This window comes from Streptomyces sp. bgisy130, from assembly GCF_057708345.1.
On record NZ_JBYISA010000044.1, the window covers coordinates 1 to 52213 of the forward strand.

The 52213-nt window shown below is 71.0% G+C and carries 57 protein-coding genes; 19 read left to right on the forward strand and 38 right to left on the reverse strand.

Features of this window, described 5'->3' with window-relative positions; translation table 11 throughout:
• On the forward strand, positions 1 to 578 hold a 578-nt coding region (locus tag AC3EUV_RS33560), incomplete at its 5' end, for a GNAT family N-acetyltransferase (protein WP_432146360.1).
• Positions 579 to 611: 33 nt separating this feature from the next.
• Here the strand turns inward: AC3EUV_RS33560 and AC3EUV_RS33565 are convergent.
• The 6 genes from AC3EUV_RS33565 to AC3EUV_RS33590 form a co-directional block, all read right to left on the reverse strand.
• Positions 612 to 2222, reverse strand: coding sequence for a type IV secretory system conjugative DNA transfer family protein (locus tag AC3EUV_RS33565; RefSeq protein ID WP_435604558.1), 1611 nt, complete (start codon positions 2220 to 2222; stop codon positions 612 to 614).
• Positions 2189 to 3613: an ATP-binding protein gene (locus AC3EUV_RS33570; RefSeq protein WP_432146366.1), complete on the reverse strand. Its 1425-nt coding sequence runs from the start codon at positions 3611 to 3613 to the stop codon at positions 2189 to 2191. The genes AC3EUV_RS33565 and AC3EUV_RS33570 overlap by 34 nt, the downstream gene beginning before the upstream one ends.
• 29 nt (positions 3614 to 3642) lie before the next feature.
• Positions 3643 to 5205: an SCO6880 family protein gene (locus AC3EUV_RS33575; protein ID WP_432146359.1), complete on the reverse strand. Its 1563-nt coding sequence runs from the start codon at positions 5203 to 5205 to the stop codon at positions 3643 to 3645.
• Positions 5202 to 6512: a hypothetical protein gene (locus AC3EUV_RS33580; RefSeq protein WP_435604559.1), complete on the reverse strand. Its 1311-nt coding sequence runs from the start codon at positions 6510 to 6512 to the stop codon at positions 5202 to 5204. The genes AC3EUV_RS33575 and AC3EUV_RS33580 overlap by 4 nt, the downstream gene beginning before the upstream one ends.
• Positions 6502 to 7353, reverse strand: a complete 852-nt coding sequence (locus AC3EUV_RS33585) for a DUF8175 domain-containg protein (RefSeq protein WP_432146357.1) — start codon at positions 7351 to 7353, stop codon at positions 6502 to 6504. The genes AC3EUV_RS33580 and AC3EUV_RS33585 overlap by 11 nt, the downstream gene beginning before the upstream one ends.
• Before the next feature lie 470 nt (positions 7354 to 7823).
• Positions 7824 to 8132 carry a hypothetical protein gene (locus tag AC3EUV_RS33590; protein ID WP_006603970.1) on the reverse strand — a complete coding sequence of 103 codons (309 nt, stop codon included), beginning with the start codon at positions 8130 to 8132 and terminating at the stop codon, positions 7824 to 7826.
• Between the two features lie 477 nt (positions 8133 to 8609).
• On the opposite strand from AC3EUV_RS33590, the gene AC3EUV_RS33595 reads away from it, so the two are divergent.
• Both AC3EUV_RS33595 and AC3EUV_RS33600 read left to right on the forward strand, forming a co-directional pair.
• Positions 8610 to 9614, forward strand: a complete 1005-nt coding sequence (locus tag AC3EUV_RS33595; protein WP_432146356.1) for a C40 family peptidase — start codon at positions 8610 to 8612, stop codon at positions 9612 to 9614.
• A 205-nt stretch (positions 9615 to 9819) separates the two neighbouring features.
• Positions 9820 to 10539 carry a phosphatase PAP2 family protein gene (locus AC3EUV_RS33600; RefSeq protein ID WP_432146365.1) on the forward strand — a complete coding sequence of 240 codons (720 nt, stop codon included), beginning with the start codon at positions 9820 to 9822 and terminating at the stop codon, positions 10537 to 10539.
• Between the two features lie 118 nt (positions 10540 to 10657).
• Here AC3EUV_RS33600 and AC3EUV_RS33605 read toward each other — a convergent pair whose 3' ends face one another.
• A complete protein-coding gene (locus tag AC3EUV_RS33605; RefSeq protein ID WP_435604560.1) occupies positions 10658 to 12271 on the reverse strand; it encodes an FAD-binding oxidoreductase in 1614 nt (537 codons plus the stop codon).
• A gap of 247 nt (positions 12272 to 12518) precedes the next feature.
• Positions 12519 to 12713, reverse strand: coding sequence for a hypothetical protein (locus AC3EUV_RS33610; RefSeq protein WP_432146354.1), 195 nt, complete (start codon positions 12711 to 12713; stop codon positions 12519 to 12521).
• Positions 12714 to 12883: 170 nt separating this feature from the next.
• Here AC3EUV_RS33610 and AC3EUV_RS33615 point away from each other — a divergent pair, with 170 nt between their 5' ends.
• Both AC3EUV_RS33615 and AC3EUV_RS33620 read left to right on the forward strand, forming a co-directional pair.
• The gene (locus tag AC3EUV_RS33615; RefSeq protein ID WP_432146353.1) at positions 12884 to 13747 is read left to right on the forward strand and encodes an SCO4651 family lipoprotein; all 864 of its coding nucleotides are present in this window, start codon (positions 12884 to 12886) and stop codon (positions 13745 to 13747) included.
• Positions 13748 to 13892: 145 nt separating this feature from the next.
• Positions 13893 to 14111, forward strand: coding sequence for a hypothetical protein (locus tag AC3EUV_RS33620; protein ID WP_387248247.1), 219 nt, complete (start codon positions 13893 to 13895; stop codon positions 14109 to 14111).
• A gap of 9 nt (positions 14112 to 14120) precedes the next feature.
• Here AC3EUV_RS33620 and AC3EUV_RS33625 read toward each other — a convergent pair whose 3' ends face one another.
• Positions 14121 to 14537, reverse strand: coding sequence for a metal-sensitive transcriptional regulator (locus AC3EUV_RS33625; RefSeq protein ID WP_423671509.1), 417 nt, complete (start codon positions 14535 to 14537; stop codon positions 14121 to 14123).
• A 194-nt stretch (positions 14538 to 14731) separates the two neighbouring features.
• On the opposite strand from AC3EUV_RS33625, the gene AC3EUV_RS33630 reads away from it, so the two are divergent.
• Positions 14732 to 15352: a DUF47 domain-containing protein gene (locus AC3EUV_RS33630; RefSeq protein ID WP_042162406.1), complete on the forward strand. Its 621-nt coding sequence runs from the start codon at positions 14732 to 14734 to the stop codon at positions 15350 to 15352.
• Between the two features lie 9 nt (positions 15353 to 15361).
• Entirely contained in the window at positions 15362 to 16360 is a 999-nt protein-coding gene (locus AC3EUV_RS33635) for an inorganic phosphate transporter (RefSeq protein ID WP_432146352.1), read from the forward strand.
• Between the two features lie 162 nt (positions 16361 to 16522).
• Here the strand turns inward: AC3EUV_RS33635 and pstB are convergent, their stop codons facing one another.
• The 4 genes from pstB to pstS all read right to left on the reverse strand — a co-directional run bounded on the left by pstB (position 16523) and on the right by pstS (position 20683).
• Positions 16523 to 17299, reverse strand: a complete 777-nt coding sequence (pstB, locus tag AC3EUV_RS33640) for a phosphate ABC transporter ATP-binding protein PstB (protein WP_432146351.1) — start codon at positions 17297 to 17299, stop codon at positions 16523 to 16525.
• Between the two features lie 58 nt (positions 17300 to 17357).
• Positions 17358 to 18437 carry a phosphate ABC transporter permease PstA gene (pstA, locus tag AC3EUV_RS33645; protein WP_435604561.1) on the reverse strand — a complete coding sequence of 360 codons (1080 nt, stop codon included), beginning with the start codon at positions 18435 to 18437 and terminating at the stop codon, positions 17358 to 17360.
• Positions 18434 to 19429, reverse strand: a complete 996-nt coding sequence (gene pstC, locus AC3EUV_RS33650) for a phosphate ABC transporter permease subunit PstC (RefSeq protein WP_432146349.1) — start codon at positions 19427 to 19429, stop codon at positions 18434 to 18436. The genes pstA and pstC overlap by 4 nt, the downstream gene beginning before the upstream one ends.
• A 138-nt stretch (positions 19430 to 19567) precedes the next feature.
• The gene (gene pstS, locus AC3EUV_RS33655; protein ID WP_432146348.1) at positions 19568 to 20683 is read right to left on the reverse strand and encodes a phosphate ABC transporter substrate-binding protein PstS; all 1116 of its coding nucleotides are present in this window, start codon (positions 20681 to 20683) and stop codon (positions 19568 to 19570) included.
• Positions 20684 to 21132: 449 nt separating this feature from the next.
• Between pstS and AC3EUV_RS33660 the strand changes: the two genes are divergently transcribed.
• Positions 21133 to 22212 carry a C40 family peptidase gene (locus AC3EUV_RS33660; protein ID WP_432146364.1) on the forward strand — a complete coding sequence of 360 codons (1080 nt, stop codon included), beginning with the start codon at positions 21133 to 21135 and terminating at the stop codon, positions 22210 to 22212.
• A 297-nt stretch (positions 22213 to 22509) separates the two neighbouring features.
• Positions 22510 to 23937 carry a PP2C family protein-serine/threonine phosphatase gene (locus AC3EUV_RS33665; RefSeq protein ID WP_435604562.1) on the forward strand — a complete coding sequence of 476 codons (1428 nt, stop codon included), beginning with the start codon at positions 22510 to 22512 and terminating at the stop codon, positions 23935 to 23937.
• Between the two features lie 40 nt (positions 23938 to 23977).
• Here the strand turns inward: AC3EUV_RS33665 and AC3EUV_RS33670 are convergent, their stop codons facing one another.
• From AC3EUV_RS33670 to AC3EUV_RS33690, 5 genes are all read right to left on the reverse strand, one after another.
• The gene (locus tag AC3EUV_RS33670) at positions 23978 to 24322 is read right to left on the reverse strand and encodes a DUF2516 family protein (RefSeq protein ID WP_018093407.1); all 345 of its coding nucleotides are present in this window, start codon (positions 24320 to 24322) and stop codon (positions 23978 to 23980) included.
• 186 nt (positions 24323 to 24508) lie between these two features.
• Positions 24509 to 25126 carry a hypothetical protein gene (locus AC3EUV_RS33675; RefSeq protein ID WP_432146346.1) on the reverse strand — a complete coding sequence of 206 codons (618 nt, stop codon included), beginning with the start codon at positions 25124 to 25126 and terminating at the stop codon, positions 24509 to 24511.
• A gap of 33 nt (positions 25127 to 25159) precedes the next feature.
• Complete coding sequence (locus AC3EUV_RS33680; RefSeq protein ID WP_432146345.1) at positions 25160 to 25606, reverse strand: helix-turn-helix domain-containing protein; 447 nt, start codon at positions 25604 to 25606, stop codon at positions 25160 to 25162.
• A gap of 106 nt (positions 25607 to 25712) precedes the next feature.
• Positions 25713 to 26030: a GNAT family N-acetyltransferase gene (locus tag AC3EUV_RS33685; protein WP_435604563.1), complete on the reverse strand. Its 318-nt coding sequence runs from the start codon at positions 26028 to 26030 to the stop codon at positions 25713 to 25715.
• 142 nt (positions 26031 to 26172) lie between these two features.
• A complete protein-coding gene (locus AC3EUV_RS33690; protein ID WP_432146343.1) occupies positions 26173 to 27048 on the reverse strand; it encodes a putative protein N(5)-glutamine methyltransferase in 876 nt (291 codons plus the stop codon).
• Positions 27049 to 27421: 373 nt separating this feature from the next.
• Here AC3EUV_RS33690 and AC3EUV_RS33695 point away from each other — a divergent pair, with 373 nt between their 5' ends.
• From AC3EUV_RS33695 to AC3EUV_RS33705, 3 genes are all read left to right on the forward strand, one after another.
• Positions 27422 to 27841, forward strand: a complete 420-nt coding sequence (locus tag AC3EUV_RS33695; protein WP_432146342.1) for a hypothetical protein — start codon at positions 27422 to 27424, stop codon at positions 27839 to 27841.
• Positions 27838 to 28164, forward strand: coding sequence for a winged helix-turn-helix domain-containing protein (locus AC3EUV_RS33700; protein WP_432146341.1), 327 nt, complete (start codon positions 27838 to 27840; stop codon positions 28162 to 28164). Before AC3EUV_RS33695 ends, AC3EUV_RS33700 begins: the two co-directional genes overlap by 4 nt.
• Before the next feature lie 335 nt (positions 28165 to 28499).
• Positions 28500 to 29492 (forward strand): aldo/keto reductase, encoded by a 993-nt coding sequence (locus AC3EUV_RS33705; protein ID WP_432146340.1) that lies wholly within the window; start codon positions 28500 to 28502, stop codon positions 29490 to 29492.
• A 211-nt stretch (positions 29493 to 29703) separates the two neighbouring features.
• Here AC3EUV_RS33705 and AC3EUV_RS33710 read toward each other — a convergent pair whose 3' ends face one another.
• Positions 29704 to 30078: a VOC family protein gene (locus tag AC3EUV_RS33710; RefSeq protein ID WP_432146363.1), complete on the reverse strand. Its 375-nt coding sequence runs from the start codon at positions 30076 to 30078 to the stop codon at positions 29704 to 29706.
• A complete protein-coding gene (locus AC3EUV_RS33715) occupies positions 30075 to 30725 on the reverse strand; it encodes a helix-turn-helix domain-containing protein (protein WP_435604570.1) in 651 nt (216 codons plus the stop codon). Before AC3EUV_RS33715 ends, AC3EUV_RS33710 begins: the two co-directional genes overlap by 4 nt.
• Before the next feature lie 204 nt (positions 30726 to 30929).
• Here AC3EUV_RS33715 and AC3EUV_RS33720 point away from each other — a divergent pair, with 204 nt between their 5' ends.
• The 3 genes from AC3EUV_RS33720 to AC3EUV_RS33730 all read left to right on the forward strand — a co-directional run bounded on the left by AC3EUV_RS33720 (position 30930) and on the right by AC3EUV_RS33730 (position 32687).
• On the forward strand, positions 30930 to 31337 hold the full coding sequence (locus AC3EUV_RS33720; RefSeq protein WP_387248229.1) for a VOC family protein: 408 nt from the start codon (positions 30930 to 30932) through the stop codon (positions 31335 to 31337).
• 60 nt (positions 31338 to 31397) lie between these two features.
• Positions 31398 to 32231, forward strand: a complete 834-nt coding sequence (locus tag AC3EUV_RS33725; RefSeq protein ID WP_435604564.1) for a class I SAM-dependent methyltransferase — start codon at positions 31398 to 31400, stop codon at positions 32229 to 32231.
• Positions 32232 to 32423: 192 nt separating this feature from the next.
• The gene (locus tag AC3EUV_RS33730) at positions 32424 to 32687 is read left to right on the forward strand and encodes a hypothetical protein (protein ID WP_435604565.1); all 264 of its coding nucleotides are present in this window, start codon (positions 32424 to 32426) and stop codon (positions 32685 to 32687) included.
• A gap of 42 nt (positions 32688 to 32729) precedes the next feature.
• Here AC3EUV_RS33730 and AC3EUV_RS33735 read toward each other — a convergent pair whose 3' ends face one another.
• From AC3EUV_RS33735 to AC3EUV_RS33755, 5 genes are all read right to left on the reverse strand, one after another.
• A complete protein-coding gene (locus AC3EUV_RS33735; protein ID WP_432146337.1) occupies positions 32730 to 33089 on the reverse strand; it encodes a winged helix-turn-helix transcriptional regulator in 360 nt (119 codons plus the stop codon).
• A gap of 71 nt (positions 33090 to 33160) precedes the next feature.
• Positions 33161 to 33727, reverse strand: coding sequence for an NADPH-dependent FMN reductase (locus tag AC3EUV_RS33740; protein ID WP_432146336.1), 567 nt, complete (start codon positions 33725 to 33727; stop codon positions 33161 to 33163).
• 175 nt (positions 33728 to 33902) lie between these two features.
• Positions 33903 to 34334, reverse strand: a complete 432-nt coding sequence (locus tag AC3EUV_RS33745) for an ankyrin repeat domain-containing protein (RefSeq protein WP_387248239.1) — start codon at positions 34332 to 34334, stop codon at positions 33903 to 33905.
• Between the two features lie 676 nt (positions 34335 to 35010).
• Positions 35011 to 36078 carry an asparaginase gene (locus AC3EUV_RS33750; RefSeq protein WP_435604566.1) on the reverse strand — a complete coding sequence of 356 codons (1068 nt, stop codon included), beginning with the start codon at positions 36076 to 36078 and terminating at the stop codon, positions 35011 to 35013.
• Between the two features lie 48 nt (positions 36079 to 36126).
• A complete protein-coding gene (locus tag AC3EUV_RS33755; RefSeq protein WP_398835809.1) occupies positions 36127 to 36672 on the reverse strand; it encodes an RsiG family protein in 546 nt (181 codons plus the stop codon).
• Positions 36673 to 37042: 370 nt separating this feature from the next.
• On the opposite strand from AC3EUV_RS33755, the gene dtd reads away from it, so the two are divergent.
• On the forward strand, positions 37043 to 37468 hold the full coding sequence (gene dtd / locus AC3EUV_RS33760; protein WP_327225217.1) for a D-aminoacyl-tRNA deacylase: 426 nt from the start codon (positions 37043 to 37045) through the stop codon (positions 37466 to 37468).
• A 74-nt stretch (positions 37469 to 37542) separates the two neighbouring features.
• Here dtd and ygfZ read toward each other — a convergent pair whose 3' ends face one another.
• From ygfZ to AC3EUV_RS33790, 6 genes are all read right to left on the reverse strand, one after another.
• Positions 37543 to 38523 carry a CAF17-like 4Fe-4S cluster assembly/insertion protein YgfZ gene (ygfZ, locus tag AC3EUV_RS33765; RefSeq protein ID WP_432146334.1) on the reverse strand — a complete coding sequence of 327 codons (981 nt, stop codon included), beginning with the start codon at positions 38521 to 38523 and terminating at the stop codon, positions 37543 to 37545.
• Between the two features lie 31 nt (positions 38524 to 38554).
• Positions 38555 to 38992 (reverse strand): Fur family transcriptional regulator, encoded by a 438-nt coding sequence (locus AC3EUV_RS33770; RefSeq protein ID WP_018089712.1) that lies wholly within the window; start codon positions 38990 to 38992, stop codon positions 38555 to 38557.
• 47 nt (positions 38993 to 39039) lie between these two features.
• Positions 39040 to 40056, reverse strand: a complete 1017-nt coding sequence (locus tag AC3EUV_RS33775) for an ABC transporter substrate-binding protein (RefSeq protein ID WP_435604567.1) — start codon at positions 40054 to 40056, stop codon at positions 39040 to 39042.
• A gap of 8 nt (positions 40057 to 40064) precedes the next feature.
• Positions 40065 to 40850 (reverse strand): ABC transporter ATP-binding protein, encoded by a 786-nt coding sequence (locus AC3EUV_RS33780; protein WP_432146332.1) that lies wholly within the window; start codon positions 40848 to 40850, stop codon positions 40065 to 40067.
• Positions 40850 to 41944 carry a FecCD family ABC transporter permease gene (locus AC3EUV_RS33785; RefSeq protein WP_432146331.1) on the reverse strand — a complete coding sequence of 365 codons (1095 nt, stop codon included), beginning with the start codon at positions 41942 to 41944 and terminating at the stop codon, positions 40850 to 40852. Before AC3EUV_RS33785 ends, AC3EUV_RS33780 begins: the two co-directional genes overlap by 1 nt.
• Before the next feature lie 237 nt (positions 41945 to 42181).
• Positions 42182 to 42769, reverse strand: coding sequence for a heme-binding beta-barrel domain-containing protein (locus AC3EUV_RS33790; protein ID WP_432146330.1), 588 nt, complete (start codon positions 42767 to 42769; stop codon positions 42182 to 42184).
• A gap of 286 nt (positions 42770 to 43055) precedes the next feature.
• Here AC3EUV_RS33790 and AC3EUV_RS33795 point away from each other — a divergent pair, with 286 nt between their 5' ends.
• A complete protein-coding gene (locus tag AC3EUV_RS33795) occupies positions 43056 to 43421 on the forward strand; it encodes a DsrE family protein (protein ID WP_190146464.1) in 366 nt (121 codons plus the stop codon).
• Positions 43422 to 43448: 27 nt separating this feature from the next.
• Here the strand turns inward: AC3EUV_RS33795 and AC3EUV_RS33800 are convergent, their stop codons facing one another.
• From AC3EUV_RS33800 to AC3EUV_RS33830, 7 genes are all read right to left on the reverse strand, one after another.
• On the reverse strand, positions 43449 to 43679 hold the full coding sequence (locus tag AC3EUV_RS33800; RefSeq protein ID WP_432146361.1) for a hypothetical protein: 231 nt from the start codon (positions 43677 to 43679) through the stop codon (positions 43449 to 43451).
• A 240-nt stretch (positions 43680 to 43919) separates the two neighbouring features.
• A complete protein-coding gene (locus tag AC3EUV_RS33805; RefSeq protein ID WP_432146329.1) occupies positions 43920 to 44207 on the reverse strand; it encodes a DUF1416 domain-containing protein in 288 nt (95 codons plus the stop codon).
• A gap of 49 nt (positions 44208 to 44256) precedes the next feature.
• Positions 44257 to 45102: a sulfurtransferase gene (locus AC3EUV_RS33810; protein WP_432146328.1), complete on the reverse strand. Its 846-nt coding sequence runs from the start codon at positions 45100 to 45102 to the stop codon at positions 44257 to 44259.
• A 211-nt stretch (positions 45103 to 45313) separates the two neighbouring features.
• Positions 45314 to 45421 (reverse strand): putative leader peptide, encoded by a 108-nt coding sequence (locus AC3EUV_RS33815; protein WP_360054210.1) that lies wholly within the window; start codon positions 45419 to 45421, stop codon positions 45314 to 45316.
• A gap of 226 nt (positions 45422 to 45647) precedes the next feature.
• Entirely contained in the window at positions 45648 to 46349 is a 702-nt protein-coding gene (locus AC3EUV_RS33820; RefSeq protein ID WP_432146327.1) for an LmeA family phospholipid-binding protein, read from the reverse strand.
• A gap of 185 nt (positions 46350 to 46534) precedes the next feature.
• Positions 46535 to 47923: a hypothetical protein gene (locus AC3EUV_RS33825; protein WP_435604568.1), complete on the reverse strand. Its 1389-nt coding sequence runs from the start codon at positions 47921 to 47923 to the stop codon at positions 46535 to 46537.
• A 10-nt stretch (positions 47924 to 47933) separates the two neighbouring features.
• The gene (locus tag AC3EUV_RS33830) at positions 47934 to 48179 is read right to left on the reverse strand and encodes a MoaD/ThiS family protein (RefSeq protein ID WP_042146978.1); all 246 of its coding nucleotides are present in this window, start codon (positions 48177 to 48179) and stop codon (positions 47934 to 47936) included.
• Positions 48180 to 48386: 207 nt separating this feature from the next.
• On the opposite strand from AC3EUV_RS33830, the gene AC3EUV_RS33835 reads away from it, so the two are divergent.
• Both AC3EUV_RS33835 and AC3EUV_RS33840 read left to right on the forward strand, forming a co-directional pair.
• On the forward strand, positions 48387 to 50120 hold the full coding sequence (locus tag AC3EUV_RS33835) for an ABC transporter ATP-binding protein (protein WP_432146325.1): 1734 nt from the start codon (positions 48387 to 48389) through the stop codon (positions 50118 to 50120).
• The gene (locus AC3EUV_RS33840) at positions 50117 to 52135 is read left to right on the forward strand and encodes an ABC transporter ATP-binding protein (RefSeq protein ID WP_435604569.1); all 2019 of its coding nucleotides are present in this window, start codon (positions 50117 to 50119) and stop codon (positions 52133 to 52135) included. Before AC3EUV_RS33835 ends, AC3EUV_RS33840 begins: the two co-directional genes overlap by 4 nt.
• Positions 52136 to 52213 lie beyond the last annotated feature (78 nt).

Below are 52213 nucleotides of genomic sequence, written 5' to 3' on the forward strand. Positions count from 1 at the left end.
TCCGGGCGGGAAAGGGCCTGCTGTTCGGCAGGGGCGCTGGGATGCTGGGCGGTATGGGATATGTGATCAGGCCGGTGGAGGCCGGCGAGTGGGAACGGCTGAAGGAGCTGCGGCTGGCGGCTCTGGCCGATCCGGTGGCCCGGGTGGCGTTCAACGAGACCCTTGAGGAGGCCGTGGGCCGGCCGGAGGAGCTCTGGCGGGAGCGGGCGGCGCGGAGTGCTGAGGGGCACTCGGTGGTGACGTTCATCGGGGAGGCCGCGGACGGGGGTTGGGGCGGCATGGTGGTGGCTCTCGTCGAGACGGACGAGGAGGCGCCGCAGACGCATGTGGTCGGGGTGTATGTGCGGCCCGAGCACCGGGGGACGGGGCTGGCGGGGGAGTTGCTGCGGGCGGCGATCGCGTGGTCGTGGAGCCGTGCCGAGCCCGTGGTCGAGCGCGTACGGCTGTGGGTGCACGAGGAGAACGGGCGGGCCGAGGCGTTTTACCGCGGGCTGGGGTTCGCGGCGACGGGGCGGACCATGGCCGATCCGAAGGATCCCGCGGCGAGCGAGCGGGAGATGGCGCTGCGGCGGGGGTAGTACGTGAGGCCGGGCGCGGAGCTCTCGGGCGGGTCAGGTCCGTAGGGAGTGGTGGGGCCAGCGGGCGCGGGCCTGTTCCTGGGAGCGCATGGTGGCCAGGGTCAGCAGGCCGCGCGCACGGCCGGTGTCGAGGAGGCCGGGGAGGGCGGGCAGCGGGGCGAGGGCCGCGATGTCGTCCAGGACGAGGGTGAGTGGTGGGTCGAGCCGACCGTCAGATGACCGTTCGGCCATGCGGCGGCCGTGCTCGACCACGCTCGAGAGGAGTGCGGTGAGCAGTGGCATCGCACCCGGGTCGGTACGCGGATCCTCGATGGGTTCGCCTACCACGTAGAGCGTTCCCCCTTCATCGAGAAATGATTCGAGGAGAACCGAATCTGCTCGAAGCGGGGTGCAGGCGTCCCGGATGTGGATCGAGGAGAGGGCGGTCAGCGACCGGCCGATCAACGCCTGGGCGGCTTCCCGGCGTTCGGGGTGTGCGGTGAGCACCGATTCCAGCTCGCCGGCCTGGCCGGCCGAGGCCTTGGGGCTGGTGCGCAGGATGCGGACGGGTTCCTGGGCGGCGCCGGTGGCGTGTGCCCAGCGGTGCAGCTGGCGGAACGGGCGGCCGTCCACCGCGGCGGCGTGCAGCCAGCAGCGCAGCAGGGTCTGGGCGGCGTCCGCGACCGCCGAGTCCAGGGCGGCGGCCGGGCGTACGGGGGCCAGCAGGGCGGTGGCGCGGGCGGTGGCGGTGGCGAGGTCCGTACAGCCGGAGGTGGGGGACCAGCGCAGCCGGGCCGGGGTGTCGAGGTGGTGCGTCGGGTCGTAGGTCAGCAGCGGGCCGAGCTTGGCGCGGGCGTCCTTGGTCTCGGCCCAGACCGTGGGGTCCGTCGTGGCGACGATCAGCGGGCCCGGGGCGGCGGCCGCGGCGGTGACGGCGGCTGCGCGGGCGGCGGCCCGGTCGGTGGTGAACTGGACGCGGGGGAGGGTGGGTTCGGTGGGGGCGCCGACGGCGGGGGTGAGCGGGGGTGCGGTGCGCTGTTCCGGGACCGGGCCGGCGGCGACGGGGTCGAGAGGCGGTGGGGCGGGGACGGCCGGTGTGGCCGGGGCGTCCTCGCCGGTGGCCGTGGGCTCCTGGGCGGCGGGGACGGTCTCCCGTACGGCTTCCCGGGCCGCTCGGGCCTCCCGCGCGGCCCGTTCCGCCTCCCGTGCCTCCTGGTCCGTCGGACGGGCTTCCCGTGCCTCCTGGGCCTTCGTCCGGCGGGCCTTCCGTACGGCGCGGTAGCGGGCGACCGTTCCCAGCGTGAAGATCACCAGGACCAGCAGCACCATCAGCTCGCCGATGAGGATGCCCCAGAAGAGGCCGTAGCCGGAGAGCTGGCTCTTGGGGGCGTCGGGCCAGGCGGCGGCCATGTCGTGCGGTGCGGAGACCAGATGACGCAGCGCCATCGGCGTACCGGAGTAGGTGACGCCGGCGGGCCAGGCGCCGTGTGCGAACAGGGCGGCCAGTCCGGTCGCCGTCCACACCAGGACCGTCAGGCCCAGCAGGAAGGCGAGCAGCCCGATGAGCAGGGAGTCGGGGACGCCGCGCCCCCGGGGCCGGGCGGCGCCTCGTTCGTCGTCGTATCCGCGGGTCACGCCACCGTCTCGCTCGACTCGTCTCTCCACTGCCGCTCCATCGCCATGGCCTCGGCGCGCGCCTCGGCCTCGGCGTCCGCCGCCTCCTGGATGGCGCGTGCCTCGTCCGTCGGCATCGCGGATGCCTCGGTCATCGCCCGGTCGGTGAAGACCAGCGGGCGTTCGGCCTCGGTGATGAGGTGTTTGACGACCTGGACATTGCCGTTGACGTCCCAGACCGCGATGCCGGGGGTGAGGGTCGGGATGATCTCGACGGCCCACCGTGGCAGGCCGAGTACCCGGCCGGTGGCGCGTGCCTCGTCGGCCTTCTGGGCGTAGATGGTGCGGGTCGAGGCCATTTTGAGGATCGCCGCGGCCTCCCGGGCGGCGGCGCCGTCGACCACGTCGCTGAGGTGGTGGACGACGGCCACGAACGACAAACCGAGCCGGCGGCCGAACTTCAGCAGCCGCTGGAAGAGCTGGGCGACGAAGGGCGAGTTGATGATGTGCCAGGCCTCTTCCACCAGGAAGATGCGCTTCTTGCGGTCGGGGCGGATCCAGGTGTGCTCCAGCCAGACGCCGACGATCGCCATCAGGATCGGCATCGCGATGGAGTTGCGGTCGATGTGCGAGAGGTCGAAGACGATCAGCGGGGCGTCGAGGTCGATGCCCGCCGTGGTCGGGCCGTCGAACATGCCGCGCAGGTCACCGTCTACGAGCCGGTCGAGCACCAGCGCCACGTCCAGACCCCAGGCCCGGACGTCGTCTATGTCGACATTCATCGCCTCGGCCGACTCCGCCTCCGGGTGCCGCAGCTGCTCGACGATGTCGGTCAGGACGGGCTGCCGGTGGGTGATGGTGTCGGTCACGTAGGCGTGCGCGACCTTGAGGGCGAAGCCGGAGCGTTCGTCCAGGCCGTGGCCCATCGCGACCTCGATGATGGTGCGCAGCAGGGCCAGCTGGCCGGTGGCGGTGATCGACGGGTCGAGGGGGTTGAGGCGGATGCCGCCGTTGAGGGCGGCGGTCGGGTCCAGGCGGATGGGGGTTATCCCCAGCTCCTGGGCGATGAGGTTCCACTCGCCGACGCCGTCCTCGCCCTGCGCGTCCAGCACCACGACCTGCCGGTCCCGGAACCTCAACTGCCGCAGGACGTAGGTCTTCTCCAGCGCGGACTTGCCGTTGCCGGATTCGCCGAGGACCAGCCAGTGCGGGGCGGGCAGCTGCTGACCGTAGAGCTGGAAGGGGTCGTAGATGTAGCCCTTGCCGCTGTAGACCTCACGGCCGATGATCACGCCGGAGTCGCCGAGACCGGGGGCCGCGGTGGGCAGATAGACCGCCTGGGCCTGGCCGGTGGAGGTGCGTACGGGCAGCCGGGTGGTCTCCACCTTCCCGAACAGGAAGCTGGTGAACGCCTCGCTGAGCGCTCCGATCGGATCGAGCATGGCCATGACGTACGCGCCTCCCAGCGGCTTTAGCGGCGGATCCCGGTCGCGAACGGCAGGGTGTTGACGAACGCCCGGTGGTGCTCGCGATCGCACCACTCCAGCTTCAGGTAGGACTTTCCGGCCGAGGCACGGATGGTGCGCTTGTCGCGGGCGAGGGCCTCGGGCGAGCGGGAGGAGACCGTGAGGTAGCCGACGAGGTTGACGCCGGCGGCACCGGAGGCCAGGTCCTCGCCGCGCTGGTCGACGCGGCCGTGGTGGGCGACGTCCCGCGGGTCGACGACCCGGTTCATCTTCGCCGCGCGGCTGGCCTCGGCATCGTCGTTCGTCTTCTCCGTCAGCATCCGCTCGATGGCGATCTCGGTGGGTTCGAGGTCCATGCAGACCGCGACCGTACGGATCACATCCGGGGTGTGCACCAGGAGGGGCGCGAGGAAGTTGACGCCCACCGGGGTCAGCGGCCACTCCTTGACCCAGGCGGTGGCATGGCACCACGGCGCGCGGGTCGTCGACTCCCGCGTCTTGGCCTGGAGGTACGTCGGCTCCATGGCGTCCAGCTCGGCCGGCCAGGCGTTGCGCTTGCTCATCGCCTGGATGTGGTCGATGGGGTGGTCCGGGTCGTACATGGAGTGCACGAGGGAGGCGAGGCGGGCCTGGCCGAGCGGCTGGCGGACGCGGATGTCGGCCTCGGCGAGCCGGGCGCAGATATCGGTGAGCTCACGGGCCATGACGACGGCGAGACCGGCGTCGCGGTCCAGCTTCTTGCGCAGCAGCCCGCCCTGGTGCATCCGCGCGGCGCGGGCCATGGTCTGTGCTTCGGCGGCCAGCTCGCGGGTGTAGTGCATACAGGCGACGAGGTAGGCGCGGTGCTGCTCCGAGGAGGTGGAGACCATCGACTGGAGCTGGTCGTAGGACTCCTGGAGCCAGTCGGGGGAGCTCTTGTCGCCGCGCTGGGCGACGTCCTTGGCGTGCGCGTCCGGGTCGGCGGGCAGCGTACGGGCCAGCATCTGGAGCCGGGTCACAAAGCCGTCCCCGTTGGCCACATGCTTGAGCAGCGTCCCGAATCGGTCGACCAGCGCCTCCTGGTCCTCGCTGTCCCGCAGGCCGACGCCCGGTCCCTCGATCTCGATGGCCGCCGTCACCGTCTTGCGGTCGGCGTGCAGCAGCACCGCGATCTCGTCCGGGCCGAACGGGGCGGACAGCCAGTTGATCCGGCCGATGCCGGGCGGCGGGCCGATCTCGATCTCCCGGCCGTCCAGCCGGACGCCCGCCTCGGCGGCGCCGGAGCGGTAGGTGGCGCCGCGGCGGACCGTCCGGCGGAAGCTGCGCCGGATCTCGAACCACTTGTAGAACGTGCGGCCCTTGTACGGGACGTAGACGGCGGCGAGGCCCAGCATCGGGAAGCCGGTGAGGGTCGCGATCCGCAGCGGGAGCGAGCCCAGCGCCAGCCCGCACACCATGCCGAGGAACGCGCCGGCGATGATCAGCGCGATCTCACCGGTCTCGCGGTTCTTGCCGACGATCGCGTTGGGCCGGGCACGGCCGATCAGATACGTGCGGCGCGGGGCGATCGGGTGGGACTGCGTGCTCAACGCCCCTCACCTCCTGCGGTCTTGCCGGAGCGGGAACTGCTGCCCGGGCCGGGATTCGGGTTCGTACGGGGAGCGGGGGTGGCGGGGGCCGGGGCGCGGCCGCCGCGGGAGCTGTGCGCGGCGACGCCGCCGGCCACCGCGTCGGCCGGCCGGGACTGGCCGCCCTGCGCCTGCCCGCCGTCTCCGCCGGAGCTGCGGGAGCTGTGGGTCTTGATGCCCTGGGAGACCAGTGCGGCGGGGGAGGAGATCATCGCGGCGGCCTGGCTGCCGTCGGTGGCCCGGCCCTTGTTCGTACGGGCCGAGACCATCTCGTCGCCGAAGCCGGGGACGAAGCGGTAGATCACCGCGCTGGCGAAGATGGCGAGGACGATGATCGAGAGGCCGGAGACGACCGCGGAGAAGGCGTTCGGGCCCTTGTCGTGCGAGAGCGCACCGGCGACGCCGAGGACGATCACGATGACCGGCTTCACCAGGATCACCGCGATCATGATGCCCGCCCAGCGCCGCACATGCCCCCACATGTTCTTGTCGACCAGCCCGGCGTAGACGACCGTGCCGAGCAGCGCCCCGACGTACAGCAGCGCGGCCCGGATCACCAGCTCCAGCCACAGCACACCGGCGGCGAGCACCGAGACCAGGGACACCACGATCAGCATGATCGGGCCGCCGCCGATGTCCGTGCCCTTGGTGAGCGCCTGGGAGAAGGCCCCGAAGAAGGTGTCGGTCTGCGCCCCCGTCCCCTTCGCGATGATCTCGGTGACGCCGTCGGTCGCCGAGACGATGGTGTAGAGGATCAGCGGGGTGAAGGCGGAGGCCAGCACGGTCAGCCAGAGGAACCCGACCGCTTCACTGATCGCCTCCGTCAGCCGCACCCCGCGCACCGCGCGCTTGGCGACGGCCAGCAGCCACAGGACGAGGGTGAGCACGGTGGAGGCGGCGAAGACGACGGCGTACTGACGCAGGAACGCGGCGTTGGTGAAGTCCACCTGCGACGTGGCCTTCACCGCCTCCGACAGCTTGGTGACGATCCAGGCGGCGGCTTTGGCACAGCCTTTGGCCAGGGATTCGAGGGGGTCCAGGGGGTTGTTGTCGAGGGGGTTGGTGGGGGGTGAGTCGCTGCCGGATTCATTGCGCTTCTGGCAGAGCTGGAGGGCCGGGCCGCTGAGGAGTTTGCAGCGCTCCGAGGCCGGGCCCGGGTCGGGTGGCGCGGCCATGACGCGTGTCGCCAGCAGGATCATGCAGGTCTGTACGCCTGCCAGCACGCTGAGAACCGAGGCCGCGCGGCGGTGCTTGGGCCTACCGGGCATATGTGAAACCTCCGTACCCTTGGACCGCGCCCGCGATGTCCTTCGCTCCGGAGGCGGGGACGTCCCCGCTGACCGGTGCGGGGCCGTCCGCCTGAGAGCGAGTCAGCGTCTTCCAATCGTTGCCGGTCCAGGCGAGCTTCATCGTGAGGGTGAACCAGCTCGTGGTGACGGGTTTGACGGAACCCTGGCCGGCCAGTCCGAGCAGGCCGGTGCACCAGACCTCGACGGTCGCCTGGTCCTTGGTGAAGTCCTTGATCTTGGTGCCGACGGGGATGGTGCGCGAGACGAAGGTCATCCCTGTCGGCGTGCTTCCGTCGGCCTTCAGTCCGACGGTCTTGAAGAAGTCCGGCGAGTAGGCGTCATCGAGCTTGTTCTGGAACGCGGCGGCGGCCGACGGCGCCATGACGGTGTTGACGATCTTGTGCCGCTGGTCCTTGTTGAACATGTCCGAGGACCCCAGCGCCACGGCGAAATTCGCCGCCGCCGACTGCGCCCCCTGCTCCGTCTTGGCGAACCCCGACGCGATGCCGCCGGTCTTGCCGTCGACGGCTTTGGTGCCGGTGGGGGCGGTGGGCTGGGTGCGGCCGGGGTCCTTGGGGGAGTCGCCGGCGGGGGTTTCGCTGTTGCCGCTGCCGCCGCGGTTGGCGAAGGCGATGGCCGCGAGCAGCAGGACGATCACGCCGACGATCGTGACGAGGTTGCGGCTGGACAGGCCGGTCCGGGAGCGCCGTCCCGGGCCGTAGATGTCGCCGCCGTTGTCGGGAAGTCTGGTCCGGGTCTGGCCCGTCTCCGGACCGCGGTGGCCGTCGCCGCCGTAGCCGCCGTCGTCACTGAGACTCATCGCGCCTGTGCCCCCTCTGCCGCCGTCGCCGTGCGTGCTGTGTTGTGCCGCCCTCATATGACCGTAGCCGCGCGGGCGGCGACTCGGGTGCGGCGGTACGAGTACATCTCACCGTGACGGGTCCTCAGATGTGGTACGGCAGAGGCGAATGGGGGACTCTGGGTTATTTGTGCGCATCGTCTGCTCCGCGGTCGCCGGTCGCCTTCTTGCCCCCGGATCCACCTGTCCCCGCGCAGCGCTCGGCCCAATCGGTCCGCTGGTGGCGGGGGTGATGGGGGCGTGCTGCGGTGCCGTCGGGCCGGCGTGAGCAGGCGTCAGCATGGGGCCTCGGCAGGAGAGGTGGGGCCGGTGGGAGCGAGTGGGGGCACGGGGCGGCGGAGAGAGGGTGGGCGGGGGCGCACGGGGGCGATGCGGGGACGGACGGGTGCCGGGGGCGCGCCATACGGGCGACGGTGGGGCCGGGGTGTGGCCTAGACCGCCATGCCGTAGACGATGGTGAAGAGCGTCCCGAGGGAGCCGATGATGAAGACTCCGGTCAGGCCGGCCACGATCAGGCCCTTGCCCTGTTCGGCGCTGAAGGTGTCGCGCAGCGCGGTGGCGCCGATGCGCTGTTTGGCGGCGCCCCAGATCGCGATGCCGAGGCACAGCAGGATCGCCACCGCCATGACCACTTCGATCATCACGCGGGCCTCGTTGCCCAGGCTCCCGAACGGCCCCCAGTCCGGGGCGATTCCGCCGATGATGGTGGTGATGTCGCCTTTTTCGGCCGCAATGAACATGTGTGAACTCACCGCCCCTTGATGGGTAGTTGTCTCGCCGTGCCGGCGCGGCACAGGTCAGTCTCTATCTTCGCTGACAAATGGGCCGTCAGCTGTCGACTTGGCGGCTTTCTTTGAAGGATCCCGTGCGGGTGGCGTGTCTTTGTGGGCGCACGCCCTCCATTGAACCGACTGGTCTCACCGTGTGTATCACGGGGGATAACCCTGGGCAATGATCATCGGGAGCGCCGGTGGCCGGTCCGGCGCGCCGGGCCGTTTGTAGCCCGTTCGGGTCCATGGATACGGTCCTGCCGGGGTTCTGACGCGCCGTCGCCCGTCCGGCGGCGTACGGGGCGTCGCCGTACGTGCGGCCGTACCCCGGCCGGAGCGCCCCGTGCGCCGCGTCATGCGCCGCCGCGCGGCATCCAGGGCGGCGGCGCGCGCGGGAGCGGCCGGAAAGAGGCAGTGAACCGGGGCTGAATGGGGGAGGGTTGGGGGGTGCGGAAATTCTGGGTGGCCGGAGGGCTCGGGGCGGGGCTGGTGCTCTGCCTGCTCGGGCTGCTTGTGATCGGTACGTACATGGCGGCGGCCGGCCTGGCCGGGGCCGGCGGGCGGGCGCTCGGGCTGGCGAAGGGGTCGGTGCCCGCCGAGTATCAGCAGCTGGTGCAGAAGTGGGGGACGCTCTGCCCGGCGATAAGTCCCGCGCTGCTGGCGGCGCAGCTCTACCAGGAGAGCGGGTGGAACCCCCGGGCGCAGAGCCCGGCGGCCGCCCAGGGCATGGCGCAGTTCATCCCGGGGACCTGGCAGACCCATGGCGTCGACGGGAACGGCGACGGCAAGAAGGACGTATGGGATCCGGAGGACGCGATTCCGTCGGCGGCCTCGTACGACTGCGAGCTGGCGAGCTATGTGAAGCGCGCGCCGGGCAATGCCACGCACAACATGCTCGCCGCGTACAACGCCGGGGCCTATCGCGTCATCCAGTACAACGGGGTGCCGCCGTACAGCGAGACTCGCAACTATGTGAAGACGATCACGACGCTGGCGAAGAGCTTCGAGGCGCCGGCGGGGCGGGTGGAACCGTCGCGCCAGGCGGCCGGGGCCATCTACTTCGCCCAGCAGAGGCTCGGTACGCCCTACCTGTGGGGCGGCACGGGAACCGCGGCGCAGGGCGGCCGGTTCGACTGTTCCGGGCTGTCCCAGGCCGCGTACCACTCCGTGGGCATCGAGCTGCCCCGGGTGGCGAACGACCAGTGGAACGCCGGGTCGCACCCGAAGCGGAATGAGCTGCTCCCGGGCGATCTGGTGTTCTTCGCCTACGACCTGAAGGACCCGCGCTCCATCCACCATGTGGGCATCTATGTAGGGGGCGGGTACATGATCAACGCGCCGTACACCGGGGCCAAGATCCGGTTCGACAAGATCGATACGCCGGATTACATCGGCGCGACCCGCGTCACGTCGGATGGCGCAAAAGCGCTGCCCGGCACGAACGCTGCGTGAACATAGGGCCCTGAACTGCGGTGATGAGTCAAGCTTCGATAACGTCCTGGTGATCATCCGGTGGAGAGTGGAACGCCAGGGGCGGGCATCGCGTTTCCTTGGCGTGGGGACGTAAGCGCGCTTGACACGGCACACGCTCGACGACCACGGGGGCAGGCAGAACACGAAGGCGCTCGCGCGCGCGAAAGATAAGGGGCCGCGGCAGATGGCTGGACTCGCACTCGAGGGGCCGAATCCCGACGTCGACGTGCTCGACGGCATCAACGGCCTCGCGAAGGACGCCCCCCACTGGGTCAACAAGGCCATGGAGTACATCGGTGAGTACGGCATCATCGCCGGCCTCGCCGTGCTGTGTCTGATCGCCTGGTGGTCCGCGCGCCGCAATCCGGGCGCGCCGGCCGCCGTCGCGGGCCTGGTCTGGGCGCCGCTGGCCGCGGGCATCGCCCTGCTGGCCAATATCCCGATCCGGTCATTCGTCGAACGGCCGCGGCCGTTCAAGGAACACGCCGGACTGGAAGTACTGATCCCCGGCAAGAGCGACTTCTCGTTCGTGAGCGACCACGCGACGCTCACCATGGCGGTCGGTGTCGGGCTGTTCATCGCCCACCGGAAGTTCGGCCTGATCGGCATTTTGCTGGCGCTCGCCGAGGGCTTCTGCCGTGTCTACATGGGCGTGCACTACCCGACCGACGTGGTCGGCGGCTTCGCCCTGGGCACCGCCGTCGCGCTGCTGCTCGCGCCGCTCGCACAGGCCCTGCTGGTGCCGGTGACGACGGCGATCTCCCGGTCGAAGCTGGCGTGGCTGGTGTGCGCGCCGGGCGCCGGTGCGGGCGCGGGGCAGGACGGCGAGAGTAGCCGGTTGGTGGCCACCGGCTCGGCGATGCGCGGCGGACACAAGGAGCGGGACAAGGATCTGGCGGCCTGAGAGCACGGCCCGGCGGTTCCGGTGAACCGGCGGGCCGCGCCCCCGGGAGACAAGACCTGGCGGATGCGGACGGCCCGGCCCCTCGCGGGGGCCGGGCCGTCCGTGTGTCCGGGGGCTCTCAGAGCGCCTGCGGGAAGGTGCTGAACAGCCGCTGCGGGTCGTAGGTCCGCTTGACCTCGGCGAGCCGGGTGGCGGCGCCGCCGTAGTAGGCCGACTTCCAGTTGCTCAGGCCGGGGTCGGTGTAGTTCTGGTAGGCGGCGCCCGAGGAGTGACGGCGCATCGCGTCATGGAAGGAATTCAGCCACGCTGTGCGGGAGCCGGGCGAGCCTCCAGCCGGCCAGGACGTCAGGTACTGGGCGAGGAACTGCGAGCCGCGGTGCACGAAGGCGGTGTCGGAGCTCTTGACGCGGTTGATCGCGCCGCCCAGCGCCGTCAGCGCCACATTCCCGGCGACGCCCTTGCGGCCGCCCGCCTCGATCTGGTCCATCAGCGTGCGGATGCCGGCCGCGGACAGCGAGCGGTCGAAGAAGTGCGAGCGGGCGGCGTAGGTCTCCCGGCCCAGCTGGCCGGCGCCGTTCTGGCCGGGCAGCGAACCCGGCGCGTGGCACTGGGCGGTGGACTTGGACGAGCAGCCCGCGTAGGACTCCATCGCGTCCAGGTAGCCGGTTGGCGTGAGATGCACGCTCTTGGCGCGGCCGGGGCCGCCCGGCTGGTCGGCGAGCTTGTCGAGGGCGTTCTTCAGCTCGCCGTAACTGCCCAGCGAGAAGGCCGCGACGGAGACGGACGGGGTGCCGCCGGGGTGTGCGTCGAGATGGCAGGCGGACCAGATCTCGTCGGCCTGCACCGGGCCCCACTTCTGCCAGGACGCCACCACCTTCGCCGCCTTCGACCACGGCCAGGTCAGATACGCCATGACCGCGCGCGGCGCCGGATGCGTACGGAAGCGGAGCTCGGTGACCACGCCGAAGTTGCCGTTGCCGGCGCCGCGCAGCGCCCAGAAGAGGTCGGCGTGCTGCTTCTTGTCGCACTCGACGGTCTTGCCGTCCGCCGTGACCAGCGTGGCGCCGACGAGGCTGTCGCAGGTCAGGCCGTACGCACGGGAGACCACGCCATGGCCGCCGCCGAGGGTGAGGCCGGATATGCCGACGGTGGGGCAGGAGCCCCCGGGTATCGTCACGCCGTGCGCTCCGAGGCCCTCGTAGACGTCGATGAGCTTGGCGCCGGCGCCGATGCGGGTGATGCCGCCGGACGGCGCGCCGACCTTGGAGAGCGCGGAGACGTCGATGACGAGCTTGTGGTTGCCGCTGGACCAGCCCGCGTAGGAGTGGCCGCCGCTGCGGATGGCGACCGGGGTGTCGTAGCGCCGGGCGAAGGAGAGGCATTCGGCTATGTCCGCCGGATGCTTCACATAGGCGATGGCCGACGGCTTCAGTGTGTCGTAGCGGGTGTTGTAGAGGCGCCGGGCGGTCGCGTAGGCGCTGTCGGACGCCTGCACCAGCTTGCCGTCCAGGCTCTTGCGCAGCGCGGTCCAGGAGGACTGGGAGGCCCGGCCCTTGGCGGCGCCCCCGGCGGCGGCCGCCGCGTTGGTCCGGGTGGTGCCCGCGCCGGCCGCGGCCTCCGTGGCGCTCGACGCCGCGCCCGCCTTGCCGGTCTTGCTGTCGCAGCCGGTGGCCAGGGCGACCGCGGTCGCCGCCAGTCCGCCGCTGGTCTGAAGGAGTGTGCGCCGCTTCACTGGGATGAATCCCCCTCGATGTCGTACGGTCCCGCCCCGCCTGGCGGTGGACCGGCCAGTGTCACGGGGCGCTGCCGGGGAATCCGCACCGGACGGTCGCGGCAGCGCGCTGCCCCGCGTTGCGCGGTGTCCGGTGATGCCCGCGCTGTCCGGTGCTGTCCGTGAAGTCCGTTGGCGGCGCGGTGCCGTTGCTTCCCTGACTAGGCAGATGCGGCAGGGGCGTGAGGGGTTCCCGGAACGGACTTCCTCATTCCAGCGGGCGCCCGGATCCGCCGTCGCCGCGGCCGGATCCGGGTGCGGCCTCGGCCAGATGGCGCTGTGCGTCCGTACGTGCCTGCGAGCGGGCGCGGCGGGCCGGCCCCCGCCAGCCGCAGTCACAGCGGGCCGTGCAGAAGGCGCCGCGTTCGGTGGTGGAGGTCGTGTGAGGGGCTCGGTCGGGCACCCGGCCACGCTACGCGCCCCAGGTGTCCTTGCGTGACGAGCCCCCTTGGCGGTCGTTGAACGGAACGGTCGGTGAAACGTCAGGCGCGGCGGCGGAACGTCCGACCCTCCCGAGCGGACCGGCCGGCCCAGGCCGTTCCCGAAGACAGCGGCCGAGGGGGCTCGTACGCGATGGTGGTGCAGGACAGGCGAGGCGGTGGCACGGTCGCGGTGGCCATGGCGTGCGGGACGGGTCTGGCGGTCGGGCTGCTGACCTCGGGCTGTTCCCCGGACGGCGCCGCGGCCGACGACCAGGAGCCGGCCGGCCGGGCCGCCCCCGCCGCCGCGGAGGTCCGGGACAGCGCCGACGCCCTGGTGCGGGCCGGCTCCGCCACGGTCCGTACGTCCATGGAGACCGCGAGCGGCGGCACCCGCGTCGCCATCCGCGGCACCGGCGGCTACGACTTCGCCACCAGCACCGGCCGGCTGCGGGTCGTGCTCCCCGACCCGGCGGGCCGGCCCAGCGGCGGCCATCAGCCGATCACCGAGATCCTCGCACCCGGTGCGCTGTTCATGAAGAACCGCGGGGCCGGGGTGCCTGCCGACAAGTGGGTGCGGGTGGCCACCGCCTCACTGGCCGACGGAAATCTGGTCACCGGCGGCGCGACCGATCCGCTGGCCGCCGCCGAACTCCTGCGCGGCGCACGGGAGGTGACGTATCAGGGCGAGGAATGGCTGGACGGGGTCCGGGTGCGGCACTACCGCGGGACGACGGACATCGGGGCGGCCGCCGCGGCGGCGTCGCCGCGCACCGCACCCGCGCTGGTCGCCGCGGGTGACGGATTCACCACCGGCGAGGTGCCGTTCGACGCGTATCTGGACGAGGCCGGGCGGCTGCGCAAGGTGCGCCAGTGGTTCCGTTTCGCCAACGGTGCGCCGAAGGGGGCCTCGGTGACATCCACGACGGAACTGTCCGGTTTCGGGACGAAGGTCGCGGTTCAACTGCCGGACGAACGGGACATCTACGCAGGGAAGATCGCTTCACCCACGCCATGAGGGCGGGCGCCGTGGGCCGGGCATGTGACGGGGGCGCCTGCCGGATGGCGGAAATGGTCCATCCGTGCCATGCGCGGAGCGTGCGCCCGTCCCTAGGCTTGCGGTAACCACCCCAGGCGTGGGAAGGCGCTCGAAGGAGGAGGTGTTGTACGTGGCCGGACACCGCCCTACGACGGTCCAGGACCACGTAGCCCTCGTCGAGATCGACCTGACCGGTGAGTTGATGATCGCGGCCGCGGCCGCCAGTGAGGATCGGCTCAGCCCGGACCGTATCGACGAGGTGCTGGAGGTCGACGGCGACGGTGGCGACCCCGCGGACCGGGTGCCGCCCGGGTCCGGGACCGCCGGACGCTGCCCCGGTTAGCGCGCCCCTTCAGGTGCGCAGCATCCGCTCGATGGCCTTGGTGGCCTCCTGCACTTTGGCGTCGATGGCCTCGGGGCCCTTGACGGCTGCGTCGGCGACGCAGTGCCGCAGATGTTCCTCCAGGAGCTGAAGGCCGAAGGACTGGAGGCCCTTGGTGCTCGCGGAGACCTGGGTGAGTATGTCGATGCAGTAGACATCTTCTTCGAGCATCCGCTGGAGTCCGCGGATCTGACCCTCGATCCGCCGCAGTCGCTTGATGTGTGCGTCCTTCTGCTGTGCGTAGCCGTGCACGCCGGCGGCCGGAGAAGTCTCTGCGTGATGGGTCACGGTTTGAACGTCGCTTCGGGGGTCGGTGTCCGGCTTCGGGGGGTGGGGGGCCGCGGCGGCTGCGGTGCTGCCGTTGGTGTCGGCGTCCGTGGTCGGCATGGCCGTCTCCCGTGGTATCTAGGCGATCTATATACCCCTGGTGGGTATATGGTACCGAACTTTGCGGGCACCTGTGGTACCCCGTGCAGAGCATGCTGCACGATGGGCGACACTGAAGGAATGCCGGTTAGCAGTGGCTGGATGATGCGCCTAGCATCAACCCGACCGAATCCGATGTACCCCGAGGATTTCACGTGCGCTTTCGTCTGACCCCCAGGGAGACGAGCTTCTACGACATGTTCGCCGCCTCCGCGGACAACATCGTCACAGGCTCCAAGCTCCTGATGGAACTGCTCGGGGCGGACGCCTCCGCACGGGCAGAGATCGCCGAGCGAATGCGGGCGGCGGAGCACGCGGGTGATGACGCGACCCACGCGATCTTCCACCAGCTGAACTCCTCCTTCATCACGCCGTTCGACCGCGAGGACATCTACAACCTCGCCTCGTCGCTCGACGACATCATGGACTTCATGGAAGAGGCGGTCGACCTGGTCGTCCTCTACAAGGTCGAGGAACTGCCCAAGGGCATCGACCAGCAGATCGAGGTGCTGGCGCGGGCGGCCGAGCTGACCGCCGAGGCCATGCCGCATCTGCGGACCATGACCAACCTCACCGAGTACTGGATCGAGGTCAACCGCCTGGAGAACCAGGCCGACCAGATCCACCGCAAGCTGCTGGCGCACCTCTTCAACGGCAAGTACGACGCCATCGAGGTCCTCAAGCTCAAGCAGATCGTGGACATCCTGGAAGAGGCGGCCGACGCCTTCGAGCACGTCGCCAACACCGTCGAGACCATCGCGGTCAAGGAGTCCTGAGCGCCTCCCATGGACACCTTCGCGCTCGTCGTGACCATTGCGGTCGCGCTCGGTTTCACCTACACCAACGGCTTCCACGACTCGGCGAACGCCATCGCGACCTCGGTCTCGACACGTGCGCTGACCCCGCGGGCGGCGCTGGCGATGGCCGCCGTGATGAACCTCGCCGGTGCCTTCCTGGGCAGCGGGGTCGCCAAAACCGTCAGTGAGGGGCTGATCTCCACCCCGCACGGCAGCAAGGGGATGGGCATCCTCTTCGCCGCGCTGCTCGGCGCGGTGGTCTGGAACCTCGTCACCTGGTACTTCGGTCTGCCGTCGTCGTCCTCGCACGCCCTCTTCGGCGGCATGGTCGGTGCGGCCCTCGCCGGTGGCACCACCGTGATCTGGTCCGGCGTGGTCGAGAAGGTCGTCCTGCCGATGTTCATCTCGCCCGTCATCGGTCTGGTGCTCGGCTATCTCGTGATGGTCGTGATCCTCTGGATGTTCCGGAAGTCCAACCCGCACAGGGCCAAACGCGGCTTCCGCATAGCCCAGACCGTGTCCGCGGCGGGCATGGCGCTCGGCCATGGCCTCCAGGACGCGCAGAAGACCATGGGCATCGTGGTGATGGCGCTGGTCATCGCCGATGTCGAGGACCAGAACGCGGCCATCCCGCTGTGGGTCAAGCTGGCCTGTGCGATCACGCTCTCGCTCGGTACGTACGCGGGCGGCTGGCGCATCATGCGCACCCTGGGCCGCCGGATCATCGAACTGGACCCGCCGCAGGGCTTCGCCGCGGAGACCACGGCCGCCTCGGTCATGTACACCGCGTCGTTCATGTTCCAGGCGCCGATCTCCACCACCCATGTCATCACCTCCGCGATCATGGGCGTGGGCTCGACCAAGGGCACGCGTGCGGTGCGCTGGGGCGTCGCCAAGAACATCGTGATGGGCTGGTTCATCACCATGCCGGCCGCGGCGCTGGTCGCCGCGGGCAGCTACTGGATCGTGGAGCTGGCGTTCGGCTGACGCGGACGGAAGCCGTCCCGTCCGGCAGTTGACGCGGACAGCAAGTGGGCCCGCCCCCCGGGAAGTGGGGGCGGGCCCTTCGCCTTGCGGTGGCACCGCCATGCAGCACCGCAGGACGCTGGTGGGGCGGCTCGGCCGGAGTGGCCGGGCCGCGCGCGTCGGTCAGCCGAAGCGGCCGGAGATGTAGTCCTCCGTGGCCTGGACCGACGGGTTGGAGAAGATCCGCTCGGTGTCGTCGATCTCGATCAGCTTGCCGGGCTGGCCGACGGCGGCGAGGTTGAAGAACGCCGTCCGGTCCGACACCCGGGCGGCCTGCTGCATGTTGTGCGTCACGATGACGATCGTGAAGCGCTCCTTGAGCTCGCCGATCAGGTCCTCGATGGCGAGGGTGGAGATCGGGTCGAGCGCCGAGCACGGCTCGTCCATCAGCAGCACCTGCGGTTCGACCGCGATGGCGCGGGCTATGCACAGCCGCTGCTGCTGGCCGCCGGAGAGCCCGGAACCGGGCTTGTTCAGCCGGTCCTTGACCTCGTTCCAGAGGTTGGCGCCCTTGAGCGACCGCTCGACGATGTCCTTGAGCTCGCTCTTCTTGTACGAGCCGTTCAGCCGCAGACCGGCCGCGACATTGTCGAAGATCGACATCGTGGGGAACGGGTTGGGGCGCTGGAAGACCATGCCGACGGTGCGGCGGACGGCGACCGGGTCGACCCCGGAGGCGTAGAGGTTCTCGTCGTCCAGCATCACCTTGCCCTCGACGCGGCCGCCGGGGGTGACCTCGTGCATCCGGTTCAGGGTGCGCAGGAAGGTCGACTTGCCGCAGCCGGACGGGCCGATGAAGGCCGTCACGGAGCGCGGCTCGACGGTCATCGAGATGTCGTCGATCGCCTTGTGGCTGCCGTAGTACGCGGAGAGGCCGCTGACGTCGATTCGCTTGGCCATGGAAATCACTGCTTCTTTCTCACGCGGCGGAGCCGCACATCGATTGGGGCGCGGCTTGTCAGCGGCCGGACTTGGGGGCCTTCCAGCGGGCGATGCCGCGGGCCACCAGGTTGAGGATCATGACGAAGGCGATGAGGACCAGTGCCGCCGCCCAGGCGCGGTCGTACGAGGCCTCGGAACCCTGCTGCCACTGTTGGAAAACGTAGAGCGGAAGTGACTGCTGGGCATCTTCGAAGGGGTTGTTGTTGATCGTCTTCGCGCCCCACACCAGGAGCAGCACGGGCGCCGTCTCTCCGGTGATGCGTGCGATGGAGAGCATCACGCCGGTGGTGATGCCGCCGATCGAGGTGGGCAGGACGACCTTGAGGATGGTGCGCCACTTGGGGACGCCGAGGGCCAGCGAGGCCTCCCGCAGCTCGTTCGGGACGAGCTTGAGCATCTCCTCGGTGGAGCGGACCACGACCGGCATCATCAGGATCGCCAGCGCCATCGAGCCGGCGAAGCCGGACGGGCCGAAGCCGAGGATCAGGATCCACACGGAGAGGATGAACAGGCCGGCCACGATCGACGGGATACCGGTCATCACGTCGACGAAGAAGGTGACGGCCTGGGCGAGCCGGCCGCGGCCGTACTCGACGAGGTAGATCGCGGTGAGCAGACCGATCGGCGCGGCGATCAGGGTGGCCAGGCCGACCTGCTCCAGCGTGCCGATGATCGCGTGGTAGATACCGCCGCCGGGCAGCGCGTCCGGGGTGGTGCCCATCGAGTGCGACAGGAAGAAGCCGTCGAGGACCTCGGTGCCGCGGCTGACGGTCTCATACAGGAGGGAGGCCAGCGGTACGACGGCGATCAGGAAGGCCATCCAGACCAGGCTGGTGGCCAGCCGGTCCTTGGCCTGCCGGGTGCCCTCGACGGCCGCGGACAGCACGAAGGTGCCGAGGACGAAGAGCGCGGCGGCGATCAGGCCCCACTGGACCGTGCTGTCCAGGCCGGCGCCCTGTCCGATGCCGACGCCGGCGCCGGCCGCGGCCAGCGCGATGACCGGCGGGGACCAGCGCGGCAGCCGGGCCTGCTTGAGGGAGACCGGAAGCGGGCTGCCGCCGTTGGAGACCGCGGGGCGGTCGGTCGTGATACTCATGCGGCGGCTCCCGAGTACTCCTTGCGACGGGCGATGATCAGGCGGGCCGCGCCGTTGACGAGCAGCGTGATCACGAAGAGGACGAGACCGGAGGCGATCAGGGCGTCCTGGCCGAACTGGTCGGCCTCGCTGAACTTGCTGGCGATGTTCTGGGCGAACGTGCCGCCGCCCGGATCCAGCAGGCTGGCGTTGATGAGGAAGCTGGGCGAGAGGACCGTGGCGACGGCCATCGTCTCGCCGAGCGCGCGGCCCAGGCCCAGCATGGAGGCGCTGATGACTCCGGAGCGGCCGAAGGGGAGCACCGACATCCGGATGACTTCCCAGCGGGTGGCGCCGAGGGCCAGCGCGGCCTCCTCGTGCATCTTCGGGACCTGGAGGAACACCTCGCGGCTGACGCTGGTCACGATCGGCAGGATCATGATCGCGAGCAGGATGCCGACGGTGAACAGCGAACGGGCCGCCCCGCCGCCGTATTCGAAGATGCCGGTCCAGCCGAGGTAGTCGTCCAGCCAGGTGTAGAGGCCGGTCAGATGCGGGACGAGGAAGAGCGCGCCCCACAGGCCGTAGATGATGCTGGGCACCGCGGCGAGCAGGTCGATGACGTAGCCGAGCGTGGAGGACAGCCGGCGCGGGGCGTAGTGCGAGATGAACAGCGCGATGCCGACCGCGACCGGGACCGCGAGGACCATCGCGACCACGGAGCTGACGACGGTGCCGAAGGCGAGCACCGCGATGCCGAACTTCGGCTCCGCCCCGCTCGCGTTCCAGTCCCATGTGGTGAAGAAGTTGGCCTTGTCGCCGGAGATGGCGAGCACGGACCGGTAGGTGAGGAAGACCGCGATCGCGGCCATGATCACCAGGAGGGCGATACCGGAGCCCCGGGAGAGCCCGAGGAAGATCCGGTCACCGGGGCGGACCGCCTTGCCCGATATGGCCGAGCGGCCGTCGCGGGGTGGCGGAGGGGTGTCGGTTGTGGAGGAAGCTGTGTTCATGGATTCTCCGGTCTGCGGAGCCGGATGACGGCTCCTGGCGCGGCGGTGCACCGGACGGGCGGCGGCCCGAAGGGGGCCCTGGTGAAGGGGCCCCCTTTTTTGGACCGTACGGCGGTTCATGGGCCGCCGCCCGGTAGGTCAGGAGATCTTGGCGACGGTCGCGCGGACCTTGTCGGCGATCTCGGTGGGCAGCGGGGCGTAGCCGAGGGCCTTGAGGGCGCTCTGGCCGTCCTTGCTGGAGATGTAGGTCAGGAAGGACTTGGTGGCGGGCAGCGTCTCGGCCTTGTTGCCCTTGTCGCAGGCGATCTCGTAGGTCACCAGGGTGATCGGGTAGGCACCCTCGGCCTTGGTGGTGTAGTTGAGCTCCAGGGCCAGGTCATCGCCCTTGCCGACCTGCTTGGCCTCGGAGATGGCCTTGGAGGCGTTGTCGACGGTGGCCTCGACCGGCTCCTTGGCGCCGGTGTTCAGCTTGGCCGTCTGGATCTTGCTCGCCGTGGCGTACGACAGCTCGAAGTAGGAGATCGCGCCGCTGGTCTGCTTGACCTGCGAGGAGACACCGGCGGAGCCGGAGGCCGCCTGGCCGCCCGCGCCCTCCCACTTCTTCGCCGGCTCGTGCTTCCAGTCACCGGCGGCCTTGAGGTACTTGGTGAAGTTGTCGGTGGTGCCCGAGTCGTCGGAGCGGTGGAACGCCTGGATCTTGAGGTCCGGGAGCTTGGCGTCCGGGTTCAGCTTCTTGATCGCCGAGTCGTTCCACTTGGTGATCTTCGAGTCGAAGATCTGCGACAGGGTCTTGGCGTCCAGCACCAGGTTGTCGACGCCGGGGACGTTGTAGCCGACCGCGATCGGGCCGCCGACCATCGGCAGGTCGATGGCCTGGCCGCCCTTGCAGACCTGCTTCGACTTGGTGACCTCGTCGGGCTTGAGGGCCGAGTCCGAGCCGGCGAAGGCGGTCTGACCCTGGAGGAAGGTCGTCACACCGGCGCCGGAGCCGGTGGGCTGGTAGTTGATCTCGGTGCCCTTGCAGGCGCCCGAGTAGTTCTGCACCCAGACGTCCATGGCGTTCTTCTGCGCGGACGAGCCGGACGCGAGCAGCTTGCCCTTGCCGTCGCACTTGATGTTGGACGGCTTGGCGGCGCCACCGCCACCGGCACCGGTGGTGTCATCGGATCCGCACGCGGACAGGGCCAGGGCACCGGTGACGGCGAGAGCGCCAACGGCGAGGGCGCGAACCCGGTTCTTGCGCTGAAGCTTCACTGTCGAGAGTTCCTTCCTGGGGCGCGCCGCTTCGTCGGCGTGCGAGGTGGTGAGCAGGGCATTTGGCTGTCGCGGTCGTGCGATGCCAGCTAGCCGTGTCGCGCTTGCGCTGTGGGCATGGCGCGCACTCGGTACGGCTGAAATTAGGTAGATCAGGTGAAGCGGCCGATGGAGGAGAGTGAACGCAGGGTGAACCTCGGCCATCGGCTGGGTGCGGGGGGAGAAGTGCTCACCGACTGGTGCGAAACGGCCCGTCGCCCTGTTGAATTACCAGTCGGTATGGCAGCATCCGCGCCGGAGACAAGGCGATATCGGTGCGGAACGACCGGAGGTGGCTGGTGGGGAGCCAGGGGGCACAGCAGGGCGTTCGGGACGTACGAGGCATGTGGGGGGGCAGGGGCGTAAGAGGCCGCAGGCTGGTTTTGTGCACCACCGTCGTCCTGTGCGCGATGGGGCTGCTCGGCGGTACGGCCACGGCCGCCTACGCCGATGACCCGAAGAACCCGTCCGCGGACGCACGGCGGGCCGGGGACGCCGCGGCCGCCGCGGACGCCGACGCCCGCCGCCTCGACGACGTACGCAGAAGGGTCGAGGCCCTCTACCGCAAGGCCGAGCAGGCCACCGACGCCTACAACGCCGCCGAGGAGCAGGTCGGGCTCCAGCAGAAAGAGATCGTCCGGCTGGCCCGCAGCATCGACCGCACCCAGCGCAAGCTGGCCGCCCTCAAGCGGCAGGCGGGCTCGCTGGCCAGCGCCCAGTACCGCGGTGGCGGGCTGCCCTCCGAGGCGAAACTGATGCTCGACACCGACCCGGAAGGCTTTCTCGACAATGCCACCCTGGCCCGTAAGGGACAGTTCGCCGCCAAGCGCGTGATCAGCCAACTCGGGCGTCTCAAGGGTGACTTGGAGAAGTATTCGGACTCCGCCACGGACCGCTGGGAGCAGCTGGAGGCGAACCGCAAGAAGAAGGAAAGCGCCCGGCGGGACATCAAGAAAAAGATCGACGAGGCAAAGCAGCTGGAATCCCGGCTGGCCGCCAAGGAAAAGGACCGGCTGAAGAAGCTGGAGGACGCCCAGGCCTTCGCGCGGCAGCAGAAGTGGCTCGACTCCGGCGTGCTGAAAGACATCAGCAACAAAGCGTCGGCGGCCGGCAAGAAAGCGATTACCTTCGCCACCGCACAGCTCGGCAAGGACTATGTGTGGGGCGCCGAGGGGCCGGACACCTTCGACTGCTCCGGGCTGACGCTACGGGCCTGGCAGGCCGGTGGCCACACGATTCCGCGCACCTCACAGGAGCAGTGGCGGCAGCTGCCCCGGGTCGGCCTCAGGGATATGCGGCCGGGCGATCTGATCATTTATTTCTCGGATGCCAGTCATGTCGGGATGTATCTCGGCGACGGCGCAATTGTGCATGCCCCGCGTCCCGGCCGGCAGGTGACGATCACCGGCGCCGGTTCCATGCCGATCCTCGGCGTCGTCCGCCCCGATGGCGGGGGCGACGACGATGGCGCGCGTCACAATGGGCGATGAATGACCGGATTTCTTGCTGTCTGAGGGTTGTCGTGGCGTAGCGGAATGCACTCAAGCGGGGTGATGTTCGTCATTCCGTATTCCGCCCTCCCCAGGTCAAATGGCTTATCAGCTGCGGCATATGACGATGGCCGATTGCCGCTGGGCATTCCATACCTCTCGGTACTGACGCTATCGTCGCCTGTCAGTGCCCGGCACGGCCCACTCAATTGACCGACGAGCGACGTGGAGCCGGGCACGGTGGCGCGCCGTCGGCGCCCCGCCGCACCCCTCGGGGGGAGGGAAGGAAGCAGACCAATGCCCGTACCCGTACCGCACCAGCGGTCGGTCGTGCTGCCGCATCAGGCAGGACCGGCGGACGACGCCTGCGCGCATACCGCGCGGGTCGCCGACGCGCCGGGCGCGGGGGACGCGACGGCCCGGGGCACGAGCGTCCCGGCACCCGCCATAGGCCAGGAGTCGGCCCGCCCGGCACCGCAGGGCTACCCGGAGTCCGGGCAGCCCCAGCCTGCCGAAGAGCGATTTTCGGCCGATCGCGGACCGCTGCACCAGGGCCTGACCCTGCTCCTCATCGGCGAGGACCCCAACAGCCATGTCCCCGAGATGTGGGACTGGGCCGGCCGCAAGGTGCGCCTGCGCACCGCCCGCAACCTCACCGAGGCCGAGCGGCTGCTCACCGACGATGTGCACTGCATCCTGCTCGACCTGCCCCCGGCGGAGCCCACCGCCGACCCTGACGGTGACGGCGCCCCCGGGGACACCCTGGGCATGCTGCACGACGTGCTGCGCATGGCGACCTCGCACGCCGTCCTCGTCCTCACCTACGAGACGGACGCCGAGCGCGCCGCCGACGCCGTCCGCGTCGGCGCCCAGGACTACCTCTTCCGCGACGAGCTGGACGGTGCGGTCCTCAGCCGCGCGGTCCGCTACGCCGTCGAACGCAAACGTGCCGACCTCGCCCAGCGCCAGCTGACCGAGTCGCGGATGCTCGCCCAGGAGAACGCCCGCCTGGAGCGCGGCCTCCTGCCCACGCCCCTGCTGGACGGCTCCGACCTCCGGTTCGCGGCCTGCTACCGCCCCGGCCGCAGCCGCGCGCTGCTCGGTGGCGACTTCTACGACACCGTCCGCACCCCGGACGGCACCGTCCACGCGATGATCGGCGACGTCTGCGGCCACGGCCCGGACGAGGCCGCCCTCGGCGTCGAGCTGCGGATCGCCTGGCGCGCGCTGACCTTCGCCGGACTCTGCGGCGACGAGCTGCTCGCCACCCTCCAGAAGGTGCTGGAGCACGAGCGCGCGGACGACGAGATCTTCGCGACGCTGTGCACCGTCGACATCTCCGCGGACGGTCGCCGCGCCGGTCTGTGCCTGGCCGGTCACCCCGCACCGCTGCTGGCCCGGGCCGGCGAGCGCCCGGACCTGCTGCCGTACGAATTCGGCGGCCCGGCGCTCGGCCTGCTCCCGAACGCCCGCTGGCCGCGCCGGCAGGTCGAGCTGGGCGGCTCCTGGAGCCTGATGATGTACACCGACGGCCTGATCGAGGGCCGGATCGGCAAGGGCAACCAGCGCCTCGGCCAGGAAGGCATGACCGAGCTGGTCAGCCGCCAGATGGCGGCCGGTCTCAGCGGCGAGGAGCTGCTGGACGCGTCGGTCAGGGAAGTCCGCGATCTGAACGGCGGCGAGCTGACGGACGACGTGGCCGTCCTGCTGCTGGACCGGCGCTGACGGAGCCGCGGGCCCCGGGGGTCGGGCGGCCGGGTGTGGCTCAGCGCCCGCCGTTGTAGGGCCCGTACGGCCCGTCCGAGCTGGAGCCCCCGCGGCGCGGGCCGCGGCCACCGCCGGAGACCTCCCGGAGCGCCGGCCGGACGTCGACGGTGTAGACGATCACCGCGATCACGCCGATGACCGGCAGGAACGACATGATCGGCAGGATGAACAGCAGCGCCGTGGCAAGAGCGAGGAAAATCAGCCACATGCCCTTGGTCTGCTTGCTCGCGGCGCGATAGGCGTCCTCCCGCCGCACGGCCGCATCGATCAGCATCACGGCGGCATAGACACCCAGGGCGAGCTGCACCCAGCTCAGAATGCTCTGGAACCCGTAAATCAGCACGCCCTGCACCGCCCGTTCGCCATTCGTGTCGTCTCGGTCCGCTGCCGCGGCCGTCGGCCGCCCATGCGGCCCCACCGTACCCGCACAACGGACCGGGCACCCGAAGTGTGCCCGGCCCGTGCGGTCAATCGGCGCCCCCGGCGCCCGGTGAGCCGGCTCACAGCCCACTCACGCGGTGCTCCGCGGTCACTTGGCGGACGGCGGGGTGCTCTTCTTCGCCGGCGCCGGCTTGCGCTGCGCGACGGGCTTCTTCGGCGCGGACGGCTTGGGCTGCGTCGACGGGGTGGCCTTGGTCTCCGCCTTGGTCCCGTTGGCGGCCTGGCTCTTCGCGCCGCTCTTGTTGGCGGGCTTCTGCGCCGGCTCCGGCTCGATCGCCACCGCGAGGTCCTCGACCTGGTCGGCGGCCTCGCCGCGCCAGGTCGCCACGGCGCCCCGGCCGCGCTCGGCCAGCTCCTCGTAGCCCTCACGGGCCCGGACAACGGCCTCGGCGGCCCGGCCCACGCCCTGGAGCGCCAGCTCCTGCGCCTGGTCGCGGACCTTCTTGATGTCGCCGTCCAGCGACCCCAGCAGCTCGGTGAGCTTCTCCTGGGCGTCCTTGGCCTGCTTGCCGACCAGGGCCTGGACGTCCTTGGGGTCGGTGCTGCGTACGGACTCGAAGCGCTTGGGCGCCTCGGCGCGGATCTTCTCGACGAACTGCGGGACCTCGCCGAGCTTCTCGGCAGCCAGGTCGACGGTGCCGGCCAGGGCGTACAGCGGGGTCGCGTCGGTCAGGGCCTTGCGGAGGTCATCGGTGTTGATGGCCATGGCGTTGTTCCTCCTGGAAACGGAATCGGTTGCTCAGGTGGCGTGCGGGCCGCCGTCGGCCTCTGTCTCAAGGGGCTCCGTGCCGCGCCCGTCCTCATGTCCGCTCGCAGCGGTGTCCTTGCCGTCGCTCCCGAGCCCGTTCTCCTTGCGGAAGGACTCGTAGATCTGGAGCAGGACCTGCTTCTGCCGCTCGTTCAGCGCCGGGTCGGTGAGTATCGCGGTCTGCACTTCGACCCCGTCCAGACCGCGCCGCTCGTCCAGGATCCCGGCCTGGACGTACAGCGTCTCCGCGGATATCCGCAGCGCCTTGGCGAGCTGCTGAAGAATCTCCGCGCTCGGCTTGCGCAGGCCGCGCTCGATCTGACTGAGGTACGGATTGGACACCCCGGCGGCATCCGCGAGCTGCCGCAGACTCAGCTGCGCCGTGCGCCGCTGCTCCCGCAGGAACTCGCCGAGATTGCCGACATTGAGTGATGCCATACCCCGATGGTGCCTCGCCCTGCTAACTATTGCAAGCAAGCGCTAGCAATAGTGGTCCGGGTGGGTTGGGGTGGTCCTGGGGCAGGCCATGAGCAGGTGTGCCGGATCAGACGTACGTGTATGTCCGTGTGTACGCGGTGAAGCCCAGGGACTCGTAGAGCCGCTTGGGGACGGGGTACTCGGTGTCGCCCCGGCAGTAGACGACGGCGCGCCGGGCGCCGGCCGTGGCGAACGCCCGTAGTACCGCGAGGCAGACGGCACGGGCCAGACCGCGACGGCGGTGCCCGGGGTGGGTGCCGACCGGCTCGAACGCCCCGACGCCGTTGGCCGCGTCGTACCAGCCCTGGCAATAGGCGGCGACCTCACCGGCAGGAGACGCCACGACGAGGTCGAACTCGGCCCGGTACGGCCAGGTTTCCCGCATCCGCGTATGCCGCTCGGTGGTCACCCGCGTCGACCCGAACGCGGCGCGGTGGGCCGCCGCCGGGCCCGCCACATCGGCAGGGCTGTGCTGCGCGCGGATCGAATAGGCGGCCGGCAGCGCCGGGGCGTCCGGCAGCTCCGCGTTACGGCGGCCCCGCTATGTCCTGCCCCTCCGTCGGCCGGGTCCCGATGATGACCGTTGCGTAGAGCTCCTCGGAGCCCGTCACCTTGGGGAGCAGCCCGTTGCGGGTGAAGGCCCCGACCGCGTGCGGGGCCTGCCGTTCGCTCGTCTCGACCAGCAGATGGCCTCCTGGCGCCAGCCACTGCGGCGCCGCAGCCGTCACCCGTCGCAGGACGTCCAGCCCGTCCGCACCGCCGTCGAGCGCCACCAGCGGCTCGTAGTCACGGGCCTCGGGCGGCAGCAGCCCGACCTCGCCGGTCGGTACGTAGGGAACGTTGGCCACCAGAACGTCTATACGGCCCCGGAGGTCGTGGGGCAGGGCGTCGAAGAGATCGCCCTCGTACACCTCGCCCCCGGCGGGAGCGACATTGCGGCGGGCGCAGCGCACCGCGGCGGGCTCGATGTCCGCCGCGTACAGCTCGATCCGGTCCAGGGCATCGGCCAATACGGCGCCCACCGCGCCGGATCCGCAGCACAGGTCGACGACGACCGGGGCCCGCCCGGTGCGCTCGCCGGCCCGGCGCCCGAGGCCGACGGCCTGGCCCACGAGGAACTCGGTGCGGCGGCGCGGTACGAAGACGCCGGGATCGACGGTCACCCGCCGGCCGTAGAACTCCGCCCAGCCGACGACATGTTCCAGGGGCAGGCCGATGACGCGCCGCTCCACCATGGCGGCGAGTTCGGCCGCGGTACGCGCGGTGGAGAGGAGCAACTCCGCCTCGTCCTCGGCGAAGACGCAACCGGCGGCGCGGAGTTGGCTGATGACGGTGGAGCGGGAGTGTGGTGCGGAGTGGGGTGCCGGGAGGGGCGAGGAAAGCGGTGACGAGTGGGACGGCATCGGAGATGACGACATGTGAGCCTTTCGGGGCGCCGAGTGCGCTTCCCGGGTCACGTGTGCCGGAGGGTCACCTGCATCGGGTGGACCGCACGGACGTGAGCCGGGAGCACCTGCCTGGACTGGCGGGGAATCGGTCTCACCTCCTCGGTCGGTTCACTGATAGCAGCGCCACCCTACCTGACCTGGGCCTCGACGCCCAGGCAGCCGTGGCGCGACCGGTCCCGCGACGGCCGTCTCCCGCCCCGGGCTCCGCGGCGCCGCGGGATCGCCATTCCCGAGGTCAACTCACTGTGGCTGGAAAGTACTTGGCAAACCGGAAAGTATTTGTCATGCTGAACGCAGGAAGTCGGATCATCGGACTGGGGGAACCGGCATGGGGGAGTACGCCTCACAAGACGCGGCGGCCGCACTGGCCCGAGTGCAGGAGCTGGACTCGACGGTGCGGAAGGGCTCGAAGTGGTATATCCGGTATCAAGTGATCTACGGCTGCGCGGCCGCGGTCATGGTGCTGTCCATCGGACTGTTGCCCCCGCCTCATGGGGTGGCGATCGGCGTCGGAATGTGGATTGCCACCATCACCGGGCTGTCGGTCTACGCGGTCCGGCAGCGCGTTTCCCGGCGCGGGTTCGGCCGGCGGCATATCGGCCTGATCATGGTGTGGACGCTGCTCTACCTCGCAGTGTTGTTCCCCGGCGTGATGTGGCATCAGGGCGCCGCGTCGTGGTGGATCCCCGGAGCAGTGGTGGTGGCCCTTCCCGGGCTGATAGGCGGCTATCTGGAGGCGCGGCGGTGACCGAATCGAGTCCGGGGGCACATCCACGTCATGAACTCGACGAGGTGATACACGCCCCGGTCCGCTTCTCCATCGTGGCGACCCTGGCGGCCGCCGACAAGGCCGAGTTCGCCTTCGTCCGCGACACCGTCGAGGTGAGCGACTCGGTCCTGTCGCGGCAGGTCGCCACCCTGGAGAAGGCCGGCTATGTCGCCGTCACCAAGGGATACGTCGGCAAGCGCCCGCGCACGTGGCTCGCCCTGACACCCGGCGGCCGCACCGCCTTCACCGCGCACTGCCAGGCCCTACGCGCGATAGCGGGTCACGGCTCCGACGGAGGGTGACGCAGGACGCAGGACGCAGGACGTGGGCGCCGGGGCGCGCCGGAGGGGCGGCTGTCGGGGGCGCCGTACCAGCCAACACCTCCCTGCCCAGCCCCTTCCTGCCCAACTCCTCCTGCTCACGCTCTGGTGGTCCAACCCCGCCCGGATGAAACCCTGTTGACTTGGAGCGCACTCCAACTCATACCGTCCGGGACGGGATTACGGGACAGGTCCGCCACGCGGGCTCCGGACTCAGGGCTCAGAGATCAGGGCGCTGGGAGCTAGGGAGCTCGGAGGCTCGGAGCAGGTTCCGGGATTCAGATTCGTCCACCGCACGTCCAGGAGGTAGCAGCAGCATGACCACGACGAACATCCCGACGCGTCACCTCGGTGAGCTGGAGGTTTCCGCGCAGGGGCTCGGTTGCATGGGCATGAGCCACGGCTACGGGGAGTCGGACGACGCACAGTCGATCGCGACCATCAACCACGCGCTCGACCTCGGCGTCAACTTCCTGGACACCTCCGACTTCTACGGTGCGGGACGCAACGAGGAGCTGATCGGCCGGGCCATCACCGGACGGCGGGACGAGGCGGTGCTGGCAACGAAGTTCGGCTTCGCCAACGCCCTCGGCGAGCCGACCGTGATCCGGGGCGACGCCGCCTACGTACGAGAGGCTTGCGACGCGTCCCTGCGCCGGCTCGGGGTCGACCACATCGACCTCTACTACCAGCACCGCGTCGACCCCGAGGTGCCGATCGAGGAGACCGTCGGGGCGATGGCCGAGCTCGTCGCGGCCGGCAAGGTGCGTCACCTCGGGCTGTCCGAGGCGAGTGCGGCGACCATCCGCCGGGCGCATGCGGTGCATCCGATCGCCGCGCTCCAGAGCGAATGGTCGCTGTGGACCCGCGGACTGGAGGACGAGATCGCACCGGTGTGCCGTGAACTCGGCATCGGCTTGGTGCCGTTCTCGCCGCTCGGCCGCGGATTCCTGACCGGGCGCTACACCTCGGCGAAGGACCTGTCGGAGTCCGACATGCGCCGCAGCCAGCCGCGCTTCGCCGACGGCAACCTGGAGCAGAACCTGGCCATCGTGAAGAAGCTCGACGAACTCGCCGCCGAGAAGGGCGTCAGCGCCGGCCAGCTCGCCCTGGCCTGGGTGCAGCACCGCGGAGCCGATGTCGTGCCGATCCCCGGCACCCGCCGCCAGAAGTACCTGGAAGAGAACCTCGGCGCCCTCGCGATTGAGCTGACCACCGAGGAACTCGCCGAGATCGACGCGGCCGCCCCGGCCGGCCAGATAGCCGGAACGCGGTACGACGAGGCCAGCCTGACGTTCGTCAACGGGTGAAGGGACGAAGGGGAAAGGAGTGAGGACGGGCCCGGAGGCAAGGGGCTGATGGCTCATGGCTGACGGCCCGGGGCGAGGCGGCGGATGGCTGGTGGCTGACGAGCCTGGGCGACGGGGCCTGGGGTGACGCGCCGGAAGCTGCCGGGCCGCCTGAAGGGGGAGCCGGAGGTGATTGGTGGACAGGCGGGGGGCCGGAGAGGCCGGGGATGGCTCACTCCGGTGACATGACCTCGTAGAGGTTGTGGGAGGTGTCGCGGAAGAAGAGGCCGCGGGGGCACAGGGGGTGGTCGGTGCGGCGGTTGTCCGGCTCGGTGGGGGAGTTGCCGTAGGGGGTGCCGGCGGTCTGGAGGCGGGTGAGGATCGCGTCGAAGGTGTCGGGGTCGACGTCGAAGGCGAGGTGGTGGCCTGCGGCGTCCGGCGCGGTCATGAAGTCGAGGGTGAGCGTCTCGTTCACCCGGACCGGGAGGAAGTGTCCATGGCGGCCGGCCGGCGGGAGTTCCGGAAGGCCCATGACCGAGGCGAAGAAGTGGGCGGCCGCGCGGTGATCGGCGGCCGGGACGATGGTGTGGTTGAGGGTCACGGTCATGAGGCGCTCTCGGGGGCGTTGAGGGTGCCGTGCAGCAGGATGGCGATGAGTTCGTCGAGGCTGAGGGGCGCGTCGCCCTCCTGCGCCGGCGCCGGGGCCTGTAGCCGGGTGAACAGCAGGGCCAGAAAGGCGGCGGCGACCTTCTCGGGGCTCAGGCGGAAGGCGGCCCGGTCGGGTTCGAGCAGCTCGACGACGGCGTTGCGCAGGGCGGTGACGGACTGCGTCCGGCTGTCCGGCGGCGGAGCGTCCCTGTCCCGGCCGTCCGACAGGGAGCCCTTCCCGCCCCGGCCGTCCGACAGGGAAGCCTCCGCCTCCCGGCTGCCGGGGCCGGTGCCGCGGCCCCGGCGGTGTCCCGAGGCGTGGAGGGCGCCGACGACGGTGCCCATGCGTTCCATATGGGCGCGCAGCGCCTCGGCGGCTTCGGCCAGCCGGGCGGTGAGCGGCTCGTCCAGGGAGATCGAGGCGAGTCCGCGCAGCACATGGTCGGTGCCGACCGCCTCGGCGACGCAGGCGTCCAGCAGCTCGTCCTTGTCCTTGAAGGCCCGGAAGATCGTGCCTTCGCCGATGCCTGCGGCGCGGGCGATCTGGCTCGTGGTGACGGCCGCGCCGTACTCCGCCACGAGCGGCAGCGCGGCGGCCACGATCATGGCCCGGCGCTCCTCGACGCTCATGCCGGGGGCGCGTCGGCGGGAGGGAGGTGGTGTCATGGCGGCACGGTACGGAGTGAGTGCTCACTCCGTCAATGGATGCGCGCCTCCGCGCCCCGCTCCTTAGACTTCTTGCAGCGCGACAAGGCCGGTCCCGACGGCCGCTGTGCAGGGGCCGTCGCCCGTACGGAAGGACGGCGCGCCATGGACTGGAAGCTCGAACTGGTACCGGTTCCGGTCACCGATGTGGAGCGGGCGAAGCGCTTCTACAGCGAGCAGATGGGCTTCGCCGTCGACCACGACATGTGCATCGGCGACGAGGCGCGCATCGTGCAGCTGACGCCCCCGGGCTCGGGCTGCTCGATCGTCATCGGCGCGGGCACCGGCGTCATGGAGGAGAAGCCCGGTTCCCTCCAGGGGCTGCAACTGGTGGTCTCCGATATCGCCGCGGCCCGTGCGCAACTGGTCGAACGGGGGGTGGCGGCCGGCCCCGTGCAGCACGTCGAGGACGGCGCGATGGCGGACGGCCCCGGCGGGGCATGGAACTCGTTCGTCTACTTCAGCGACCCGGACGGCAACGGCTGGGCGCTCCAGGAGCGTCCCGAGAGCTGACCGCGGCGGGCGCGGCCGCTCCTAGGGTCGGCTCCTATGGCCGGCTCCTAGGCTCGGCGGATGACGACGCTTCAGGAAGAGTTTCTGCGAACGTTTCATGCCGCGCACCCCTCGGTGACCGCGCGGGCAATGGCCCACGGAAAGAGCGCGGACGGCCGTTCCAGTTACGAGCTGCTGCGGGACCGGGTATCGGCGTGCGACCGGGTGCTGGACCTCGGCTGCGGCGACGGACTGTTGCTGGAACTCCTCGCCGCCCGGCCGACGGGCGCCCCCTCCGTGCTTGCCGGACTCGACCTCTCCGCCGAGGAGTTGGCACTGGCCCGCCGCCGCCCGGGCCTCGGCCGGACCGACCTCCGAGTCGGGCGGGCACAGCAACTCAGCTTCAGCGACGCACAGTTCGACGGCTGCGTATCCCATATGGCGCTGATGCTGATGAGTGAGGCGGAACGGGTCGCGGCGGAGGTGGCACGGGTGCTGGCGCCGGGCGGCACGCTGGCCGTCGCCCTCGGGGCCGGGGTGGCGGGCGGCGAGGCGTGCGAGAGCTTTCTGCGGCTGGCGCGCCCGCTGTTCGAGGCGGCCCCCGCGGCACAACAGATCCCGCCGCTCGGGGACCCCAGGCTGCGGACCCGCGACGGTTTCGACGCGGTCTTCCGCCCGGCCGGATTCGCCCCGGCGGAGTGGGAGACCGTACGGCTCGACCTGACCGGCCCGCTGGAACGGGTCTGGCGGACCGTGGGCACGTACTACGACCTCGGGCCGCTCGACCCCGCGGTCACGGCGGAGCTGCGGGCCCGCTTCGAGGCGGAGGCGGCGGCGATGGCGCTGCCGGACGGGCGCATTCCGTGCGGCATGAAGGTGCATCTCGCGACGGCGGTGGGGGGGCGGGGTGCCTGAGCGGAGGCGGAGGCGGGCCGATGGATTGAGGGCCGATGGATTTGAGGGTCGGCGAATTGAGGGACGGCGAGATCGGGTTGCCCGCCAGCGTTCCGATGCGGTTGCATTGGAACCGATACGCGTTGCCCGAACGGAGCCTGAAGCAAGTCAGGTTGAAGCGGGGCGGAGTCAACAACGACGAGGTGGGGCGGCATGACGACGGCGGAGGGCGAGGAGCGGGTGGCGCGGGCCGAGGGGGTGCTGCGGGTCTACGGGCTGTCCGAAGCGGGCTGGCAGCGGAGCCCGGGCGGGAATCTGCGGGAGCTGCTCAGGGATCTCCTGGAGTGGTGCGACGCCACACAGCACGGCTTCGAGCGGGCGCTGGCCGCCGCCCGCGCGCAGCACCAGGCGGACACTCCCGGAGACGCCGGAACCGCCACGGGCAGGGGCGGTGCCGGACGTGCGGAGAGTGCCTGAGGACGCGACTGGCGGCCGCCCCGGACCCACGGGATGCGCCGCTCAGACCTCCGTCGGATGGCGCTGCGGATAGGTGGCCTCCAGGTGGGCCATATGGGCGCGGCCCCAGGCGCCGAGCGGGGCCAGCGCCTCGTTCAGGGAGACGCCGAAGTCGGTGAGCGAGTACTCGACCTTCGGCGGCACCTGCGCAAAGTTCTCGCGGTGCACGATGCCGTCGGCCTCCAGTTCGCGCAGCTGCTGCGTCAGCACCTTCTCGCTGATCTTCGGCAACTCCCGCCGCAGCTCACCGAACCGCTGTGGGCGCTGAGCCAGCGCCCACAGCAGCAGCACCTTCCACTTGCCGCCGATCACGTCCACCGCGGCGTCCAGCCCGCATTCGTACGGCCCCTTGCGTGCGCTCATGCGTCCCCCTGATCCGGCTGATCCGGTCCATTGCCGGGTCAAGTATCGGACGCGGACCTGCCCGCCGGGTCTCAGCCGCCGTACGGCCGGGTGGCGCGGGCCTCGCGGAGGGCCACCGCCCACCAGGTGAGCTGGCGGAGCAGGGCGTCGGCGGCCTGTGCGGCGGGGGCCGGGTCGTGCAGGTGGCCCGTGTCGTCGAAGAGGTTGCCGGCGAGCGGGAAGCTCACCGTTTCGCGCACGGTGGTGGCGTGCAACTCGGCGAAGACCAGCCGCAGTTGCTCGACGGCGCGCAGGCCGCCGGAGATCCCGCCGTACGACACAAAGCCGACCGGCTTGGCCTGCCACTGGCGATGCAGCAGGTCGATGGCGTGCTTGAGCGGGGCCGGGAAGGAGTGGTTGTACTCCGGGGTGATCACGACGAAGGCGTCCGCCTCGTCGACGCGCTTGGCGAAGGTCTGGTACTCCTCGCTGCCGTGCCGGAGTTCGTACGGGCGGACGGCGTCCAGGTCGATGACGTCCACGTCGATGTGCGGGTGGCCTTCGGTGTGCCGGGTGAACCAGTTCGCGATGACGGGCGCGAACCGGCCTTCCCGGTTGCTGCCGATGATCACTGCGAGGCGGTAGGGGTGCTCGGACATGCGGGGCCCTTCGTGGCGTGCGGCGCGGGTCGGTGAGCGGCGGGATGCCGTCTCGAACCCGACGCTAAAACCTCAAGCAAACTTGAGGTCAAGCGTTGGTGTGTCTGTGCCGTTGCCCCACGACGGTGGGCCGGGCCTCAACTACCGGGCCCCACCCACCGGGCCGCCCGCCGGGTCACTCCGCCCCGAACAGCTTCAGCAGCTCCGCCTTCTCGAACATCCGGGCCGTGTCGATCGCCGACGGAGTGCCTGCCGTCGGGTCCGCGCCGTGTGCCATCAGGACCTTGACGACCTCGTCCTCGGCCTTGAACACCGCGCCGGCGAGGGGGGTCTGGCCGCGGTCGTTGGGGCGGTCCACGTCGGCGCCGCGCTGCAACAGGGCCTCCACGGTGGCGGGGTGGCCGTGGTATGCCGCCAGCATCACCAGCGAGTCGCCCTTGTCGTTCGTCAGGTTGGCGGGCACGCCCGCGTCCACGTAGGCGGCGACCGTGTCGGTGTCACCGTGCCGCGCCAGGTCGAACACCTTGGCCGCGAGCTGAAGCACCTCGGGGTCGTGCGCGTGCTCGATCGCCTCGGGCCCCTGCGGCTCGGAATTCGCGTCGCTCATGGTCGCCGACCTCCTGCTGTTGGTGGGTGATACGTGCGTGCACCGTGTCATCGCCACTTTATGCAGGCCATCGCGGTTGCGGCAGTCATGGGCTGGGCGGTTTGCCGGTGGCTGGGCGTCGTTCGCCTTCTGTTTGTGGGTGGCGGGTCGGAGGGGACGCCCGGTACCCCGTCCTCGGCGCGGGCGACGCGGCTCCCAGAGGTAAGGCACTCCGGTGTTTGCTCCGGTCCTGCGGGCGGGGCACCGGACATCCCCTCCGACCACCGTGCGTACGCGGCTGACCCGCCGTACGGATCACCGTTACGGCGAAGCAGCGGCACCCCTTGGCAGGCACCCGGTCCCCCGAGGCCCGACGCGGGCCGAGCTGGTCTGTGACGGACGGTGCCACCGTCCGGCAGTCGGCAACGGGGGACGGTCGGAGGGGATGTACCGGGGCCCGCCCGCAGGACCGGAGCAAACGCCGGGGTGCTCAATCGCTCGTAGCCGCGTCGCCCGCGCCGAGGACGGGTCCCGGTGCGTCCCCTCCGACCCCCGCGGCACCTACGGAGCCCGCAACGGCGCCAGCCACCACGGCGCCGCACCCAACAACGGCACGGCCACACAAACAGGGGCGCGGGGAACTGCGCGCCCAGCCACAACGGCACCCGCAGCCAAAAACGAGCCGCACCAACCCCCGTCAGAACGAAGCCCGAACCTCCCCCACCCGCGCCCCGCCCCCGAGGAGCGGCGCGTCCTCAAGGCGGGTGAGGACAGGCGCGTCGAGCCCCATGAGCCGAAGCGTGCGAGCGAGGACAGGCCCGAGCGTGCGGATGGCGCCGTCGTCGATCTTGAAAGCGAGGGCGCGGCCATCCGGAAGGGCCAGCGCCTGCACGGCCTCGGCGCCCATCTTGGAGAGGGTGCCGGGAAGGGCCTGCATCAGCCAGGTATCGGGCCGCCGGGTGCCGGCGACGTACTCCGGGTGGGCACGCATCGCATCCGCGACCCGCCGCTCAGGGCTCCCCGGCTCGGCCATGACGAAGTGCCGGAAGGCGCGCGCCAGCCCGGTCAGCGACAGCGACAGCAGGGGCGCCCCGCAGCCGTCCGTGCCGACGTGGGCGACGTCCTCGCCGCTCGCGGTGCGGACCCCGTCGGCGACCAGCTGCTGGAGCGGATGGACCTCGTCGAGATACGTGTCGAGCGGCCAGCCGTTGAGCGCGCAGGCGGCCAGCATCGCGGTGTGCTTGCCCGAGCAGTTCATGGTGAGGCGGTCGCGGACCCGGCCCGAGGCGAGGTAGGCCTCCGCCTCCTCGGGGTCCAGCGGCAGGTCCGCGGGCGTCTGGAGGTGGTCGGCGGTGAGGCCGTGCTCGGCCAGCATGGTCCGTACGAGATCGAGGTGGAACGGCTCGCCGGAGTGGCTCGCGGCGGCCAGCGCCAGCCGCTCGCCGGAGAGGTCCAGGCCCGCCCGCAGCACCGCCGCGGCCTGCATCGGCTTGTTCGTGGAGCGCGGGAAGACGGGCGCGGTCACGTCGCCCAGCGCCCAGTCCACGCTGCCGTCGGCGGCGAGCACCACGAGGGAGCCCCGGTGCCGCCCCTCGACGAAGCCGGAGCGCACGACCTCGGCGAGGACGGGGGAGACGGCAGAGGCAACGGAGGAAGCGGGGGAAACGGAGGAAGCAGAGGAAGCGGGGGAAAGCGCGGCCGCCGGGGAATCCGGGGTCAGGGCGGATTCCGAGGTCGGCTCGGATATGGGGGTGGGCGAGGTCATCGTCGGCCTTCCGGGAATGACCCGCGCCCCCAGAGGCTTGTGGCCCGGTCAGGACAGCAGGTCGTCTACTTGCGCTTCACCTTCACGGTACCTGCGGGCAATTTCGGCACTGCAATCGTCGGTGGTGCGCTGCAACGACTGACGGCGCCGGGACACCTGCTGTTCGTAGCGGATCAGCCGGCCCATCGCGTCGTGCAGCTCCTGGTCCGTACGCGCGGTGAGGTCGGACAGCTCCACCTCGCCCAGCATTTCCTCGGCGAGCCTGCGGTATTCCTCGCTGTGCGGCGTCCCGAGCGTCACATGCCGGGCGGAGGAGCGGTGCCGCGACGGCAGGTCGGTCAGGATCTCCGGGAGCCGGTCCAGCAGCGGTGACTGCTGGGCGCTACGGCGGGCGATCTCGGCCCGCAGGATGTCGATCCGGCCCTGCAACAGCCGCCGCAGATAGCTGAGATCGGCCTCTTCCTGCTGGGAATCACGCCGTACGACGCGCAGCTCGGGCAGCCCCAGGCCGGACAGGTCGGGGGTGGTGGCCGGCAGGCAGCGGTCGCGCTGCTGCGGGGGGCGGGGGTGCTGCGCCTGGCCTGCCTGGAGCATGGGGCCGTCCTCGGTGCCGGGGGGCTCGACGCGAGCCGTCGCTGTGGTGGTCGTCAGGGCGGTGGGGGGTGGTGCGGTGGCGGGCGCCGGATGTGCGGGGTCGGTCGCGGGGGCGGTCGATGTGGTCCGACCGGTGGGTGTCGTACGGGCGGTTGGTGCGGGACCGGGTGTCTGTCCGGCGCCGAGAGTGTTCATGAATCGTTCCGTCCCCTCGTCCGGTGCCGCGTCCTGGGCATGTTGTCCATGAAACGCACCACGTGCACGCATCGTGCCACTCTGGGCGGTCCTTCCGCAGGGCCATGGCACCCGAACGGCCCCCGTGGGGGCACGGCTGTCCGAAGGTGGTTGGCCGCCCGGCATGATGGCGGGTATGCGAGCTGTGGTGCAAAGGGTTGACGGTGCCCGCGTCGAGGTGGCGGGCGAGACGGTCGGGGAGATCGTCGGTGAGGGGCTGTGCGTGCTGGTGGGGGTCACGCACGAGGACACGAAGGAGAAGGCGGCGCAGCTCGCCCGCAAGCTGTGGTCGGTGCGGATTCTTCAGGGCGAGAAGTCCTGCTCGGACACCGCGGCGCCGCTGCTGGTGATCAGCCAGTTCACTCTCTACGGTGACGCCCGCAAGGGCCGCCGCCCCACTTGGAACGCCGCCGCACCGGGGCCGGTCGCCGAGCCGCTGGTCGACGAGGTCGTCGCGCAGCTGCGGGCGCTGGGCGCCCATGTGGAGACCGGCCGCTTCGGTGCGTCCATGAAGGTGTCGCTGACGAACGACGGGCCGTTCACGGTGCTGGTGGAGGTCTGAGACCGGTCCGGCGGTCAGGGCCGGACAAGCCCCTGACCCCCGCGCGCCAGGGACACGCGCCGGAGCCGCGGCCCCTACGGCTCGACGACGACTTCCTGCGAAGCCGCCGTGCTGCCCGCCATCAATGGCGCGTCCACCGGCACATTCCGCTTGACCAGGGCCAGCGCGATCGGGCCGAGCTCGTGGTGGCGGGCCGAGGTGGTGACGAAGCCGAGCTGCCGGCCCTCCTCGCCGTCCGAGGCGAGGCGGACGGGGGTGCCGTGCGGCGGCAGATGGACCTCGCTGCCGTCCAGGTGCAGAAAGACCAGCCGGCGCGGCGGCTTGCCCAGGTTGTGGACCCGGGCGACGGTCTCCTGGCCGCGGTAGCAGCCCTTCTCCAGGTGGACGGCGGTGCCGATCCAGCCCAGTTCGTGCGGGATGGTGCGGTGGTCGGTCTCCAGGCCCAGCCGGGGGCGGTGGGCCTCGACGCGCAGCGCCTCCAGGGCCAGGACGCCGATCGCGGGGCCGTGGTCTGCGGCGAAGGACTCCAGGTCCGCGCGGGGCAGGAACAGGTCGCGGCCGTGCGCGGTCTCGCGTACGACGGCGTTCCCGGGCACCTCGGCGATGGAGCCGGCCGGGAGGTGGACGACGGCGAGCTCGTCGGTGCGGTCGGCGACCTCGACCCGGTAGAAGAACTTCATGCTCTCCAGGTAGGCGATCAGCGCCTCCTGGTTGCCGGGTTCGGTGTGCATCCAGGTCGTCTCGCCGTCGTCGACGAGGGAGACCGCATGCTCGATATGGCCGTGCGCGGACAGGATCAGCGCCTCGGTGGCATGGCCCGGCGGGAGGTCGCTGACGTGCTGGGTGAGCAGCAGATGCAGCCAGCTCAGCCGTTCGGGGCCGGTGACGGTGACCACGCCACGGTGGGAGAGGTCGACGAAGCCGGTGCCGTCGGCGAGGGCGCGCTGCTCCCGGAAGAGGTCGCCGTAGTGCGCGGCGACGCCTTCGTCGGGGGCCTCGGCGGGGACGGCGCCGGGCAGCGACAGCAGGGGGCTGGCGGATGAAGGTCGCGGCATGGGGCCAGCCTACGACTCGGGGGCGATCGCCTCAGCCGTCGCCCTCGGCGGCCTTGGCGCGGCAGGCCGCACAGCGCCCGAAGATCGCGAAGTGCTTCATGTCCGTCTCGAAGCCGAATTGTTCGCGCAGCATCGCCGTGAACGGTTCGGCCACCGACAGATCCGCCTCGATGACCTCCGTGCAGTCCCGGCACACCAGGTGCATGTGGTGGTGGCGGTCGGCGAGGTGGTAGGTCGGGGCGCCGTGGCCGAGGTGGGCATGGCTGACCAGGCCCAGCTCTTCGAGGAGCTCCAGGGTCCGGTAGACCGTGGAGATGTTCACCCCGCCCGCCGTCTTGCGCACCTCGGTGAGGATGTCGTCCGGGGTGGCGTGCTCCAGCCTGTCCACAGCCTCCAGCACGAGCTGACGCTGCGGGGTCAGGCGGTATCCGCGCCTGCGGAGGTCGCTCTGCCAGTCGGTGGTCACCACACGGCCAGTGTAGAAGGGCGGGCGCCGGGTGTCCGTACGCCGCCGGATCAGCCGCCCGCCCGTATACCGCGCAGATAGCGCGCCAGGTCACTGACGGCGGCGGGGTTGCGGGGGCTTTCGACGAGGTCGGCGTAGTCCATCACGTAGATCCGGTGGTGCTTGACCGCCGAGACGCCGGCGAGCGGGGCGTAGGACATCAGGAACTTCTTCTTCTGCGCCGCGGAGGTGTCGCCGTAGTCGTTGATGACGATGACATCGGGGTCACGGGCGACGACGGTCTCCCAGCCGACGGTCGTCCAGGAGTCCTTGAGGTCCTTCATGACGTGGTCGCCGCCGGCCTTGGTGATGATGTCGTGCGGTCCGGCGTACTTGCCCGAGGTGAACGGCTTGTCTCGGCCGTCGTCGTAGAGGAAGACGGCGGGCCGCTCGGCGGGTGCGGGGGCCTTGGCGGCGGCGTCGGCCACCTGCTTCCTGTACTTCTTCACCAGGGCGGCGGCGCGGTCCTCGACGCCGAAGATCTTCCCGAGCGTGGTCAGATCGGTGTAGAGCGCGTCCAGCGGCGGCATCACGCCGCGGGCCCCGTCCCTGCCGTTGTGGCAGGACTCGGTCAGCACATAGCTGCCGATGCCGAGCTTCTTCAGGGCGGCGGGGGTGAGGCCGGTGTCCTCGCCGAAGCCGTAGTTCCAGCCCGCGAAGACCAGGTCCGCCCTGGCGTCGAGGGCGATCTCCTTGGTGAGGGCCTTCTTGGCGAGCCAGGGGACCTTGCCGTACGCGGCCTTCCAGGGGACGGCGTCGACCTCGCCCTTGTCGTCGGGCATGACATAGCCGGCCATCCGGTCCTCCAGGCCGAGCGCGAACATGATCTCGGTGATGCCGACGTCGTTGGTGACCACGCGGGCGGGCGGCTTGTCGTAGGTGGTGCGGATACCGCAGTTCTCGACGGTGACCGGGTAGTGGCCCGAGCCCTTGGCGGCCTTGTGGCCGTCGTCGGCCACCGTCGCGCCGCAGCCGGTCAGGGCGAGCGCGAGGGCGAGGGCGGTGAGCGGGGCGGCGGTGCGGCGCACGGCGGTCCTCAGGAGTCGGTGGCGGGGGCGGCCAGGCGGTCGAACAGCAGCTGGACGGCGCCCGTTTCGGGATGCCGTACGCGATGGGCGCGGACGCCGAAGACCTCGGCGAGCAGCTCCGGGGTGAGCACGTCGTGCGGCGGGCCCGCGGCGACGATCCGGCCGCGGGCGAGGACATACAGCGCGTCGCAGTGCAGGGCGGCCAGATTGAGGTCGTGCAGCGCGGTCAGTACCGTCAGACCGCTGTCCCGCACCAGCGTCAGCACCGCCAACTGCTGGGCGATGTCCAGGTGGTTGGTCGGTTCGTCGAGCACCAGCACCCGCGGGTCCTGGGCCAGCGCACGGGCGATCAGCACCCGCTGTTTCTCGCCGCCGGACAGGCTGAGGAAGCCGCGCCCGGCGAGGTGGTCCGCGCCGGCCCGGGCCAGCGCCCGTGTGCAGTGCGCGCGGTCCGCCGCGCTCGCCCGGCCCGAGCCGCGCTGATGCGGCAGCCGCCCCATCGCGACGACTTCGGCCACGGTGAAGTCGAACTCCGTGCCGGCCTCCTGGGGCAGCGCGGCCAGCAGCCGGGCGCCGGTGCGCGCGTCCATGGCGTGCAGGTCCGCGCCGTCCAGCCGGACGGTTCCGGCGGCCGCGCGCAGCGCGCGGTAGACACAGCGCAGCAGGGTCGACTTGCCGCTGCCGTTGGGGCCGACCAGGCCGACCATCCGGCCGCTGCCGGCCCGCAGGGTGATGTCGTGGACCAGCCGGTTCCCGGCCACCTCCACGGACAGGTCCGTGACGTCGATCCGCATCAGGCGCCGCCTCCGAAGGTGTAGCCGCGCCGCCGCATCAGCAGGACGAAGCAGGGCACGCCGAGGACGGCGGTGAGCACGCCGACCGGCAGTTCGACGGGCGCCAGCAGCACCCGGGAGAGCAGATCCACCCACACCAGCAGCACCGCGCCGAGCAGCGGGGCGACGGCCAGCACCCGGCGGTGGTCGGCGCCGACCAGCATCCGGGCCACATGCGGCACCATCAGCCCGACGAAGCCGATCGCGCCGCTGACCGCGACCACCGCGCCGGTGCCAGCGGCCGCGACGACGAACAGTTCGCGGCGCAGCCGGCGGACGTCCACCCCGAGGGCGGCGGCACTCTCGTCGCCCATGGCCAGCGCGTTGAGCCGGCCCGCGGAGAGCAGCAGATGGGCCAGCCCGGCGGCCACCGCGGCCGCGGCGACCGGCAGCGAGCCCCAGCCGGCCCCGCTCAGGCTCCCGAGCAGCCACATCATCGCCGAGCGGGCCGCCTCGCCGCGGTCGGCGGTGAACACCATCAGGGTGGTCAGGGCGGAGAAGCCGTAGTACATCGCCGTGCCGGTCAGCACCAGGCGCAGCGGGGTGAGCCCGTGGGCGGTGCGCGCGGCGGCGTACACCAGGGCCATGGCGAGCAGCGCGGAGGCGAAGGCCGCCGCCGACAGCGCCCAGACGCCGAGGGCGCCGAGCGCCCCGAAGAGGAGGACGGCGTTGGCGCCGACGGCGGCCCCGGAGGAGATCCCGAGGACGAACGGGTCGGCCAGCGCGTTACGGACCAGGGCCTGCACGGCCACGCCGAGGGCGGCGAGCCCGGCGCCGACGACGGCCGCCAGGAGGGCCCGCGGGAAGCGCAGCTCCCACACGATGGTGTAGGCGGCGACCTCGTCGGAGGAGATCGTTCCGCCGGTCAGCCCGGCGCCCAGATAGCGCAGCACCTCGGCCCAACTCAGGCCGGCCGCACCGAGCCCGGCGCCGCACAGTACGGAGCCGAGCAGGACGGCCGTGAGCACGGCGATCAGGGGTGGTACGGGCAGCCGCCGGGCGGGCGGCGGCGCGCCGGTCCCGTCCGTCGTCGGATGCGCGCTGGTGGTCGCCACGGTCGGCCGCCTAGGGGTCGGGCCGCGTCCGTACGTACCAAGGGGTGGCCCGGGGCCGCGCGGGCCGGGCGGTCTCCCCTCGCAGCCCACGGCGAGTTGTACGGGAAGCTGCGCGCACCGCGGGCGATCGGGCTCGCGGAAGGAAACCTTCCGCCTACCGTTGCGGGTCAGCGCCGGACTTCGACCGGCTTCCCCCGCGGGGCGCTGGCGGGGAGAGCGGGACTCTCCCCGGAGTGTTTACGGGTTGTAGGGCGTGCCGTCCGGACGGAAGAAGGAGACGCCGTCGGGCATGTCGTCGGGCAGGCTCTCGGCCCACTCCTTGAGGTCGGCGACCTTCTTCAGATGCGCGGACATGTACGGCCGCAGCGGGACGTCCGGGGTGGCCTTCTCGCCGACCCACATCAGGTCGCTGTTGACATAGCCGTAGAGCCGCTTGCCGCCGCTGTACGGGCCCGAGGCGGCGGTGCGCGCGATGGCGTCGGTGGCCAGGTCGATCTGCGGCTTCTGGTCGGCCAGCTCGCCGTACCAGACCTCCACCACGCCCTGGTCGCGGCACATCACGATCTCGACCTTGCGGTCCGCGTCGATGCGCCAGAAGCCGCTCTCGGCCTCCAGGGGGCGGACCTTCTTGCCTTCGGCGTCGAGCACCCAGCTGTGCGAGGTGTACTCCAGGAAGTCACGGCCGTCGTGGGTGAAGCTGACCTCCTGCCCGAAGTTGCACTTCTCGGTACCGGGGAAGTCGGCGACGCCGGCGCCCTCCCAGTTGCCGAGGAGGAAGGCGAGCGGCACCAGGGCCGGGTTCAGGTCGGACGGGATCTCGATCATGAGAGCTCAGACGATCTATAGAGAGGGGGACCGCCGGGGGCGCGGGCGGCGCTCCGGCGACGGGTGGCGGTGACAGGCGCGCTCAGCGCTGGCCCTGGTAGAGCTTCTTCCAGGTCAGACCGGCGAACGCGATGACGGCGACGCCGACCAGGACCAGCAGAGTGGTGAAGAATGCCTCAAGCACGAGCGCGCCCCTTGACGAGTGAGGGTGTAACGGACCGCCTGCGAGTCTAGTCGGCGGCGGTGACAGCGGCGCTGTGAGGTCCGCCGCGCCTACTCTTGCCTCATGGCGAAAAAGCTCGTGATCAAGGTGACGGCGGGCGCGGACGCGCCCGAACGGTGTTCGCAGGCGTTCACGGTGGCGGCGGTGGCGGCGGCCAGCGGTGTCGAGGTGTCCCTGTGGCTGACCGGGGAGTCGGTGTGGTTCGCGCTGCCGGGGCGGGCGGCGGAGTTCGAGCTGCCGCACGCGGCGCCGCTCCCGGAGCTGATCGACGGCATCCGCGCGGGCGGCGGGGCGATCACGGTCTGCACCCAGTGCGCGGCGCGGCGGAACATCGAGCAGAAGGATCTGATCGAGGGGGCCGGGATCGCCGGTGCCCAGCTGTTCGTCAGCGAGATCATGCCGGACGACGTCCAGGCGCTGGTGTACTGACCGCCCGCACCGTGTGGCGGGTCCGGCCTACTGCCGGTGCTTGTCGTCGCCCCGGTCGTCCAGCTCCCGCCACCAGCGGTCGGACTCGGGATCGCCGGACTCGTCCCACCAGCGCTCGCCGGGCTCGCGCCGGTTGCCGATGACGGCCGCGACCGGCGGGATGACCATGGCGACGACGCACATGCCCACCGCGGCCGGGACCGACCACAGCCGCACCACACCCCAGGCCAGGACGAACAGCACCAGGCACACGCCCATCAGGACGAAGTACCTGCGGTGACGGCGCTCTACGGGCGACCGGTGGTGCGCGTCCATGACTCCACGGTAAGTCCGTGCGGGGCCGGACAGAAGTCGGGGCGAGGCCCCGGTACCGGCCGCGCACGGCACGGAGGGCCGCACCCCCAGCCAAGGCGTCCAAACCCCTGGGGTGCGGCCCTCCGGCCGTACGGACGGTGGCGGAATCCGGGTGGCCCGGGGCCGCCGCCACGCGCGGTGCCGTCAGACGGCGATGGCGACCTCCGCCAGTCCGCCCTTCTCGGCGACGACGGTGCGGTCCGCGGTGCCGCCCGGGACGAGCGCGCGCAGCGTCCAGGTGCCCTCGGCCGCGTAGAAGCGGAACTGTCCGGTCGCGGAGGTGGGGACCTCGGCGGTGAACTCGCCGGTGCTGTCCAGGAGTCGGACGTAACCGGTGACAGGCTCGCCGTCGCGGGTCACGCTGCCCTGGATCGTGGTCTCACCGGGCTTGATGGTCGAGGCGTCCGGGCCGCCTGCCTGTGCTCCACACATGGGGGTACTTCCTTGAGGGGTTCGGGGGAGGGGGAGAGAAGCGGCTTGCTTACTTGGCGGCGCCGAGCTCGATCGGCACGCCGACCAGCGAGCCGTACTCGGTCCAGGAGCCGTCGTAGTTCTTGACGTTGGTCTGGCCGAGCAGCTCGTGCAGGACGAACCAGGTCAGCGCGGAGCGCTCACCGATGCGGCAGTAGGCGATGGTGTCCTTGGCGAGGTCGACGGACTCACCCTCGTAGAGGGCCTTGAGCTCGTCGTCCGACTTGAAGGTGCCGTCGTCGTTGGCGTTCTTCGACCACGGGATGTTGCGGGCGCTGGGCACGTGGCCGGGGCGCTGCGACTGCTCCTGCGGGAGGTGCGCCGGGGCGAGCAGCTTGCCGCTGAACTCGTCGGGGGAGCGCACGTCGACCAGGTTGAGGTCGCCGATCGCGGCGACGACGTCGTCACGGAAGGCGCGGATGGCGGTGTTCTGCGCCTTGGCCTTGTAGTCGGTGGCCGGACGCTGCGGAACCTCGGAGCCGTCGACCAGGTCGCGGGAGTCCAGCTCCCACTTCTTGCGGCCGCCGTCGAGCAGCTTGACGCCGTCGTGGCCGTAGAGCTTGAAGTACCAGTAGGCGTAGGAGGCGAACCAGTTGTTGTTGCCGCCGTAGAGGACCACCGTGTCGTCGTTGGCGATGCCCTTGGCGGAGAGCAGCTTCTCGAAGCCCTCCTGGTCGACGAAGTCGCGGCGGACCGGGTCCTGGAGGTCCTGCTTCCAGTCGATCCGGACGGCGTTCTTGATGTGGTTCTTGTCGTAGGCCGAGGTGTCCTCGTCAACCTCGACGAGAACCACCTTCGGGTCCTCGAGGTGGGCCTCGACCCAGTCGGCGTCTACGAGGACGTCGCTACGGCTCATGATTCTTCTCCTCCGGGGCAGTTGCGGGGGGCAGTGGCAGAGTTGCACTCGGGTATGCCGGGTGCGCGCCGTGGATTTCCGGGCGGCCGTGCGGGGTGTACGGGGCCGGCGTGGCGCTGTGCGGGGACATAGGGGGAACGGCCGAGGGGCCGGCCGGGCGACGCGGAAACCCCTGCTCCTGAAGGAGCTCGGGAAAGGGAGCGACAGCCCGTCAGGCAGGGCGACAGAGCATGGCGGCGACGCGGCACAGGTCTACTGCCCGCCGCTTCGTCAGTACCGCCCGTCCCCGCGGACGGAGACCGCTCAATGAGCTCTGCATGGCACCGATCGTAGGGACGCGGAGCGGCGCATGTCACCGGCGTGTCGAATAATGAGACGCGTTTGTCCGTGATGTGGGATGGGAGGGCGTGCGGCGCGGTCCCGCACGGGCTCCGGGCGGCCGTACGCCGGTGGGGGGTCTGGCGTACGGACCGGGGCGTCTCAGAAAATGGACGATGCACGGATCGGCCGGCGGACCGGTGGGGCGGTCCGCCGGGAGCGTCCGGTCAGCCGGGAAGCTTGACGTTCTTGCCGGAGGCCGAGATCGACAGGCCCTGGGACATCGTCACGACCTTGTCCAGCTTCAGGTTGGCGGGCAGCTGGTCCAGCTTCCAGTCGTGGTCGGTCTGGGCGCGCACCTTCGCCTCACAGCCCGGGAGGGCCCGGCACATCCCGGGGAGCCCGTCGGCCCGCAGCCGGACGGTGTCGCCGCCCACGATGGTGATGGAGCCGGTCACCTCCAGCGAGCTGAGGACCGGGATCTTCGGCGAGATCTTGACCTGGCTGCGGCCGTTCTTCTGCCCGCCGAAGCCGATCTTGACGCCGCCGCCCGCCGCCTTCGTCAGGTCGGCGTAGGTGATCCGGGCGTTGCCGGTGGCCGAGGCGGCGCTCTCGATGGAGGTGTAGTCGCTGGTCAGCCCGACGTCGAAGAAGTGCGCCGTCAGCTGGTCGATGCGCAGCGCGCGCCCCTGGGCACGGGCCTCGATGCCCCCGAGGTCGGCGTCCACCTCCTGGAGGCTGCGGCCCGCGACCTGGGTCAGGAACGGGAAGCCCTTGATGGCGACGGTCGGGGTCCGGTCCAGCCCCTGGCTGCCGCGGATCTTCTCCGCGGCCTTGTCCTCGGCGAGCCCCACGGCCACCCGGTCGGCGGCCACGAACAGCCCTCCGAATATGACCACGAGGATCAACAGCACGCGTAGTGCACGCATCGAACCACTACCCCCACACTGGGCCGGATTACGGCCGACTCGTCCATGCAGGCCCCCTGCCTGCGCTCCGGGGGAGCCTAAACGACGGCCTCCGGCGAACGGGAGCGGCGGCCGCCGGACGGCACATGATGCGCCACCGGCGGCCGCCGCTCCGTTTCACCTCGCGCACGGCCCGTTGTGGGGCGCTACCCGAGCGCCCGCCCCAGGACGTACACCGCGGGCGCGGCCAGGGCGAGCGGCAGGGCCACTCCGGCCGTCAGGTGGACGAAGCGGGAGGGGTAGTCGTAACTGGCCACCCGCAGGCCGATCAGGGCGCAGCCGCCGGCCGCCAGCCCCAGGAGCGCACCGGACGCCCCCAGCCCCGTGAGCTGCCCGGCCGCGATCCCGGCGCCCGCGGCGGCCACCAGCGCGATGCCGACCGAGGCGACGGGGGGCAGCGGCAGCGCACGGGCCAGGGTGGCCACCCCGACCGCGGCGGCGCCGACCGTCACCGCGTGCGGGCTCGCCGCGAGCTGCCCGGCGGCCAGCACCACGAGGGCGGTCGAGGTCAGACCCGCGGTCAGCGCGTACATCCGCTCGTCGGCGCTGCTGCGGTTGCGCAGCTGGAGGACGAGGACGAGCAGACACCACACCCCGAGCGTGCCGATACCGACCAGCGGCGCGCTCGCGGGTTCGGTGGCCAGCAGGGCGACATCGGTGGTCAGCCCGGCCAGGAAGGCCAGTGCGATGCCCTGGCGGGCCGGCCACATGCCGTTGAGCCGGAACCAGCCGGCCGCGGTGACGGCCTGGAGCAGTGCCACCGGCACGGCGAGCACCGGACGGGCCAGCGGCGCGGTCAGCGCGAGCAGCAGGGCCAGTCCGGCGGTCAGCGCGGCCGGCTGCACACCGGGCGGGATGATCGGCGAGCGGCCCTCGGCGCGGGCGCGCTGGTTGGCCGCGAGCGGGGCGCTGGAGACCACCGCGGCCGGTGCGGGCGCGGCGGGCGCCGGCCTGGCCTGCTGGGGGTGCCGGCGGGCGTACGGCTCCTCGGCCGGTGCCGCGGTCTGGTGCTGCGGGGGCAGCGGCGCGGGCTCGGCGTGCGGGGCGCGGTAGCCGTCCTGGCCGTGCGGCGGCTGCGGCCGGGCGTGCTGGGCCTGCCCGTGCTGGGGCTGCCCGTGCTGGGCCTGCCCGTGCTGGGGCTGCCCCTGCTGCGGCTGTCCGTGCCGGGGCTGCTGTCCGTACGCCTCGTACCCGTACGGGGCCTGCCCGGTCCGGCCGTGCCCGTAGGGGCCGGGCCCCGGCTGCGGCACCGGGCCGGGTGCCTGCTGCTGCCGGTAGGGGTCAGGGGCCGGCTGCCGGCGGTACGGCGCCTGCGGGTCGTACGGCTGCTGCGCGGCGGGCTGCTGCGGCGCGGGCTGCTGCGCCGGTCGCCCGTACGGGTCCGGCCGGCCGTACGGATCCTGCGCGGCGTACGGATCCTGCGCGGTATACGGCTCCTGCGCGGCGTACGGCTCCTGCCGGGCGTAGGGATCCTGCGGCGCATACGGGTCGTGCGGCTCGTAGGACGGGCGGTGCTGCGGCTGGTGGTCGCTCATGGTCGTCTGCTCACCCTCCCGCGAACGGCGGCAGGACCTCGACGGTGCCGCCCTGGGCCAGCGGCACCGCACCGTGGTCGCGGGTGCCGACCGGATCGCCGTCCACCAGGAAGGAGCAGCGCAGCAGGACGCGCGCGAACTCGGGGTTCGCGGCATGCGCCGCGCGTGCCGCGTCGAGCGCCTCGGCGAGCGTCGCCGCCGCATACGGCTCTTCTGCCGTGCCTGCGGCGGCCTTGGCCGCGGCCCAGTAGCGCACGGTGCCAGTTGTTGTCACGGCGGCCTCTTCGTCGTGTCGGTCGGGGGGCTTCCGTGGTGGCGGAGACCCCGTCGTTGCCGCCTCCATGATGGCGTACGCGGCGGCCCCTCCGGTTCCGGGCACATTCCGGCAACGGGACAGGAACGGGACGGGGGCAGAACACGAAAATTCGATTGCCGAGGGCAAGTGTTCGCCTAGGCTCACGGTGTGTTGGTCCGACTAGCGCGGGCGCATTTGCGGCCCCACAGGCGCTCGATATCCCTGATCGTTCTGCTCCAGCTGATCCAGACCCTGGCCACCCTCTACCTGCCCACCCTCAACGCCGACATCATTGACAACGGTGTCGTGAAGGGGGACACGGGCTACATCCTGCGCATCGGCGGCTTCATGGTCGCCGTCACCCTGCTCCAGATCGTCTGCGCGATCGGCGCCGTCTACTTCGGTGCCCGTACGGCGATGGCGCTCGGCCGGGACATCCGCGCCGCGGTCTTCGACCGGGTGCAGTCCTTCTCCGCCCGCGAGATGGCCACCTTCGGCGCGCCGTCGCTGATCACCCGGACCACCAATGACGTCCAGCAGGTCCAGATGCTGGTGCTGATGACGTTCACCATGATGGTCTCGGCGCCGATCATGTGCGTCGGCGGCGTCATCATGGCGCTCAACCAGGACGTGCCGCTGTCCGGCCTGCTCCTGGTCATCGTCCCGGTCCTCGGGATACTCGTCTCACTGATCGTGCGCCGGATGCGTCCGCTGTTCCGCGGGATGCAGGAGCGCATCGACACCGTCAACCGCGTGCTGCGCGAGCAGATCACCGGCATCCGCGTCATCCGCGCCTTCGTCCGCGACCGGCACGAGCGCGAGCGGTTCGCCGGGGCCAACACCGATCTGTACGACGCGTCGCTGCGCGCCGGCCGGCTGATGTCGATGATGTTCCCGCTGGTCATGCTGATCGTGAACGTCTCCAGCGTGGCCGTCGTCTGGTTCGGCGGGCTGCGCATCGACAGCGGCTCGATGCAGATCGGCGCGCTGACCGCGTTCCTCAGCTACCTCATGTACATCCTGATGTCGATCATGATGGCGACGTTCATGGTGATGATGCTGCCGCGCGCCGAGGTCTGCGCCGAGCGCATCCAGGAGGTCCTGGCGACCGACTCCAGCGTCGCCCCGCCCGAGAACCCCGTCACCGAGCTCCGCCGCCACGGCGAACTGGAGCTCCGCGGCGTCGAGTTCCGCTTCCCCGGCGCCGAACAGCCCGTCCTCAAGGACATCTCGCTGACCGCCCGCCCCGGCGAGACCACCGCCGTCATCGGCTCGACCGGCTCCGGCAAGTCCACCCTCCTCGGCCTCGTCCCCCGCCTCTTCGACGCGACCGGCGGCACGGTCCTGGTGGACGGCGAGGACGTCCGCACCCTCGACCAGGAGACCCTGGCCAGGGCCATCGGCCTGGTCCCGCAGAAGCCGTACCTCTTCTCCGGCACCGTCGCCACCAACCTGCGCTACGGCAACCCCGACGCCACCGACGACGAGCTGTGGCACGCCCTGGAGACCGCCCAGGCGCGGGACTTCGTCGAGCGGATGGAAGACGGCCTGGACGCGCCCATCGCCCAGGGCGGCGGCAATGTCTCCGGCGGCCAGCGCCAGCGGCTGGCCATCGCCCGCGCCCTGGTGCGGCGCCCCGAGATCTACCTCTTCGACGACTCCTTCTCCGCCCTGGACTACGCGACGGACGCCGCGCTGCGCGCCGCCCTCGCCCGCGAGACCGACCGGGCCACGGTCGTGATCGTCGCCCAGCGGGTCTCCACGATCCGCGGCGCCGACCGGATCGTCGTCCTTGACGAGGGCCGGGTCGTCGGCACCGGCACCCACGCCGAGCTGATGGCCGGCAACGAGACCTACCGGGAGATCGTGCTCTCCCAGCTCACCGAGCAGGAGGCGGCATGACCACCGCGGACAAGGGGGCGGCCCCCCGGGACGGGGCCCCGGCGGCCGGCGGGGAGACGCCGCAGAAGGCCCCGCCGCGCGGCCCGGCACCGGCGGCCGGGCCCGCCCGGATGATGGGCGGCCAGCCCACCGAGAAGTCGATGGACTTCAAGGGCTCCGGCAAACGGCTGCTGGCCCAGATGCGGCCGGAGGCGGGCATCATGACCGTCGCCCTGCTGCTGGGCGCGCTGAGCGTGGCACTGACCGTCGTGGGCCCCAAGGTCCTCGGCCACGCCACCGACCTGATCATGGCCGGCATCATCGGCCGGCAACTGCCCGACGGGCTCACCCGGGCCCAGGCCGCCGACCAACTCCGTGCCCACGGCCAGGACGGGCTGGCCGACATGATCGGCACGATGCCGGTTGTCCCCGGCCACGGCATCGACTTCGGCGCCGTCGGCCAGGTCCTGCTCTGGGTCACCCTGATCTACGCGGCCGCCTCGCTGTTCGGCTTCGTCCAGGCCAGGATCGCCACCCGGGTCGTCCAGCGCGCCGTCTTCCGGATGCGCGAACAGGTCGAGGAGAAGCTGGCCAGGCTGCCCCTGAGCTACTTCGACCGGCAGCAGCGGGGCGAGGTGCTCTCCCGCGCCACCAACGACATCGACAACGTCCAGCAGACGCTCCAGCAGACCCTCAGCCAGATCGTGGCCTCGCTGCTGACCATCGTCGGCGTGCTCGCCATGATGTTCTGGATCTCGTGGCTGCTGGCACTGGTCGCCCTGATCACCGTCCCGGTCTCGGTCGTCGTCGCCACCAAGGTCGGCAAGCGCGCCCAGCCGCAGTTCGTCCAGCAGTGGAAGACCACCGGCAAGCTCAACGCGCACATCGAGGAGATGTACACCGGCCACAGCCTGGTGAAGGTCTTCGGCCGCCAGCGGGAGTCCGCCGCACTCTTCCGCGAACAGAACGAGGCCCTCTACGCCGCCGGCTTCCGGGCCCAGTTCATCTCCGGGATCATTCAGCCCGCGATGATGTTCATCGGCAACCTCAACTACGTCCTGGTGGCGGTGGTCGGCGGCCTCCGCGTCGCCTCCGGCGCCCTCTCCATCGGCGACGTCCAGGCGTTCATCCAGTACTCCCGGCAGTTCAGCCAGCCGCTCACCCAGGTCGCCTCGATGGCCAACCTCGTCCAGTCCGGCGTCGCCTCCGCCGAGCGGGTCTTCGAACTCCTCGACGCGCAGGAGCAGGACCCCGACCCCGTTCAGCCGGCCCGCCCCGAACGCATCGAGGGCCGCGTCGAGTTCGAGGACGTCTCCTTCCGCTACGCCCCCGACCAGCCGCTCATCGAGGACCTGTCACTGGCCGTCCACCCCGGCCAGACGGTGGCGATCGTCGGCCCGACCGGCGCCGGCAAGACCACCCTCGTCAACCTCCTGATGCGCTTCTACGAGGTACGCGGCGGCCGGATCACCCTCGACGGCACCGACATCGCCGCCATGTCCCGCGAGGAGCTGCGCGCCCACATCGGCATGGTCCTCCAGGACACCTGGCTCTTCGGCGGCACCATCGCCGAGAACATCGCCTACGGCGCCCCCGCTGGCACCTCCATGGACAAGATCGTGGCAGCCGCCCGGGCCACCCATGTCGACCGCTTCGTCCGCACCCTGCCGGACGGCTACGACACGGTGCTCGACGACGAGGGCAGCAATGTCTCCGTCGGCGAGAAGCAGCTGATCACCATCGCCCGCGCGTTCCTCGCCGAACCGGCCATCCTCGTCCTCGACGAGGCCACCAGCTCGGTCGACACCCGCACCGAGGTCCTCATCCAGCACGCGATGGCCCAGCTCCGCACCGGCCGCACCAGCTTCGTCATCGCCCACCGCCTCTCCACGATCCGTGACGCGGACGTCATCCTCGTCATGGAAAACGGGGCGATCGTGGAACAGGGGTCCCACGATGCGTTGTTGGCGGCCAATGGGGCTTACGCCCGTCTTTACGCGGCCCAATTCGCGGAGCCTCTCGCCGAGGCGGGGTGAGGCCCACGTTTTTGTCTTTCCCGCCGTGGTGGTTTCTCGCCGTTGCGCCTGCGGCGGGCGGGTCCGCTGCGCGGGGCT

What these genes read in the sequence shown, in the direction of transcription:
- AC3EUV_RS33570 (WP_432146366.1), bottom strand. Translation starts at nt 3,613, where the DNA reads ATGCTCGATCCGATCGGAGCGCTCAGCGAGGCGTTCACCAGCTTCCTG.
- AC3EUV_RS33580 (WP_435604559.1), bottom strand. Translation starts at nt 6,512, where the DNA reads ATGCCCGGTAGGCCCAAGCACCGCCGCGCGGCCTCGGTTCTCAGCGTG.
- AC3EUV_RS33585 (WP_432146357.1), bottom strand. Translation starts at nt 7,353, where the DNA reads ATGAGTCTCAGTGACGACGGCGGCTACGGCGGCGACGGCCACCGCGGT.
- AC3EUV_RS33590 (WP_006603970.1), bottom strand. Translation starts at nt 8,132, where the DNA reads ATGTTCATTGCGGCCGAAAAAGGCGACATCACCACCATCATCGGCGGA.
- AC3EUV_RS33600 (WP_432146365.1), top strand. Translation starts at nt 9,820, where the DNA reads ATGGCTGGACTCGCACTCGAGGGGCCGAATCCCGACGTCGACGTGCTC.
- AC3EUV_RS33615 (WP_432146353.1), top strand. Translation starts at nt 12,884, where the DNA reads ATGGTGGTGCAGGACAGGCGAGGCGGTGGCACGGTCGCGGTGGCCATG.
- AC3EUV_RS33625 (WP_423671509.1), bottom strand. Translation starts at nt 14,537, where the DNA reads ATGCCGACCACGGACGCCGACACCAACGGCAGCACCGCAGCCGCCGCG.
- AC3EUV_RS33635 (WP_432146352.1), top strand. Translation starts at nt 15,362, where the DNA reads ATGGACACCTTCGCGCTCGTCGTGACCATTGCGGTCGCGCTCGGTTTC.
- pstB (WP_432146351.1), bottom strand. Translation starts at nt 17,299, where the DNA reads ATGGCCAAGCGAATCGACGTCAGCGGCCTCTCCGCGTACTACGGCAGC.
- pstA (WP_435604561.1), bottom strand. Translation starts at nt 18,437, where the DNA reads ATGAGTATCACGACCGACCGCCCCGCGGTCTCCAACGGCGGCAGCCCG.
- pstC (WP_432146349.1), bottom strand. Translation starts at nt 19,429, where the DNA reads ATGAACACAGCTTCCTCCACAACCGACACCCCTCCGCCACCCCGCGAC.
- AC3EUV_RS33660 (WP_432146364.1), top strand. Translation starts at nt 21,133, where the DNA reads ATGGGGCTGCTCGGCGGTACGGCCACGGCCGCCTACGCCGATGACCCG.
- AC3EUV_RS33665 (WP_435604562.1), top strand. Translation starts at nt 22,510, where the DNA reads ATGCCCGTACCCGTACCGCACCAGCGGTCGGTCGTGCTGCCGCATCAG.
- AC3EUV_RS33675 (WP_432146346.1), bottom strand. Translation starts at nt 25,126, where the DNA reads ATGGCCATCAACACCGATGACCTCCGCAAGGCCCTGACCGACGCGACC.
- AC3EUV_RS33680 (WP_432146345.1), bottom strand. Translation starts at nt 25,606, where the DNA reads ATGGCATCACTCAATGTCGGCAATCTCGGCGAGTTCCTGCGGGAGCAG.
- AC3EUV_RS33685 (WP_435604563.1), bottom strand. Translation starts at nt 26,030, where the DNA reads ATGCGGGAAACCTGGCCGTACCGGGCCGAGTTCGACCTCGTCGTGGCG.
- AC3EUV_RS33690 (WP_432146343.1), bottom strand. Translation starts at nt 27,048, where the DNA reads ATGCCGTCCCACTCGTCACCGCTTTCCTCGCCCCTCCCGGCACCCCAC.
- AC3EUV_RS33695 (WP_432146342.1), top strand. Translation starts at nt 27,422, where the DNA reads ATGGGGGAGTACGCCTCACAAGACGCGGCGGCCGCACTGGCCCGAGTG.
- AC3EUV_RS33705 (WP_432146340.1), top strand. Translation starts at nt 28,500, where the DNA reads ATGACCACGACGAACATCCCGACGCGTCACCTCGGTGAGCTGGAGGTT.
- AC3EUV_RS33710 (WP_432146363.1), bottom strand. Translation starts at nt 30,078, where the DNA reads ATGACCGTGACCCTCAACCACACCATCGTCCCGGCCGCCGATCACCGC.
- AC3EUV_RS33715 (WP_435604570.1), bottom strand. Translation starts at nt 30,725, where the DNA reads ATGATCGTGGCCGCCGCGCTGCCGCTCGTGGCGGAGTACGGCGCGGCC.
- AC3EUV_RS33720 (WP_387248229.1), top strand. Translation starts at nt 30,930, where the DNA reads ATGGACTGGAAGCTCGAACTGGTACCGGTTCCGGTCACCGATGTGGAG.
- AC3EUV_RS33725 (WP_435604564.1), top strand. Translation starts at nt 31,398, where the DNA reads ATGACGACGCTTCAGGAAGAGTTTCTGCGAACGTTTCATGCCGCGCAC.
- AC3EUV_RS33730 (WP_435604565.1), top strand. Translation starts at nt 32,424, where the DNA reads ATGACGACGGCGGAGGGCGAGGAGCGGGTGGCGCGGGCCGAGGGGGTG.
- AC3EUV_RS33735 (WP_432146337.1), bottom strand. Translation starts at nt 33,089, where the DNA reads ATGAGCGCACGCAAGGGGCCGTACGAATGCGGGCTGGACGCCGCGGTG.
- AC3EUV_RS33740 (WP_432146336.1), bottom strand. Translation starts at nt 33,727, where the DNA reads ATGTCCGAGCACCCCTACCGCCTCGCAGTGATCATCGGCAGCAACCGG.
- AC3EUV_RS33745 (WP_387248239.1), bottom strand. Translation starts at nt 34,334, where the DNA reads ATGAGCGACGCGAATTCCGAGCCGCAGGGGCCCGAGGCGATCGAGCAC.
- AC3EUV_RS33750 (WP_435604566.1), bottom strand. Translation starts at nt 36,078, where the DNA reads ATGACCTCGCCCACCCCCATATCCGAGCCGACCTCGGAATCCGCCCTG.
- AC3EUV_RS33755 (WP_398835809.1), bottom strand. Translation starts at nt 36,672, where the DNA reads ATGCTCCAGGCAGGCCAGGCGCAGCACCCCCGCCCCCCGCAGCAGCGC.
- dtd (WP_327225217.1), top strand. Translation starts at nt 37,043, where the DNA reads ATGCGAGCTGTGGTGCAAAGGGTTGACGGTGCCCGCGTCGAGGTGGCG.
- ygfZ (WP_432146334.1), bottom strand. Translation starts at nt 38,523, where the DNA reads ATGCCGCGACCTTCATCCGCCAGCCCCCTGCTGTCGCTGCCCGGCGCC.
- AC3EUV_RS33780 (WP_432146332.1), bottom strand. Translation starts at nt 40,850, where the DNA reads ATGCGGATCGACGTCACGGACCTGTCCGTGGAGGTGGCCGGGAACCGG.
- AC3EUV_RS33790 (WP_432146330.1), bottom strand. Translation starts at nt 42,769, where the DNA reads ATGATCGAGATCCCGTCCGACCTGAACCCGGCCCTGGTGCCGCTCGCC.
- AC3EUV_RS33795 (WP_190146464.1), top strand. Translation starts at nt 43,056, where the DNA reads ATGGCGAAAAAGCTCGTGATCAAGGTGACGGCGGGCGCGGACGCGCCC.
- AC3EUV_RS33800 (WP_432146361.1), bottom strand. Translation starts at nt 43,679, where the DNA reads ATGGGCGTGTGCCTGGTGCTGTTCGTCCTGGCCTGGGGTGTGGTGCGG.
- AC3EUV_RS33805 (WP_432146329.1), bottom strand. Translation starts at nt 44,207, where the DNA reads ATGTGTGGAGCACAGGCAGGCGGCCCGGACGCCTCGACCATCAAGCCC.
- AC3EUV_RS33810 (WP_432146328.1), bottom strand. Translation starts at nt 45,102, where the DNA reads ATGAGCCGTAGCGACGTCCTCGTAGACGCCGACTGGGTCGAGGCCCAC.
- AC3EUV_RS33815 (WP_360054210.1), bottom strand. Translation starts at nt 45,421, where the DNA reads ATGCAGAGCTCATTGAGCGGTCTCCGTCCGCGGGGACGGGCGGTACTG.
- AC3EUV_RS33820 (WP_432146327.1), bottom strand. Translation starts at nt 46,349, where the DNA reads ATGCGTGCACTACGCGTGCTGTTGATCCTCGTGGTCATATTCGGAGGG.
- AC3EUV_RS33825 (WP_435604568.1), bottom strand. Translation starts at nt 47,923, where the DNA reads ATGAGCGACCACCAGCCGCAGCACCGCCCGTCCTACGAGCCGCACGAC.
- AC3EUV_RS33840 (WP_435604569.1), top strand. Translation starts at nt 50,117, where the DNA reads ATGACCACCGCGGACAAGGGGGCGGCCCCCCGGGACGGGGCCCCGGCG.